The sequence below is a fragment of the Mesorhizobium sp. WSM4823 genome (assembly GCF_055811195.1).
This window is the reverse complement of sequence record NZ_JBVVQL010000015.1, coordinates 1-57,476: the sequence shown is the minus strand read 5'-3', so window position 1 is coordinate 57,476 and position 57,476 is coordinate 1. Positions and strand designations below refer to the sequence as shown.

The following is a 57,476-nucleotide window of genomic DNA, read 5'->3' as shown; positions in this document are numbered from 1 at the left end:
CGCCGACCGGCGCGGCCAATGGCAACGGCAACGCGGCGCAGCCTTCCCTCAACGTGCTCGCCCAATATGTGAAGGATCTTTCCTTCGAAAGCCCCGGCGCGCCGAACTCGCTGCGCGGCCGCGACAAGGCCCCCGGCATTGCCATCAACGTCAATGTCAACGCCAACCCGCTTTCGGACAAGCAGTTCGACGTCAATTTGACGCTGAACGCCAAGGCGTCCTTCGATCAGGAAGTGCTGTTCAACGTCGAGCTGGTCTATGGCGGCGTGTTCGCCATCAGCGGTTTCCCGCAGGAGCATATGCTGCCGCTGCTGTTCATCGAATGCCCGCGGCTCTTGTTCCCGTTCGCGAGGCAGATCATTGCCGAATCGACGCGCAATGGCGGCTTCCCGCCCCTGATGCTCGACCCGATCGATTTCGCGCAGATGTTCCAGCAGAAGCTGGCCGAGGACCAAGCCGCCGGCAAGGTGCAGGCCAGCTGAGAAGGCTTGCTCGGTAGCGTTAAGAAGCCCGGCCTCGCGCCGGGTGCAGTCGCCAATCTCTGACATCTGCGATTGGCCGTAAAACCTCCACATGGCCGTAAGCCTCCACACCTTCGTCATCCTAGGGCGGAGCAAGGAGCGAAGCGACGCGGCGCAGACCCTAGGATCCATGCCGTTACATCAGCCGCGGAATGCAGCGGCTCAGAACGGCGCTTGCGTCCGCAACGGCGCCAGCTACCCTTCAACCATAACCGGCTATGCCTACATGACCGCGAGCCAGAAGCGCGGCACGATCTACATCGGGGTCACCAATGATCTCGGCCGCCGAATGCCGGAGCACAAATCTGGCGAAGGCTCGCGCTTCACCAGCCGCTACGGCGTTCAGCGGCTGGTCTGGTACGAGGAATATTTCGACATCACCGACGCAATCCAGCGCGAGAAATCGCTGAAGCGCTGGCCACGTCAATGGAAGATCGACCTGATCGAGAAGACCAATCCAGAGTGGTTTGAGCTTTTTCGCGGGACCGGGTGGTAGCGCTCGGTTCTGATCCGTCGGAGCAAGCACTAGCGTAACGGCATGGATCCCAGGGTCTCCGCGACGTCGCTCCGCTCCTGCTCCGCCCTGGGATGACGAAGGGAGAGATGTTTCTACCAATCTCCAACGTTGGTGATTCGCCGCTGGCGGGAACTATCGACGTTCGCTGCCAATCGGCATCCAACCCGGCAAAAACACTATGCGGCGGAACTTGCTTCCGGGGCGACGCTCAACCAGAGCGCCTTTTCGCCCAGCGTGGCGACCATGCTGGCGTGCGCGGTGCGGTCTGCATCAGTCAGACGAGACGGCAGCGCTATCGGCCGCACGCCGATGCTGATGTCGATATCGTCGACATTTCTCCTGCCGCCGGCCGGCGCCGTGGCACTGTCGAGGATCAGCGCTGCCTGCTTACCGCCGATGAGCTCGATATAGACCTCGGCCAGCAATTCCGAATCGAGCAGCGCGCCGTGCTTGGTGCGACGGGCATTGTCGATGCCGTAACGCCGGCAGAGCGCGTCCAGCGAATTCGGTCCCATCGGATGCTTGCGGCGCGCCAGCGCCAGCGTGTCGACGACAAGCCCGGGGTCAACGACAGGATGGCCCAGCCGCCCAAACTCGACATTGAGGAAGGCGATGTCGAAAGTGGCATTGTGGGCGACAAGCTTGGCGCCGTTGATGAAGGCAAGGAATTCCTCGGCGATGTCGCTGAAGGTCGGCTTGCCCATGAGATCGGCGGCGCTGATGCCATGAACCGCCTGCGCCTCCGCATGAATCGGCCGTCCTTGCGGATTGATGTAGTGGTGGAAGGTGCGGCCGGTCGGGAACCGATTGACCAGTTCGATGCAGCCAAGCTCGATGACGCGGTCGTCGCGGAAATCGAGTCCGGTGGTTTCCGTATCGAAGATGATCTCACGCATCGAATCAGTCCGTTGGTTCCGGCATCATTCTAGCCGAATCATGATGGGAACAAAATGGCAACAGGTAATGTCGGCTGCAAGCCTCTTAATCGGGCCTAGCTGCCTTATCCCCGGCTAGTTCGGCAACGATCGCATTGACCGCCGCGCGTGCCGCATCAAAACCCTGTCCGGTGTCGATGACGAAATCGGCTTGGCTGCGCTTTTCGGCGTCGGGAACCTGCCTTGCCAGGATCGATGCCAGTTTCTCCTCGCTCATGCCCGGCCGCGCCAGCACGCGGGCACGCTGGATTTCGGCCGAGGCGGTGACGACCACGACCTTGTCGACGCGGTCGCGGCCGCCGGTTTCGAACAAAAGCGGGATATCGAGAACGACAAGCGGTGCGCCGGCGGCACGGTTCCTGGCTAGGAAGGCGTCGGCGTCGGCGCGGACCAGCGGGTGGATGATCGCCTCCAGCCGTTTCAGCGCCGCCGCATCGCCGAGCACCCGCTCGGCCAGCTTTGTGCGATCGACCGAGCCGGATCTGGTGGTTCCGGGAAAGGCCGCCTCCACCAGCGGCGCGGCCTTGCCGGCGTAGAGGCGATGCACTGTCTCATCCGAATCGTGGACGGGCACGCCGGCCTCGGCAAACATCTTTGCCGTGGTCGACTTGCCCATGCCGATCGATCCGGTGAGGCCGAGCACGATCATGGTTTTCACTCCTTGGCAGCGAGATCGGCGACGATCATCCGACGCAATTCGGCGGTGACCTCCGGCCTAATGCCGAACCAGCGCTCGAAGCCGGGCACCGCCTGGTGCAGCAGCATGCCGAGCCCGTCGACGGTCTTCAGGCCCCGCGCTTTGGCTGCGGCCAGCAACGGCGTTTCCAAAGGCACATAGACAATGTCGGTGACGATGGCATGGTCCGGCAGCCTGGCCGGATCGGCGGACAGGCCTTCATTGCCATGCATGCCGACCGCTGACGTGTTGACCAGCAGGCCGGCATCGGCAAGCAGCTCGCCTGTCGCAGCCATGCCATGGGCCGAGACCCCGGCGCCGAAACGGTCGCGCAGCTCCTGCGCCCTCGCAAGCGTCCGGTTGACGATCCGGATGTCACTAATGCCGCGCTCAATCAGCGCCTGGATGACCGCGCGGGAGGCGCCGCCGGCGCCGAGCACCACGGCCGGGCCATTGCCCGCCCAGCCCGGCGCATGCTCGTCCAGATTGGCGGCAAAGCCATGGCCGTCGGTGTTGCCGCCCCACAAAGTTCCGCCCTCGAACCACAGTGTGTTGACCGCGCCGATCTGTTCGGCCGCCTCGTCGCGGCACGTCGCCAACGCGAAGGCGGCCTCCTTGTGCGGGATGGTGACGTTGCCGCCACGATAGCCATTCGCCTCGAGCGTTTTGACGAATTCGGCAAAATCGTCCGGCGCGACGTCGATGGCCCGGTAGCTGCCGTCGATGCCGTATGTCGCCAGCCAATAGGAGTGGATCTTGGGCGACCGCGAATGCGCGACCGGGTGGCCGGTGACGAAGGCCTTCTTTACGGCCTCAGCCATCGATGGCCCCGAGGTCACGCAGCTTGGCTAGAACCGGCAGAAGCGGCAGGCCGACGATGGTGAAATAGTCGCCCTCTATTCTTTCGAACAGCTGGATGCCCTCGCCTTCGATCTGGTAGGCGCCGACGCTGGACAGCGCCTTGGCGCCGACGCGCGCCAGATGACGGCCAATGAAGGCCGGATCGAGCTTGCGCATGGTCAGGCTGGCAATGCCGACATGCCGCCACAGAACCGCGCCGTCGCGGGCCAGCACTACGGCGCTGTTGAGCTGATGGGTCTTGCCCGACAACGCCAAGAGATGTCGGCGCGCGGCTTCCATGTCGGCCGGCTTGTGGAACAGTTCGTCGCCGAGTGACAGCGTCTGGTCGCAGCCGAGCACCAGGGCGCCGGGCTTTCGCTCGCTTACCTCCGTGGCCTTGGCCTCGGCGAGGACCAGGGCGACGTCCTCCGGCGAGATACCGCTGCCTTTTAGCGGCGCCTCGAGCGCGCGCTCATCGACTTCCGGCGGGACCGCCTCGATGGCGACGCCGGCATTGACGAGCATCGCCTTGCGGAACGGACTGCCCGAAGCGAGGATGATTTTTTCGGTCATTTTTTTTCGCGCCCGATTACCCGTCGTTGAGATGCTGGCAGAGTGGGGCGCTAGCAGCCGCCGCACCCCTTAGCCACTGTAACGGCATGGATCCTAGGGTGTCCGCCACGTCGCTTCGCTCCTGCTCCGCCCTAGGATGACGAATGCATAATAATCTACGGCTAATCTCAACCGTCGGAGATTGGCAGTTGTGTCGCCGCATAAGAAGTGACGATGCTGGCAAGTCGCAAACTTTCGAGATTGGCTGAGAGGATCGTCCCTTCGTCATCCTAGGGCGAAGCAAGGAGCGAAGCGACGCGGCGCAGACCCTAGGATCCATGCCGTGACCTTTCGAGCTACGCGGCGGTGGGTGTTATCAACGCATCGCACGGCTCCAATTATCTGTTCTTTCCGCGCAGGGCAACGATGGCCGCCGCCGTCTCCTCGATCGAGCGGCGGCTGACGTCGATCATCGGCCAGCCATGCCGGGTGCAGATCTGGCGGGCGTAGGCGAGTTCCTCGGTAATCGCAGCCCGGTCGACATAGTCCGTCGGCTCGTAGGCGCTGGTATTGCCGAGGATGCGGTTCTGGCGGACCTGCGAGATGCGTTCCGCGGTGGCAATCAGCCCAACGATCAGCGGCGTCCTAGCGTTGACCAGGCTTTCCGGCACCGGCACGCCGAGCACGATCGGGATGTTGGCGGTCTTGATGCCGCGATTGGCGAGGTAGATGCTGGTCGGTGTCTTCGAGGTGCGCGAAATGCCGACGAGCACGATGTCGGCGTCATCCATATTGGCCGGCAGCTGGCCGTCATCATGCTCCATGGTGAAGTTGAGCGCGTCGATGCGGCGAAAATATTCGGCGTCGAGAACATGCTGGGCGCCGACGCGGCGGCCGGCCGGCGTGCCGAGATAGGACTGGAAGACGGTCAGCACCGGTTCCAGCACGGAGACGCAAGGCAGGCCCATGGCCGCGCAGCGTTCGTCGATGCCGCGGGCGAGGTTCTGGTCGACGACCGTATAAAGGATGATGCCCGGTTCCTCCTCGATGTCCTCGAACACTTTCGTCACCTGCTTCTCGGTGCGGATGAGCGGATAGATATGCTCGATGGCGCGCGCATCCTTGTATTGCGCGGAAGCCGCGCGGCCGGCCGCCAGCAGCGTTTCACCGGTGGCATCGGAAATCAGGTGGAGGTGAAAGAAGCTCTGGGGTTTGTTCACAGGGGTTCGTTCCAAGCTGTGGGCCGATGTGGATAAGGTCGGCCGGAAAGATCGGCCGGTTCGGGGCGACTGTATCAGATGCCGGTTTGTCCACAATTCGATGCGCTGTCGGCTTCGTCGGGCGGCTGGGGACAAATCCGGGGACGGGCTTTTTCGACTCCGCCCTATCCACAGGCCGATTTTCTTTGCGCGGGCGGCAAGGCATTGACTCCAGTTGGAAATTTCAAACTGTCCCCAATCCCCTCCTATCCGGCAGAAGAAGCACGCGACAATATGCTGGCTGGCCTTTTCCGGGGCAAAGCGGGACAGGAGACAACCACCGATACCAACAGACTCTTAGAATCATAAGATTCCTAGAAATAGAATATTTATTTATAGAGAAGCCTGGAGAGGCGAGCGCTGAATGCCTGAAAGCCGGATCATGCTGGACGTGTTGAAGGGCGAAGCGGTGTTTCCGCCGCCTCTCTGGATGATGCGCCAGGCCGGCCGCTATCTGCCGGAATATCGGGAGACGCGCAGGCGGGCCGGGTCGTTCCTCGATCTCTGCTATAGTCCCGATCTTGCGGTAGAGGTGACGCTGCAGCCGATCGAACGCTTCGGCTTAGATGCCTCGATCCTGTTTTCCGATATCCTTGTCGTGCCGCATGCGCTGGGCCGCGATGTGCGCTTCGAGGAAGGGCGTGGGCCACTGTTGACGCCGATCTTGGCCACCGAGATTGCGGCTCTCGACGGCGAAACGTTTCACGTGAATCTCGAACCGGTCTATGAGACGGTCAGGCGATTACGGGCAAAACTGCCTGACGAGACGACGCTGATTGGCTTCTGCGGCGCGCCGTGGACGGTGGCGACCTATATGATCGCCGGCCATGGCACACCTGACCAGGCGCCGGCGCGGCTGTTCGCCTATCGAGAGCCGGCGGCTTTCTTGCAGCTGCTGAAATTGCTTGCCGACCACTCGGCCGCCTACCTGATCCGCCAGATCGAGGCCGGCGCCGATGTGGTGCAGATCTTTGACTCGTGGTCGGGCGTGCTCGACGACGTTTCTTTTGAGGCCTTTTGCGTCAGGCCGGTGGCCGAGATCGTCAGGCAGGTGCGAGCCGTTCACCCCGACGTTCCGATCATCGGCTTTCCCAAGGGCGCCGGCACCCATTACTTGAGCTATCGCCAGAAGACCGGCGTGACGGGGCTGGGGCTCGACTGGACCGTGCCGCTGACGACAGCGAGGGAATTGCAGCACGGCGGCGCCGTGCAGGGCAATCTCGATCCGTTGCGGCTGGTGGCCGGCGGCAAGGCTCTAGCCGACGGCGTCGACGCAATCCTGAAAACACTGGGCGATGGGCCGCTGATCTTCAATCTCGGCCACGGCATCACGCCGGAGACGCCGATCGCCCATGTCGAGGCGATGCTGAAAATGGTGCGGAGCGCATCATGACGATGATGGGAAAAGGCACTGCAGAAGGTGGTGTTGACGCGATGCGGCGCGCAGCGATCGCGATTGCCATTTTCCTCGTCCTGGCTGGGCTGCTGTTCTTGTTTGGGCCCGACGATTTCTATCCCTGGGCAAAGGCGATCCACGTCATCGCAGTCATTTCCTGGATGGCGGGCATGCTCTATCTGCCCCGGCTGCTGGTCTATCATGCCGATGCCGAGAAAGGCTCCGTCCAGTCGGATACCTTCAAGGTGATGGAGCGCCGGCTGCTGCGCGGCATCATCAATCCGGCCATGGTCATCACTTGGGCGTTCGGCCTGTGGCTTGCCTGGATAGGCTTCGGTTTTCAGGGCGGCTGGCTGCATGCCAAGATCGCTGCGGTGCTCGGCCTCTCAGCCGTTCATGGCTATTTGGCCGGCGCGGTTCGTAAATTCGCCGAGGACCGCAACGAAAAGCCAGCGAAGCACTGGCGGATCGTCAACGAGATCCCCACATTGCTGATGATCGTCATCGTCGTGCTGGTTATCGTAAAGCCCTTCTGAGGCTTCGACGACCTGCAAAAGGCGGCTTGCTCTTTCAATCGACCGACGATAAAAGACGGGTCTTCCTTCCCGTCATGCGCCGCCCCATCCATCGCTTCGGCCGCGCCCGGCATTTGTCGCATCCCGCCGATATTTTCCCCATACTTACTCACTCAGAGTCCGTCTAATGATGCAAGAAATGAAACTCACAGAGTTCAAGAACAAGAAACCGCCAGAGCTGATCGCTTACGCCGAATCGCTCGAGGTCGAGAACGCCAGCGTCATGCGCAAGCAGGAGCTGATGTTCGCCATCCTGAAGAGGCTGGCGACGCAGGATATCGAGATCATCGGTGACGGCGTGGTCGAAGTACTGCAGGACGGTTTTGGCTTCCTGCGCTCGGCCAATGCCAATTACCTGCCGGGTCCGGACGACATCTATATTTCGCCGTCGCAGATCCGCCGGTTCTCGCTGAAAACAGGCGATACGGTCGAAGGCCCGATTCGCAGCCCGAAGGAGGGCGAGCGCTATTTCGCCCTGCTCAAGGTCAATACGATCAATTTCGACGACCCGGAAAAGATCCGTCACAAGATCCATTTCGACAATCTGACGCCGCTTTACCCGACCTCGCGGCTGAAGATGGAAATGGACGTTCCGACCTCGAAGGACATCTCGGCCCGGGTCATCGACCTGGTGGCGCCGCTCGGCAAAGGCCAGCGCGCCCTGATCGTGGCGCAGCCGCGCACCGGCAAGACGGTGCTGTTGCAGAACATCGCCCACTCGATCACCACCAACCATCCCGAATGCTATCTGATCGTGCTCTTGATCGACGAGCGGCCCGAAGAAGTCACCGACATGCAGCGCTCGGTGAAGGGCGAGGTAGTCTCCTCGACCTTCGACGAGCCGGCGGTGCGCCACGTCCAGGTCGCCGAAATGGTGATAGAGAAGGCCAAGCGCCTGGTCGAGCACGGGCGTGACGTCGTCATCCTGCTGGATTCGATCACCCGCCTCGGTCGCGCCTACAACACCGTGGTCCCGTCATCCGGCAAGGTGCTGACCGGCGGTGTCGACGCCAATGCGCTGCAGCGGCCGAAGCGCTTCTTCGGCGCCGCCCGCAACATCGAGGAGGGCGGTTCGCTGACTATCATCGCGACTGCGCTGATCGATACCGGCAGCCGCATGGACGAAGTCATCTTCGAAGAGTTCAAGGGCACCGGCAACTCGGAAATCGTGCTCGACCGCAAAGTGGCGGACAAGCGCATCTACCCGGCCATGGACATTCTCAAATCCGGCACCCGCAAGGAAGACCTGCTGGTCGCCCGCCAGGACCTGCAGAAGATCTTCGTGCTGCGCCGCATCCTGGCGCCGATGGGCACGACCGACGCCATCGAGTTCCTCATCGACAAGCTCAAGCAAACCAAGACGAATGCGGATTTCTTCGATTCGATGAATACGTAGGAGGGCAATGGCGCCGTCTTACCTTCGTCATCCCAGGGCGTAGCGACGCGAAGCGGAGCGAAGACCCTGGGATCCATGCCGTGACTTCGGCCGAAGAATGCGGCGGTTAGAAATAGCCTCTATTTGCAGCTGCGAAGATGCTCTCGATTCTGGGCCGCGATTGCGTGTCGTTGATTTCACGGCATGGATCCCAGGGTCTTCGCTCCTGCTCCGCCCTGGGACGACGAGGCATGATGAGCCAGGCGGCTAATCGCAGGTGCTTCTTCTTATCGTCGCAGTAACAGCCGCTCGAGTTCCTCGGCGCTCGTCACCACCGGCAGGCAGACCTGCCCCGTGCACAGCCACGCGCCGGGCTCGGTCGTTGGCGGCAGGACGCCGCCTGGCAGCACCGGCAGGTTCCCTGCCGATCCGACCGGCACGATAATGTCGATCCGGCGCGGGTCCGGATTTCGATTCGCAACCGGAACAAGCCCGGGACTGTCCCGGTCATCCACCAGCACCAGTTTCAACGGCTCGACCGCCAGGGCGCAAGCGTTGACGACGCCCGCTTGGCCATAGGCCTGATGCGCCGCGCGGCCGGCCGCGTGTTCGGCGATTTTCCAGGTCTTTTCCTGCAATTCGAGATCGCCGGAGAGCGAGGACAATCGGACCATGGCCTCGATGATCTGGCCGGTGGCAGAAGGAATGGCTTCGTCGACATCGCCCCTGATGCGGATCGGCACGTCGGCGCTGTCCGAAGCGGTCAGATAATAGCCGGTGTCGTCATCGTCGCGGTGCCATTGATCGAGCTGTGCTATGAATTGGCCGGCCAGCTCGGCATAGCTCGATGTGCCGGTAGCCTCGAACAATGAGATCGCGGCGTTGGCCATGGCGGCGTAATCGCTCGACAGCGCAGGGAACAGCTTCTTTGCGCCGAGCATCGAATGCGGCAAACGGCCGTCTCGAGCAGCGCTGGCAATGGCGGCGAAAGCCTGTTCTGCCGCCTCGATCCAGTCGATCCGTTTCAGGGCGCGCCCGGCTTCGGCGAGAGCCGCGATGACGAAGCCGTTCCAGTCGGTCAGGATTTTTCCGTCTCGCCCGGGTCTGACGCGCTGCTCCCGGACTGCCAGCAATTTTTCTCTTAATGGAATGAGCCGATCGTGATCGGCTACGCTTTGCGTTTGCTGGTCTTCGGTCTGGTGGATGATTGGCTTGCCTTCCCAGCCATGCGGGCTGGAAAGCGTGAAGTGTTTGAAAAACAAGGGCGATTCGTCACCGAGAGCAGTTTCTATCTCTTCCCTGCTCCAGGTGTAGAACAGCCCCTCCTCGCCCTCGCTGTCGGCGTCGAGGCTGGCGGCAAAAGCGCTGCCGTCGACGCGCATCTCGCGCAGAAGCCAGTCGATCGTCTCTTCGATTCGTATCCGGAACAAATCATTGCCCGATGCCGCATAGGCCCAATTGCAAAACCGGATGAGCTGCGCATTGTCGTAGAGCATCTTTTCGAAATGCGGTACCAGCCATTCGGCATCGGTCGAGTAGCGGCTCAGCCCGCCGCCAATATGGTCGTAGATGCCGCCGCGCAGCATCTGCTCAAGGCTAAGGAGGACGGCGTCGCGGTGCGATGTGCTGTCGTCGCGCAGCCACGACAGCCAAAGCGTCTGCATGAAAGGCGCGTTGGGGAATTTGGGCGCGCCGCGTAGGCCGCCGAGATCCCTGTCGATCATGCCGTCGATGCCTTGGGCAAGGTTCGCGAGCGTGTCGCGGTCGAGCGCGGCCTTGGCATGCGTGCCCGCCAGCCGCGCCTCGACATGCGTGGTCAGTCCGTCGGCGCTTTGGTTAACGCTTTCTTTCTTCTCCCGCCACGCTTTGTCGACCGCCTCCAGCACCTGGACGAAGCCCGGCCGGCCGTAACGGGCTTCGCGCGGAAAATAGGTGCCGCCCCAGAAAGGCTTTCCGTCAGGCGTCAGGAACATGGTCAGCGGCCATCCGCCTTGCTCACCCATCGAGGACAGCGCGGCCATATAGATCTGGTCGATATCAGGCCGCTCCTCGCGATCGACCTTGATATTGACGAAGAGACGGTTCATGACGGCGGCGACGTCCTCGTTCTCGAAGCTTTCGTGGGCCATGACATGGCACCAGTGGCAGGCGGCGTAGCCGACCGACAGCAGGATTGGCCGCTGCAGCGCCTTTGCTTCGGCGAGCGAGGCCGGCGACCATGCCCGCCAATGCACCGGGTTGCCGCTATGCTGCTGCAGATAGGGGCTGGCCTCTTCGGCAAGTAGATTTTGCGCGGGCAGATTTTGCGCGGGTAATGTCACGGTCGGGCACTCGGCGAATTGTCAATGAGTAAGCGAAGCTAGGGCGGTTGTGCTGGGTCGGCAAATGATTTCAGGTGATTCCATCGTTGCCCTGTCGAGCGGCCGCCTGCCCGCCGGCGTTGCCGTGATCCGCATTTCCGGTCCGCAAAGTCGATTCGTCGTCGAAACGATTGCCGGTTCGATGGTTAAGGACCGTGTTGCGGCCTATCGCAAGTTCAGGGCGCCCGACGGATCGGTGCTCGACCACGGCCTGGTTATCTTCTTTGCTGGTCCCAACAGCTTTACTGGTGAGGACATCGCCGAGTTCCATGTCCATGGCGGCCGCGCCGTCGTAGCGAGGATGCTGGAGACGATCGCCGGCTTCGATGGCGTCAGGCATGCCGAGCCGGGTGGATTCACCCGCCGCGCCTTTCTCAACGGCAAGGTCGATCTGGTCGAGACCGAGGCGCTGGCCGATCTCGTCAATGCCGAGACCGAGGCGCAGCGGCGCTTTGCCGTGCAGAATGCCGAAGGTGCTCAGAGCGAGCTCTATCTCAGTTGGCGGCGCCGGCTCATCCATGCACGGGCGATGATCGAAGCCGAGATCGATTTTGCCGACGAAGACGATGTGCCGGGTTCCGTCGCCGAGACGGTCTGGTCGGATGTCCGCGCCATGATCGACGAGATCGAGCGTCATGTCGAAGGGTTCCGGGCCGCCGAAATCATCCGAGACGGGTTCGAGGTCGTCATCCTCGGGGCACCGAATGCCGGCAAATCGAGCCTGTTCAACGCGCTGGCGCGGCGCGAGGCGGCGATCGTCACGGAAGAGCCAGGCACGACCCGCGACCTGCTCGAAGTCGTGCTGGATCTGGAGGGGATGCGGGTCAGAGTGACGGATACCGCCGGCCTGCGCGAGACGCCCGGCAGGATCGAGGCCATCGGCATCGAAAGGGCAAGGAGCAAGGCCGGAACCGCTGATTTGTTGCTCGTGCTGGAGGATATGGTGGACCCTGCCCCGATCGGCGCGATACCAGCCGGGGTCCCGACATTGAGGATCGGGACGAAGGTCGATCTGTTGCAAGATGAATCGCTGGGGTTTGCGACGCGCTACGACACGGCAATCTCGACCAGGGACAGCACCGGGCTGGCAGAACTGCTGGCGGAAATCGGCCATCGCGCCGCGGCGCAGATCGGTGGGGCCGGCGATATCCTGCCATCGCGGCTGCGGCACGTCGAACTGCTCAACGAGACGAAACGCTTCTTGCTTGCGGCAACCCGAGAGGATGGGCGCGGGCAGGAGCTGCGGGCGGAGGAACTGCGGCTCGCAGCAGATCGGCTTGGCCGGATTGTCGGCGCGGTCGATGTCGAGGACATGCTGGACGTTGTCTTCTCGCAGTTCTGTATTGGAAAATGACTCACGTGAAACATTGCGACTTCGGCGTGGTAGGTGATTCACGTGAAACACCGGGGTGATCGCCCCTGTCGTTTCGTCATCCTAGGGCGGAGTGAACGCAAAGCGGAGCGCAGACCCTAGGATCCATGCCGTGACATTAGCCGGAGGATGCCGTGGTGCAGAGGTAGTTGCCGGTCCTTCGCGTGCTTCGGCTTCAAAAGTCCTGCACGCCGCGATGCTTAGATGTCACGGCATGGATCCTAGGGTCTGCGCGGCGTCGCTTCGCTCCTTGCTTCGCGCTAGGATGACGAAGTTAAGGGTTGTCGCGTCGCTTGCATTGTTTCACGTGAAACGATTCGTCGAGCGTCCTTGACAGAGCCGGCTCTCGGCGACATGTGTCGGTCGACTTGAATTCGGGATTCTGTAAATGAGCGATCACTATGATGTGGTTGTAGTGGGCGGCGGCCATGCCGGTTGCGAGGCGGCCAGCGCTGCCGCGCGCGCCGGTGCCAAAACGGCTCTGGTGACGCTGCGTTTCGAGACGATCGGCGTTATGTCCTGCAATCCGGCGATCGGCGGGCTCGGCAAGGGCCACCTGGTTCGCGAGATCGACGCCATGGACGGGCTGATGGGGCGCGTCGCCGATGCGGCCGGCATCCAGTTCCGCCTGCTCAACCGCCGCAAGGGACCGGCAGTTCGCGGGCCGCGGACGCAGGCGGACAGAAAGCTCTATCGGCTCACCATGCAGGCGGCGATTCGCGAGCAGGCCGGTCTCGACGTGGTTGAGGGCGAGGTTCTGGATTTCGAAATCGACAATGAGCGCATAGCGGCTGTGCTGCTGGCGGACGGCCGCCGGCTCGCCTGCGGCGCCGTGGTGCTGACCACCGGCACTTTCCTGCGCGGGCTGATCCATATCGGCGAGAAGAAGATCGTCGCCGGCCGCATGAACGAGCAGGCCAGCCTCGGCCTGTCGGCGACGATGAGCCGCGCCGGCTTCAAGCTGGGACGGCTCAAGACCGGCACGCCGCCGCGGCTGGACGGGCGGACGATCGATTGGGCGTCGCTGGAGAGCCAGGCTGCGGATGACGACCCGGTGCCGTTCTCGCTGTTAACCGACCGCATCGCCAACCCGCAGATCCATTGCGGCATCACGCGCACGACGCCGGCGACGCATGAGCTGATCCGCGCCAATCTGAGCCGCTCCGCCATGTATTCCGGCTCGATCGAAGGGGTGGGGCCGCGCTACTGTCCGTCGATCGAGGATAAGATCGTCAAGTTCGGCGACCGCGAAGGCCATCAGATTTTTCTGGAGCCGGAAGGGCTGGACGACGATACCGTTTACCCGAACGGCATTTCGACCTCGCTGCCGGAGGATGTGCAGCTCGATATCCTGAAGACCATCCCGGGCCTCGAACGCGCAACCATGCTGCAGCCCGGCTATGCCATTGAGTATGATCATGTCGACCCGCGCGAGCTCAAGCCGACGCTGGAAACCAAGCGAATCGCTGGCCTTTTCCTGGCCGGACAGATCAACGGCACCACAGGCTACGAGGAGGCTGGCGCGCAAGGGCTGCTCGCTGGCCTCAACGCCGCGCGGCAAGCATCGGCGAGCGATCAGATCGTGCTCAGTCGCACCGAAGCTTATATGGGGGTGATGGTCGACGATTTGACCAGCCGCGGCATCGCCGAACCCTACCGCATGTTCACTTCGCGGGCCGAGTTCCGGCTGTCGCTGCGAGCCGACAATGCCGATGAGCGGCTGACGCCGCTGGCCATGAAGCTCGGCATCGCTTCGCCAGAGCGAACGCAACGGTTTAGCAACGTCGTGCAGGAGCTTGAAAAGGCGAGGGACCTTGCGCTTGGCGCGACCATGACCCCCAACGAAGCCGCGCGCCATGGGCTCGAGATTAACAGGGACGGTGTGCGCCGCTCCGCCTATGAGTTGCTGGCTTATCCCGGTATGGATGTCGCCTGGTTGGCCCGGATAGCCCCGGAGTTTGGCACAATCGACACCAAAACGGCCGAACGCCTTGAAACGGAGGCGAAATATTCGGTCTATCTCGATCGCCAGCAGGCGGATGTCACGCAGATCAGGCATGAGGAAAGCCGGCTGATCCCCGCTTCGCTCGATTTTGCGACGGTTCCGGGCCTGTCCAACGAGCTAAAGCAGAAGATGCTGGCACGCCAGCCGCGTTCCATCGCCGATGCACAGCGTATGGAAGGCATGACGCCGGCGGCGCTGGCGATCATCGTCGCCCATGTCCGCAATGCCGAAGCTGCCGCGCGAAGGAACGTTGCGTGAGCGCTGCCTCATGGGCGAGCCTGCAGCAGGCTGCCGGCCCGGTTTCACGTGAAACATTCGAACGCCTGGTCGCGTTCGAAACGATCTTCCAGAAATGGAACCGCCGGATAAACCTCGCCGCGCAATCGACGCAGGACGATGTCTGGCGCCGCCACATCCTTGACAGCGCGCAGCTTGCGCGAATCAAACCGGAGGCGAAGCGCTGGGTCGATCTCGGCTCGGGCGGCGGTTTTCCTGGTCTTGTTCTTGCCTTTCTGCTTGCCGAGCGTGACGGCGCCAGCATCGATCTGGTTGAAAGCAACCGGAAAAAAGCGTCGTTCCTGCAAGCGGTCGTCGGGCAATTCAACCTCCCAGCAAGAGTCGTCGCGCGGCGGATCGATGATGCCTATCCGCTTGTTTCGACACCTCAAATCGTCACCGCCAGGGCGCTCGCACCGCTTTCGACCCTGCTCGACCTGTCGGCGCCGTGGCTGACGGCGGGCGCGTGCGGCCTGTTCCACAAAGGCCGGGATTACCGCACTGAGGTGGCAGAAAGCGCTCAACGATGGTCATTCGATCTGGTAGAACATGCCAGCGCGACGGACGCTCATGGCGTCATCCTCGAACTGTCTGATTTGCGCCAACTGATCTAGATCGGCGACCTCGGAATGAATTTCTGGCATAGACCCATGATGAAGAATGGCCCCCGAATCATCACCGTAGCCAACCAGAAGGGCGGCGTCGGCAAGACAACGACGGCCATCAATCTGGCCACGGCGCTGGCGGCGATCGGCGAAAAGGTGCTGATCGTTGACCTCGATCCGCAAGGCAACGCCTCGACGGGCCTTGGCATCGACCGCAAGGACCGTACCGTCTCGTCCTATGACGTGCTGACCGGTGAGCTGGAACTGGAAGCAGCGGCGATTCCGACTGCGGTGCCCGGGCTGTCGATCGTGCCCTCGACGCTCGATTTGCTCGGCATCGAAATGGAGATCGCTTCCGCACCGGACCGGGTGCTCAAGCTGCGCAATGCGCTACGTGCCGCGAGCGAGCGCGGTGCGCCCTTCGGCTATGTGCTGATAGACTGCCCGCCGTCGCTCAACCTTCTGACTTTGAATTCAATGGCGGCGGCCGATTCTGTTCTTGTTCCGCTCCAGTGCGAATTCTTCGCGCTTGAAGGCTTGAGCCAGTTGCTGGAGACGGTCGAGCAGGTGCGCCGCACGATCAATCCGGATCTGATCATCCAGGGCATCGTGTTGACTATGTATGACGGTCGCAACAACCTCGCCAACCAGGTGGTGCAGGATGTGCGGGCGCATATGGGCGACAAGGTCTATGAAACCGTCATTCCGCGCAATGTGCGTGTCTCCGAAGCGCCATCTTATGGCAAGCCGGCGATCCTCTACGACCTCAAATGCTCGGGCAGTCAGGCCTATCTGCAGCTTGCTTCCGAGGTGATCCGCCGCGAGCGCAAATTGCGCGCCGCCTAGGGGTAACGACTTGCAGAAGCTGATTCGATACCGAAACGATCTGGACAGACGATGAGCGAAGACCTTTCAAGAAAAAGACTCGGGCGGGGACTCGCCGCGCTGATCGGCGAAATCGACCGTCCGGCAGCGGTGGAAAAGCAGGGCATGAATGCCGACGGCAGGGTGCCGATCGAGTTCCTGAGCCCGAACCCTAAAAATCCGCGCCGGCATTTTGGCGACGCCGACCTGACCGATCTTGCCCAGTCGATCCGCGAACATGGCGTGGTGCAGCCGGTGGTGGCGCGGCCGTCGCCGACGCAAGCTGGCCGCTATGAGATCATCGCCGGCGAGCGGCGCTGGCGGGCTGCGCAGCGCGCCGGGCTGAGCGAGATCCCGATCATCGTGCGCGACGTCAACGATCGCACCGCACTTGAGCTGGCGATCATCGAAAACGTCCAGCGCACCGACCTCAATCCGGTCGAGGAGGCACTCGGTTACCAGCAGCTGATCGACGATCACGGCTACACCCAGGCCGATCTCGGCCAGGTGATCGGCAAGAGCCGCAGCCATGTCGCCAACACGCTGCGGCTGCTGAAGCTGCCTGACGTGATCCGCGACATGCTGGTCGATGGCGCGCTGTCGGCCGGCCACGCCCGCACATTGGTGACGGCAGAGGATCCGGCTGGCCTGGCCAAACGGATCGTCGAGGAGGGGCTTTCGGTGCGCCAGGCCGAAGCGCTGGCGCAGATGCCGGCGGGCGCTCCAACCGTAAAGCGACAGGCTGCGGAACCGACGCAAAAGGATGCCGACACGCTGGCGCTGGAAAAACTGATGACCGACACGATCGGCATGATCGTCACGGTCGAGCACAAGGAGCGCGGCGGCGTGCTGCGCGTCGCCTACCGGACATTGGATCAGCTCGATGAATTGTGCCGGAGGCTGAAGCAAGAGCGGTAGGTGCTTGCGGTGCGTATGTTTTAGCCGGCAAATAATCTTCTGGCTTAGGATTAAGCACGGCCGAGGCGGACATCTTCATCTGGGCAAGACACCAGGGCTGGCGATTGCCAGCCCTTCCTTGTTCAGCGTTGGTGATTGGCGAAATCGCCGAGGTTGCTGATCTCCCCCCTCGAGGGAGAGATGGCCGGCAGGCCAGAAGGGGTCGTCTCACATTAAGCGCCGGCACCTTGCGGAAGCGAAGAAGATGTCGGCGTTCCACGCGCTGCGACCCCTCTGTCGCCTTCGGCGACATCTCCCCCTCGAGGGGGGAGATCATCCGCGCTGCGCCAACCTTGCGCTCTCCACCGCGATGCCAAGTAGCGCCTGTCGCGCCAGCGCGACCGACAGATCCGGCCGTCGGCGGGTTTGCAGCACGGCGGTCTGCAGGCGGTTGAGCGCGCGGCCCAACCCCTCGCTATTCCAGCGTTCGAGCGCTCTCTCCACCAGTTTGCGCCGCGTGAAAAACACCGGCGGGCGCGCCGCGGCGACGACCGAAGCGGCATTGCGGCCGCCGGTGTCCATCTGCCCGCGCATCGCCTGGATCGCCTGCAGCTGCCGCATCGCCGACGAAAGCACCAGAAAGGCATGGCCGCCGGACTGGCAGTGGCGGGTGAAGGCCATGTCGAAGTCGCCGACTTTGCCTTCTAGCAAAGCGTTGACGGTGTCATCGAAGGAGAGACCGGAAACGTCGCCCGATGTCGCCCTGACGTCGTCGAGGCCGATCTCGGTCTGGCCATGGGCGTAAAGCACCAGCTTCTCGATCTCGCCGCGCGAGGCCAGCCGGTCGCCACCGAGGTTGCGGCGCAGCGCCTGCCTGGCCTCCAGCGTCATCGACATGCCGGCCTTGCGCAATTCGTCGTCGATGACCGTGTCGATGTCGCGGGCCTCGTCGGCGTAGCACGGCAGCGCCATGGCAATGTCGGCCGCCTCGACGATGGCGCGCAGGCCGACGCCTTTCTTTAAGTCGCCGGCTTCAATGAGTATGATCGCATCCTGCGCGGGCTCTGATGTCAGCGCCTTGACGTCGTCGGCAAGCGCCTTCTGGCCGCTGGCGTTGCGCACCCAGAGCAGGCGCCTGTCTGAAAACATCGGTACGGTCCGCGCTTCATCGAGCAGGCGGCCCTCGTCGCGATCGACTTCCGAACCATCCAGCCTGACCACCGAGAACGGATCGTCGAGGGGCAGGCCAGTTTTGCCGGCAAAGGCCCTGGCGCGCTCGGCGACGAGCCCGCGGTCGGGCCCGTAAAGCAGGACGATCGAGATGCGCGGATCCGGCCGCGCCAACCACGAATCGACCTCGTAACCTTTCTTCTGTGCCATGGGGGATGGTTAGCATGATGCGGGCGCGGGGTGAAACGAGATTGGGGGCAAAACTGCCGGTGCGGCTTGACTTAGGCGCAGGGCAGCCAGCGGGTTTGGTCGAGGGCCAAGTTAAGTGTCGCCTGCAACGCGGCAGCGCTCGAAGGTTACGGCATGGATCCTAGGGTCTGCGCCGCGTCGCTCCGCTCCTTGCTCCGCCCTAGGATGACGAAAGGGAGGGGAGGCGTCGGCTAGTCGCGAAGGCTTGCGATTGCTGTCACCCACCCCCGCCCAGCAGCCATCAGGTGCTACCTGTTACATGGCAATGCGACCGCCCATCTCCGACAGCCGCGATTGGCGTTAATGCTACTACGCCTTCGTCATCCTAGGGCGGAGCAGGAGCGGAGCGACGTCGCGCGGACCCTAGGATCCATGCCGTTACACCAGCCGAGGAGTGCGGCGATCCAGTGCTCGCTCGCGTGCCCCGCTCGGCGCGCCCTGATCTGAATCGCAACGTTCTGATCCGCGAATTGCTTATCTGGCGGGAAACCCGGCGCAATCATATGCCAAATTGCGCGCCGGCGCGGAAGATCGACAAGAAATTTCGCCGACATATCTTCATCTTGGCGAGTGCTGGCTGGCGCGGTTGTTGGCCCGAAGACTTGCCCAACGAATTGGCACTGGTCGGGCAGTGTGCAAATATCGCGCCGGGCAACATTGGAGGATCGTGGTCATGGCCGATGCAGGAATGTTGCGTTTCCATGTGCCGGAACCGGAAGTGCGGCCGGGCGGGACGCCTGACTTCTCTGACGTGACCATTCCCAAGGCCGGCTCAGTGCCGCCTCCCGAGATCGATGTCGATCCGCGCACCATCCGCGATCTGGCGTTTTCGATCATTCGGGTGCTTAACCGCGCCGGCGAAGCCGTCGGGCCGTGGGCCGGGCTGCTTTCCGATGACGAATTGCTGGAAGGGCTGCGCCACATGATGACGCTGCGCAGCTTTGACGCTCGCATGCAGATGGCGCAGCGCCAGGGCAAGACCTCCTTTTACATGCAGCATCTCGGCGAAGAGGCGGTGAGCTGCGCCTTCCGCAAAGCGCTGGCGCCGGGCGACATGAACTTTCCGACCTATCGCCAGGCCGGGCTGCTCATCGCCGACGGCTATCCGATGGTCACGATGATGAACCAGATCTATTCGAACGAAGCCGATCCGCTGAAGGGCCGGCAGTTGCCGATCATGTATTCGTCGAAGGAGCATGGCTTCTTCTCGATCTCCGGCAATCTGGCGACGCAATATATCCAGGCGGTCGGCTGGGCGATGGCTTCGGCGATCAGCAATGATTCGAAGATCGCCGCCGCCTGGATCGGCGACGGTTCGACGGCCGAGTCCGACTTCCATTCGGCGCTGGTCTTCGCCTCGACCTACAAGGCGCCGGTCGTGCTCAACGTCGTCAACAACCAGTGGGCGATCTCGACCTTCCAGGGCATCGCCCGCGGCGGCTCCGGCACCTTCGCCGCCCGCGGTCTCGGCTTCGGCATTCCGTCGCTGCGGGTCGACGGCAACGATTATCTCGCCGTCCATGCGGTGGCGAAATGGGCCGCCGAGCGGGCGCGGAAAAATCTCGGGCCGACGCTGGTCGAATACGTCACCTACCGCGTCGGCGCGCATTCGAGCTCCGACGATCCATCGGCCTACCGGCCGAAGGCCGAGTCCGACGCGTGGCCGCTCGGCGACCCGATCGTCAGGCTGAAAAACCATCTCATCCAGCGCGGCGTCTGGTCGGCCGAACGCCACACCCAGGCCGAAGCGGAAATCCTCGAAACGGTGATCGCGGCGCAAAGGAAGGCCGAGCGCCACGGCACGCTGCATGCCGGCGGCAAGCCATCGGCGCGCGACATGTTCGAAGGCGTCTATGCCGAGATGCCGCCGCATCTCAAGCGCCAGCGCCAGCAGGCAGGGGTCTGATCATGCCAAGACGGACGATGATCGAGGCGATCCGCGATGCCATGGACGTGTCGATGGCGCGCGACGAGCGCGTCATCGTGTATGGCGAGGATGTCGGCTTTTTCGGCGGCGTCTTCCGCTGCACGCAAGGGCTGCAGGCGAAGTACGGCAAGAGCCGCTGCTTCGATGCGCCGATCAGCGAAGCCGGTATCGTCGGCTCGGCCATCGGCATGGCCGCCTACGGCCTAAAACCTTGCGTCGAGGTTCAGTTTGCCGACTATGTCTATCCCGCTTACGACCAGATCGTCTCGGAGGCGGCGCGGCTGCGCTATCGCTCGAACGGCGATTTCACCTGCCCGATCGTGGTCAGGATGCCGACCGGCGGCGGTATTTTCGGTGGCCAGACCCACAGCCAGAGCCCGGAGGCTCTGTTCACCCACGTTTCCGGCCTGAAGGTCGTGGTGCCGTCCAACCCGCATGACGCCAAAGGTCTGCTGATCGCGGCGATCGAGGACCCCGATCCAGTGATCTTCCTGGAACCGAAGCGGCTCTACAACGGGCCTTTCGACGGCCATCACGACCGCCCGGTGACGCCGTGGTCGAAACATGAGCTCGGCGAGGTCGCCGACGGTCACTACACAGTCCCGCTCGGCAAGGCAGTGATCCGGCGGCCGGGGGCCGCTGTCACCGTGCTCGCCTATGGCACCATGGTCTATGTCGCGCAGGCGGCGGCCGAGGAGACTGGCATCGATGCCGAGATCATCGATCTCCGGACATTGCTGCCGCTCGATCTCGAGACGATTGTTGCCTCGGTCAACAAGACCGGCCGTTGCGTGATCGTGCACGAGGCGACGCTGACATCGGGGTTCGGCGCTGAGCTGTCGGCGCTGGTGCAGGAGAACTGCTTCTATCATCTGGAAGCGCCGGTGGCGCGGGTCGCCGGCTGGGATACGCCCTATCCGCACGCGCAGGAGTGGGACTATTTTCCCGGTCCCGCCCGGCTCGGCCGGGCCTTGCTTGAAACGATGGAAGCTTGAGAGGGGCTGACGATGGGCGAATATGTGATCAAGTTGCCCGATGTCGGCGAAGGCGTCGCCGAAGCCGAGCTCGTCGAATGGCAGGTCAAGGTCGGCGATCTCGTGCGCGAGGACGCGGTGCTCGCTGCTGTCATGACCGACAAGGCGACGGTCGAGATTCCGTCACCCGTAGACGGCGAGATCCTCTGGCTCGGGGCCGAGATCGGCGACACGGTGGCGATCGGCTCGCCCATCGTGCGCCTGAAAGTGGCCGGCGACGGTAATGTAAAGCCGGAGACCGGCAAGCCGGAAAAGATCGCGAAAGCCGAAGCGCCGACAAAGGCAGCCGCCTCCAAGCCCGAGGCCGCTGCAGCGGTGCCGAGGCCGTCGCCCAAGCTGGCCGAGGCACAAGCGAAACCAGAGCCGTTTCCGGCCGTACCGAAAAGCAGATCGCAGCTCTCCGTCTCCGGCGCGCCACGCCTCGAAGGTGAAAAGCCTCTGGCGTCGCCCGCCATTCGCCTGAGAGCGAAAGAGGCCGGCATCGATCTTCGGCAAGTTGCGGGAAGCGGCCCGACCGGCCGCATCCAGCACGAGGACATCGATGCGTTCCTGGCGCACGGACCGCAGGTGGCGAAGGTCTCCGGCCTCCCCCGCAACGAGACGATCGAGGACATCAAAATTGTCGGGCTCAGGCGCAAGATCGCCGAGAAGATGACGCTGGCAAAGTCGCGCATCCCGCACATCACCTATGTCGAGGAGATCGACGTCACCGCGCTCGAGGATTTGCGCGCCGCGCTCAATAAGGAGAAACGCAGCGGCGCGGAACGGCCAAAGCTGACGCTGCTGCCGTTCCTGATGCGGGCGATGGTCAAGGCGATTGCCGACCAGCCCAACCTTAACGCATTGTTCGACGACGAGGCAGGCATCATCCACCAGCATGGCGGGGTCCATATCGGCATCGCTGCGCAGACGCCTTCGGGGTTGGTGGTGCCGGTGCTCAAGCACGCCGAGGCGCGCGACATCTGGGACTGCGGCGCCGAGGTCGTCAGGCTCGCCGAGGCGGCCAAATCAGGCACGGCGACGCGCGACGAGCTCTCGGGATCGACCATCACCATCACCTCGCTCGGCGCCATGGGCGGCGTCGCGACAACGCCTGTGATCAATCACCCGGAAGTGGCGATCCTCGGCGTCAACAAGATGGTGGTGCGGCCGGTATGGGACGGTACCCAGTTCATCCCGCGCAAGATGATGAACCTGTCCTCTAGCTTCGACCACCGGGTGATCGACGGCTGGGATGCCGCGGTGTTTATTCAACGGATCAAGACGCTGCTGGAAACGCCGGCGCTGATTTTCGTGGATTGAGGCTGTGGACATGAGACTGCAGCGGCCCAGAATGAGAGCAGTAGCGATCCTTCCCACCCCCCTCTGCCCTGCCGGGCAGAGGGGGGTGCTGTCCCTCCGGCTTCAATAAGAGGAGCTAGCGCGACATGAAAGAAATCTCCTGCAAGCTGCTCGTCATCGGCGCTGGCCCCGGTGGTTATGTCTGCGCCATCCGCGCCGGCCAGCTCGGCATTGACACGGTGATCGTCGAGTTCGGCAAACCGGGCGGCACTTGTCTCAATGTCGGCTGCATTCCGTCCAAGGCGCTGATCCATGCGGCCGAGGAGTTCGAGAAAATCTCCCACATGGCCGGCGGCAAGAGCCCGCTCGGCATTTCGATCGCAACGCCATCCATCGATCTCGAAGCCACCATCGCCTGGAAGGACGGTATTGTTAGCCGGCTGAATAGTGGCGTTGCCGGTCTGCTCAAGAAGGCTGGAGTCAAGACCGTGCATGGCTGGGCGAAATTCCGCGACGGCAAGACCGTCGAGGTCCAAACCGAGACCGGGATGCAGGTGGTCCGCGCCGAGACGGTGGTGATCGCGACCGGTTCGGCGCCGGTCGAGCTGCCGTCGCTGCCGTTCGGTGGGCCGGTGATCTCATCCACCGAAGCACTGACGCTGAGCGAAGTGCCGGAAAGGCTTGCCGTCGTCGGTGGCGGCTATATCGGGCTTGAGCTCGGCATCGCCTTCGCCAAGATGGGCGCCAGGGTGACCGTGGTCGAGGCTTTGCCGCGCGTGCTGGCGCAGTATGATGCCGAGCTGACCCGGCCGGTCGTGAAGCGGCTCGCCGAGCTCGGTATCGAGGTGCTTGTGGGCGCCAGGGCCAAGGGGCTGTCGACCAAGGGCGATGCGCTGCTGGTCGAGACGAAGGACGGCAAGAATGCCAAGATCGCTGCCGACAGGATCCTGGTCACCGTCGGGCGCAAGCCAGTGATCGAAGACTGGGGGCTCGACCAGATCGACCTCGATATGGCGGGGAAATTCATCCGCATAGACGACCAGTGCCGCACCTCGATGCGCGGCATCTTTGCCATTGGCGACGTCACCGGCGAGCCGATGCTGGCGCACCGGGCGATGGCGCAAGGCGAAATGGTTGCCGAGATCGCCGCTGGTCACAAGCGCAGCTGGGACAAGCGCTGCATTCCCGCCGTCTGCTTCACAGATCCGGAGCTCATTACCGCAGGCCTGTCGCCTGAGGAGGCCAAGGGGCTCGGCGGCGAGATCAAGGTCGGGCTATTTCCCTTCGCCGCCAACGGCCGCGCCATGACCAAGCTTGGTGAGGAGGGCTTTGTCCGGGTCGTTGCCCGCGCGGACAATCATCTGGTGCTCGGCATCCAGGCCGTCGGCCAGGGCGTGTCGGAACTGTCGACGGCCTTCGGCCTGGCGCTGGAAATGGGCGCAAGGCTGGAGGACATCGCCGGCACTATCCATGCCCATCCGACGCAAGGCGAGGGTTTTCAGGAAGCCGCGCTGAAGGCGCTCGGGCATGCGTTGCATGTTTGAGGGCAGGTGATCTCCCCCTTGAGGGGGAGATGGCCGGCAGGCCAGAGGGGGTCGGTTCGACTGGATGCGACCTCGCTCGTGACAGATGGAAGGTGGGCGCTCTACGCGGGGCGACCCCCTCTGTCGCCTTCGGCGACATCTCCCCCTCGAGGGGGGAGATTACACAGCTCACCCCGCCAGTCGGCTAACCATCTCGTGCTGTGCGTAGGCGTGGCCAAAGCGGTTGGCGAGGAAGGCGTCGAGCGCGATGTCCTCCTGTTTGATGAAACCCTTCGCCGGCAAGGTTCCGTCGGCCAGCATGTCGAGCACCGCGCAAATGGCGGACGCCGTGGTGATCTGGATGGCGCTGCGCACAATGTCGCCGACGCGTTTGGCGTAGATCTTGTTGGCGTAGGTCTCCTGCAGCAGGCGGCCGTTCTTGCGGCCGCTGACGGTGACGAAGACGATGACTACGTCCTGCAGGGTCGCCGGCAGGGCGCTTTCAAAAATGTCCTTCAGCACGTCGCGGCGGTGGCGCAGGCCGAGATCATTGAGCAGCGCCTTCATGATCGCGGCATGGCCGGGATAGCGGATGGTGCGGTAGTTCAGCGTGCGAACCTTGCCCTTCAGCGTTTCGGCCAGCGTGCCGAGCCCTCCGGAGGTGTTGAACGCCTCGTAGGTGACGCCGTCGAGCGAGAATTCCTCGCGCTCCTCTAGCGGCGGCACCTCGATTAACTCGCCTTCGACGATCGCTTCGCAAGGCTCGCAATATTCGTTGATGACGCCGTCCGTGCTCCAGGTCAGATTGTAATTCAGCGCATTCGACGGGTATTGCGGCAGCGCACCGACCCGCATGCGCACGCTCTCCAGCGTGTCGAAGCGGCTGGCGAGATCATTGGCGACGATCGAGATGAAGCCCGGCGCCAGCCCGCATTGCGGAATGAAGGCGCTGTTGGCGGAGCGCGCCAGCTCCTTGACGCGTCTGGTGCTGACAACGTCCTCGGTCAGGTCGAGATAGTGCACGCCGGCACTGGCCGCCGCTTCGGCGATGCGCGTGGTCAGGTGGAAGGGTGCAGCACTCAGCACCGCGAACTTGCCGGCCAGGGCTGCTTCGAGCGTGCCTGATGCTTCGATATCGAGTTCCAGCGTCTCGACCGTATCAGGCAGTTCGGCTGCGCCGAGCTGTGCGGCCGAGCGGTCGACGAGGGTGACGTGATAATCGCCGGTGGACGCCAGCATCTCGGCAATGGTCGAGCCGATCTTCCCCGCGCCGACAACGATGATTTTCTTCATGACCGATTCCCTCACCCGAACGTTAATTGCGAAGGACAGATTCGCAGCTTGCCTGTCGAAAGGAAGCGTGGAATTGTGCGAAACGAAGCCTCTTGTTAATCAAAATGCCGATGAGGTTCGTCGAAAGTGCTTAGCAACGCCGAACAGGCCCTGCTTTCCCTGCTGCGCACGAATGCGCGCGCCTCGACGGCCGAGCTGGCGCGGCGGCTCGGCGTGTCGCGGACGACGGTGCAGAGCCGGATCGAGCGACTGGAACAGCGCGGCATCATCTCCGGCTATGGCGTCAGGCTTTCGCCTGATTACGAACAGGGACTGGTGCGGGCGCATGTCCTGCTTACCGTCACGCCCAAGCTTGCCGACAAGGTGGTGCGCAGCCTGCAGGCGCTACCGCCGGTGCGGACGCTGCATTCTGTAAGCGGCAATTTCGACATGATCGTCATCGTCGACGCGCCGTCGATCAAGGATCTCGACACACTCCTCGATCAGATCGGCGCGATGGACGGGGTCGAGCGGACGTCGTCCTCGATCATCCTGTCGACGCGGATCGACCGCTGAGCGCTGCCCTGATCACTGGTGCCGCGCGGCGCGCCGCACGCTCTGCACCAGGATCGCGAGGCAGCCGATCAGCAGCAGGACACCGCCAAAGAGCGGCGGCAGCGCCAGGAACTTCACCGACGCCGTGATCGCCGCGATCAGCAGCAAAGCGAGCAGCGCCAGATTGCCGTCGTCGACGAACATGCCGATGAATTCCCTCACCGCAAGACGAACGATGTTCATCGGACCAACCCTCCGATGGGTGCGGGATAGGCGCTGCGCAGCCAGCGGACGATGGCAAAGGACGCCAGCGCGACGATAGCGAAGATCGCGAGCAGGGCCAGATCGTCGCCGGGCCAGTGCGCATCGATGCCTTCGCCGGTCCAGAAGATGCCGAAGCTGGTCAGCATCAATCCGACGACGAATTTGAGCGCATTTTCAGGAACGCGCGCCAGCGGCCGATGCAAAGCGAGGCCGACGAGCATCACCAGGATGAACGCTGCCAGGGCGCCGAGGCTCGCATAGAGCGTCTGGCCGTGTGCTGCGCCGACCGCGATGACGATGAACACCACCTCGACACCTTCGAGCAGCACCGCCTTGAACGCCGCCACCCCGGCCAGATAGTCGGCCCGCCGATCATTGGCCTGCCGATGCAGAACCGCGGTTTCCCTGGAAAAGGCCGCATCCTCGTCACGCAGGGCGATGACACTGGCGCTGCGCAGGATGGCCTTGCGCAGCCAGCGCATGCCGAACAGAATCAGCAGCACACCGACCACGAACTGCATGATGGTAATGGGAACGAGCGCCAGCAGCGGTCCGAACGCAAGGACCAGCGCGGCGAGCAGCGCCAGCGCCAGTGCCGCGCCGATCAGCGCCGGTCGCCAGCTGCGCGTTACGCCGACAGCGAGCACGATCGTAAATGCTTCGACGACCTCGACGAAGGACGCGAGAAAAGCGGCTGTAATGGTCGAGATGATGGGTGTGAAGCCGGTCATGATTCTGTCCGTAGGGGCTAGGATCGGTTCTTATCATAGACGCGGATTCGGCACCCGCTACCGATTGTGACAAATTTGTATGCCAGCGAGCGACCGCTTCGTCATTCCCAGGGTCTGCGCTCCGCTTCACCCTGAGATGACGAAGGCATCGTGGCTAACTGCCGAGCGGGTGCGGCATGTAGCCGACGAAGCCTGATATTTTCCAGCTTCCCTCGACCTTGGTGCAGAAATAGAGGGTCTGCCATTTCAGCCTCTCGACGCTGCCGTCGGCCTTGGCGATCGAGCCGTTGAACTTCTTGTGCAGCACGGCGCGGTCGCCGTCGACGTCGATATCGCGCATGTTGGTGATGCGAAACAGCGCCTCGCGCAGCGATTCGGCGAATGCCGTCGCCGCGGTGTCCTTGGCCTGGCGCAGCCACTCGTCGCGATAGCTGCGAAGCGTCGGGAATTGCAGCCGCCAGGCGTCTGCGTCGCTGAGGAAATGGGCGTGCATGCCGAAGAAGCTCGAAGCGACGAAATCGTCCTCGACCATCGCCCAGTCCTGGCCGAGGAAAGCGTCGATGTCGCGCCGCACCAGCATCTCCCAGAGCGCATGGCGGTCGGCGTCGCCGGGCGGAAACGGGTTCTTGTCGAAGGTCACTTTTGCTCCCCTGTCTTGTGGTGTTTCGGTGTTGCGATGTCTCGGCCGGTGAAGGCTCGACTTGATGCGCTCAACCGCCGATCTGGTCCAGAAACGGCAGATTGCCGGCCATCAGGCCGGCGTCGACATTCAACGTCGTGCCGGTGATGCCGCTGGCAAAGGGCGACGCCAGGAATATCGCGGCGCGGGCCACCTCGATCGGTTCGACCAGCCTTCCCAGCGGATAGAGCTTGCCGACGGCGGCGAGGATCTCCGGCTTGTTCGCAAGGCGGTGTTCCCAGGCGCCGGTCCGGATCGAGCCGGGAATGACGGCGTTGGCGCGGATGCCGTTGCGGCCTTCCTCGGTGGCGATGGCGCGCATCCAGGCGTTGAGTGCTGCCTTGGCGGCGGCATAGGCGGGATTGCCGAAATGGGCTTGCGCGTTGACCGAGGAGATGAACACGAAGGCGGCGCCCTGCGGCTGGTTGCGCATGACGGGGAGCAATGCCTGCGACAGCAGTGCGGCGCTGCGAAAATTCAGATCCATTTCGTGATCGAGGGCGGCCGTCGAGACATCGGCGAGCGTTTCCGCCCGCGTCCAGCCGGCATTGGAGATGACTGCCGCCGGTGGAGCCCCTTCACCGATGCGCTTGGCAAACGCCGCCACGGCCTCGTCATCGAGCAGGTCGAAATGATGCGCCTCTTCTATCGCCGCGCCGGCCAGGTCGGTGCCCTCGCGATCGCAGGCGATCACCCTGGCCGCGCAGGCGGAGAGAACGGCGACCAGCGCGCCGCCGACGCCGCCGGCCGCGCCCGTCACGACCACGCTGCGGCCACCAAAATCGATCATGCGGCTTCCTCGTTCTCCCCTGCCAATCCTCGCCTGCCGGATGACTTGACGCAATCGCTCATCGAGCAGAATGCTGATGCTCTTGTAATAAAGCAACATGAATACCAAAGAATGTTGCTTTCCAACACGGCCTGTATGAGGATCGCCCGGACAGGCATAGACCTTTTGGCGGAAAACGGGCAAACCGGCGCAGCGGAAGAGCCCGAACCGCGGGCTCGCTGATGCCCTTGAACAGGAGATTTTTCCGTGCCCAAGCAGTGTTTTGGAACATCCCATGTGCCGCTGTCGCCGGCGGTCCGGGCCGGCGATATGGTCTATGTCTCGGGCCAGGTGCCAGTCGGCAGCGACGGCGTGGTGGTCAAGGGCGGCATCGCCGAGCAGACCGAACAGGTGCTTTTGAACATTAAAGCAGCCCTGGCGCTGGCCGGCTGCACCATGGACGACGTGGTCAAGACGACCGTGTGGCTCGAGGATGCGCGCGATTTCGGCGCTTTCAATGCCGTCTATGCCAGGCATTTTCCAAAAGATCCGCCGGCGCGCACCACCGTCGAATCGCGGCTGATGATCGACATCAAGATCGAGGTCGAGGCTGTCGCCTACAGACCGGTGTGAGAACATTTTGCAGCCAAATGGAGTCATTTGGCGTCCGCATAAATGCGGTAAACGAATAGCTAGAGCGAGTTACGGTTCCCAGGAACCGGAACTGCTCTAGACGGAACGGAGGCGACGCCGATGCAATTTGATCTCCTCCTGAAGGGCGGCCGCCTTATCGATCCGGCGTCCGGCCTCGACGCGCAACGGGATCTGGCCATCGCCGATGGCCGCATCGCCGCGATCGATGCCGACATCCCGTTTGAGCGTGCCGCGCGCGTCATCGATGCCACCGGCTCCATCGTCGCGCCCGGCCTCATCGACCTGCACAGCCACGTCTATTGGGGCGGCACCTCGCTCGGCGTCGATGCCGACCGCCTCGCCGCCAAAAGCGGCACCACCACGTTCATCGACGCGGGAAGCGCCGGCGCCGGCAACTTCCTCGGCTTTCGCCGCCATGTCATCGAGCGCTCGAAGGTCCGCATCCTGGCCTATGTCAACATTTCGTTTGCCGGCATTTTCGGCTTCTCGCAGACCGTTTCGGTCGGCGAGTGCAGCGACCTCAGGCTCTGCGAGCCGCGCGAGACGGTGGCGGCGGTGCGCGAGCACGCCGATGTGGTTGTCGGCGTCAAAGTCCGCTCGGGCCGCCATGCCGGCGGCACCAGCGGCATTGCGCCGGTCGACCTGGCGCTGGAAGCCGCCGATCAGGTCGGCCTGCCGCTGATGGCGCATATCGACGAGCCGCCGCCGGGCCGCTCGGAAGTGCTGCCGCGGCTGCGCAAGGGCGACATTCTCACCCACTGCTTCCGGCCGTTTCCCAATGCGCCGATCTTCGCATCGGGGTCGGTGCGGCCCGACATGCGGCTGGCGCGCGAGCGCGGCGTCATCTTCGACATCGGCCACGGCATGGGCTCGTTCGATTTCGAGGTCGCCAGGGCGATGCTCGGCGAAGGGCTGGCGCCTGATGTGATCAGCAGCGACGTGCATCTCTACTGCGTCGACGGGCCGGCCTTCGACATTCTGGTCTGCATGTCGAAACTGCTGGCGCTCGGCATGCCGCTGGTCGAGGTGCTGCGCGCGGCGACACAGCGGCCGGCCGAGGCGATCGCTAGGCTCGATCTTGGCGCGCTTACGGTCGGCGCCGTCGGCGACATCGCGGTGCTGCGGCTGCGCTCGGGGCGTTTCACCTTTGTCGATGCCGTCGGCGCGTCGCTGGTCGCCGAGCAGAGGCTGGTCTCGGACGGCATCGTGATTGGCGGCACCTGGTGGCCGAACGAGGCGGCTAACGATCTCGGCGATACCGAGCGTTTCGAGGCGCATGCGCATGACACGCATGTCGATGTGGTGGCCAGGCATTTCGGGTGAAGGCACGATTGAGAGCTGGGCTTGCCGCCACGCATTCGTCATCCCAGGGCGGAGCGACGCGAAGCGGAGCGCAGACCCTGGGATCCATGCCGTAACCGTTGCCGAAGAATGCAGCGGTCCGACATTCGACGGAACCGAACGCATGCCTGCGGAGACAAGGCGCCCGGTTCTGGTCCGCTTCGCATGTCATCGATGGAACGGCATGGATCCTAGGGTCTGCGCCGCGTCGCTGCGCTCCTTGCTTCGCCCTAGGATGACGAAGGCACAGGTTAGCAGCCGGAGTTGCTAGGCGCCCCATAGACCGGCGTCGCAACCCCTTCCATCCTCGCCTTGATCTGCAGCGCCACATATTTGGAGTAAAAACGCGACAGCGCCAGATTGCCGCCGTGGAACCATAGCGCTTCCTGCGCGGTCGGCTTCCACATGTTGCGCAATTCGCCTTGCCATGGCCCCGGGTCGCCTTTCACGCCTGAGCCAATCCCCCAGCACGGGCCGACCTTGTCGGCGACCTCGCGCGAGACGATCGCCGCCACAGTTTCGTTCATCGACTGATAGCCGGTGCAGGAGATGATCGCATCGGCCGCCAGTTCGGTGCCGTCGTCGAAGAGGATCCCGGTCGGCGTCAGCGACTTGATCCCGACGCCGCTGCGGACGCCGATCTCGCCGTCGATGATCAGATCCGAAGCGCCGACGTCGATGTAATAGCCCGAGCCGGTGCGGTAGGCCTTCATCAGCAGTCCGGTCTCGTCGTCGCCGAAATCGATGGCGAAGCCGGCGCCGCGCAGACGATCATAGAAAGCGGCGTCGCGCGCCTTGATGATGTCGTAGAGCGCGCGCTGGCTTTGCGGCAGCAGCGCAAACGGCGTCGAGGCGACGATCATGTCGGCCTTCTCGGTGGTGATGCCGCGGGCCAGCGCATCTTCCGAAAAGATCTCGAAGCCGACCTTCATCAGCGTGTCGGACTTGACCACCGTCGTCGGTGAGCGCTGGATCATGGTCACCTCGGCGCCGCTCTCCCAGAGGTCGACGCTGACGTCATGGCCAGAACTCGCCGCGCCGATGACCGCAACGCGTTTGCCGCGGAATTTCTCGCCGCTGGAATACTGGCTGGAATGCAGGATCTCGCCCTGGAACGCCTCGGCGCCGGGCAGGTCGATCTGCCTCGGCGGGCCATAGGCGCCAGTCGCGAAGACGATGTGCTTTGGCTTCAGCGTGATGCGCTCGCCGGCGCGTTCGACCTCGACCGTCCAGATTTTTTCGGCCTCGTCATAGCTGGCGCTGACGCATCGCGTAGAGGTCCAGTAATTGAGCTCCATGACGCGCGTGTACATTTCCAGCCAGTCGCCCATCTTGTCCTTGGGCGTGAACACCGGCCAGTTTTCCGGAAATGGGATATAGGGCAGATGGTCGTACCAGACCGGGTCGTGCAGCACGAGCGAGCGATAGCGGTTGCGCCAGGAATCGCCGGCCTGTGCATTTTTCTCGATGACGATGGCCGGCACGCCGAGTTGCCTGAGCCTCGCGCCCAGCATGATGCCGCCCTGGCCGCCGCCGATGACCAGGCCGTAGGGCTGCTGGCCGGCGCCGAGGTCACGCGTCTCGCGCGCTCGAGCCTCCGACCAGGTCTCGCGGTCGGGATCGGCCTTGTGGCGGACACCGAGCGGCCGCGCCGGACCCTTGCGCTCCTCAAAGCCCTTGAGGTCGGTCATCGCCGTGAACAGCGTCCGGCACCGGCCGTCCTGCAGGCGCATGATGCCGTGGCCCCATGCCGATGATGTCTCGAAGGTGAACCAGGCTTCGACGATGCCTTCGTCCGAGTTTGCTTCGCCACTGAGCTGCCAAGCAGTCGGTCTTGCCCTCGCCAGCGTGGCATCCAGCATATCGCGGATGGCTGCCCGCCCTTCCATGGTCTTGATGTTCCAGGTGAAGGTCAGCAGGTCGCGCCAGTAGCAGTCCTCGACAAACAGGCTGGTCGCGGCCTCGGCGTCGCCCGCTTCGAGCGCCCGGGCGAGGGAGGAAAGCCAGGTCGCCGCCTGTTTCGATGGTGCCATGTCGAGCATCTGTGGTCCTTCTACCTTTTCAAGTCGGCGCCGCCCCCTCACCCAGCCTCCGCTTCGCTCGGCTGACCTCTCCCGAGGGGAGAGGAGCCTGTCGACGCCGACGCCAACCTCTTCTCCCCGACGGGAGAAGGTGGCCGCGAAGTGGCCGGATGAGGGGGAGCCCCATATGCGATAGCGCAACGCCAGGTAACGACGGCGGCTGCGCAACTAAAACTCAATCGCCCAGCGGCTCCATCTCCTTGCCCGTCCTGTGGATCTGGGCATTGTATTTGATGCGGCGGACCGTTTCGCGGGCCGAGCCGTCGAGCTTATAGGCCGCCGCCACCGCCATCAGGTCGATCGCGGCCAGGAAGGCGAAGCGGGAGGCGGTCGGCTTCAGCGTGTCGGGATATTCTGGCACCGCCACCGTCAGCCTGACGTCGCAGGCGCGGGCGAGGTCGGTGTCGGGCGCGGTCACACCAATCGTATTGGCGCGGTAGTGCTTGGCAAGTTCCACCGCTTCAATCACTTCGCGCGTGCGTCCGGTCGCCGAGATGGCGACCACCAGATCGCTCGGCTTCAAGGTCGAGGCGGTCATGCGCATCAGATAGGGGTCGCACTGGGCGCTGACCGTGATGCCATAGCGAAACAGCCGGTACTGGGTTTCCTGCGCCAGCGCAGAAGAGCTGCCGCCGAGGCCGAACACCGTGACCTGGCGCGCCTTGGCGATGAGCTCGGCCGCCTTCACCAGCTGCGCCGGATCGAGCTGCCGTTCGGCTTCCTGCAGCGCCCGGCGTGCCTCGCCGAACACGGCGTTCCAGAACGGCATGCCATTGTCGTTGCTGGTGGGCGGCGGCTTGCTCAGATAGAGCGCGCCGACGACGAGGCTCTGCGCCAGCTTCAGCTTGAAATCGCGCACTCCCTCGCAGCCGATGGCGCGGCAGAACCGGGTCACTGTCGGTTCGCTCACCCCGGCGCGCTGGGCGAGCACGGCATTGGAAGCGTCGACCGCGAATCTGACATCGTCGAGCACGACATCGGCGACGCGCCGCTCCGCCGGGCGTAATTCAGCGTAAGAGTCCTTGACCAGCGAGATGATGTCGGGGATCCGCCTGACATGGTCGTGCCCCTCGGCCTCATCGCCGGAGGTCCGCCGTGCCTGGCCGTCAGCTTCGGTCATGAACTGAGCCCTCCTCTGCCGTTGGTTGAGCTGGACCTCTACCATGTCTGCGCATCGCTTGCCTGCTCCGCCTCATGCGATCCGCAACGTCTGTTGGAATGGCCATTCCTGCGGTCGGCTACCGAAGTATGTAGGAAAGCAACAAGCTTTTCAAGAAATAGAAAAACTAATTTAAACAACACTATAGACGCCTCTAGAGCGACCTTGTTGACGGCAGACGCGGTCGCCGCTTGACAGTAAAGTAGGATAGTTACAGACTGATTTTGCGGACAGATGACCCACTGGATCATCGCGCAATCTCCGAGGGGCGCATGAATACGGGCAGTGCAAAAACCCCGAAGCTTAGCGTGCAGGGCGCGACCAAGATCTATCATACGGCTTCCGGCGACCTTTTGGCGCTGGATCGCTGCAGCCTCGACGTTCACGCCAATGAGATCGTCTCGATCGTCGGCCCCTCCGGCTGTGGCAAGACCACGCTTTTGTGGTCGATGTCCGGGCTGCATCGCCTGTCCAGCGGGGCGATCCGGCTCGACGGCAAGGAGATCACCGGGCCGCACCCGGATATCGGCATCGTCTTCCAGGAGGCAAATCTTTTGCCCTGGCGCAATCTCGACGCCAACATCCATTTTCCCTTCGAGATCAAAGGCGAGAAACCGGATCGCGCCTGGATCGCCCACCTCGTCAATCGCGTCGGACTAGACGGCTTCGGCGGCAAGTTTCCGCGCGAGCTTTCGGGCGGCATGCAGCAGCGCGCGGCGATCGTGCGGGCACTGGCGCTGAAGCCCTCGGTCCTGCTCATGGATGAGCCGTTCGGCGCGCTCGACAGTTTTACCCGCGAGGAGATGAACCGTCTCGTCGAGGAGATCTGGCTCGATACGAAGACCACCATCGTCTTCATCACCCACAGCATCGAGGAAGCGATCTTCCTCTCCGACAGGGTGGTGGTGCTGAGTGCGCGGCCGGGCCGTGTCGCCAAGGAATATCGCGTGCCATTCCCGCGCCCGCGCTCACTGGAGATCATGGCGACAAAGGAGGTCTTCGACCTCACCAACACGATCAAGATGGACATTGTCGGCGAACGCGTACGGCCGAAGGCGCGGGAGCGCGGCACCGCCGAAATTGTGAGGATCAGGCCATGAGCGGAGGCGACACTATCCCGGAATTCTCCAAGACCAAGTCGGGCGCCAAGGCCGGTGAAGGGCACGAGGTTAGCCTGACCAATCTTTCGGCCTTCGCCAGCGGCCCCGGCATCAGGTCGGGCGCCGAGCTCGCTGCCATCATCGCCGTTGCGGTGATCATCATCGGCGGCATCGAGCTGGCGCTGCGGCTGTTCAATGTGCCCCACTACATCATGCCGGCGCCAAGCGCGATCGCCTACGCGCTGTTCGACGAGTTCCCGCTGATTGCGCCGCATCTCGGCTACACCCTGGTCGAGCTTGTTTCCGGCTTTTCGATCGGCGCCGTTATCGGCCTGGTAATGGCCGCGGTGATCACGCAATTTCCTTTCGCCGAGAAGATCGTCGCGCCCTACATCCTGCTCCTGGTTACCACGCCGATGCTGGCGCTGGTGCCGCTTCTGATCCTGCGCTTCGGCTTTGGCTACACGCCGCGCATCATCGCGGTGGCGTTGGCCGCCGGTCCGATGGTGATGATCGATGCGGCGACCGGCTTTCGCCGCGTCGACAGCGCCAAGATCGCGCTGGCCCGTTCCTATGGCGCCAGCACCTTGCAGATATTCTGGAAGATCCGGGCGCCGATGGCGCTGCCGATGATCCTGGTCGGGCTGATGATCGGCGCGATCTTCGGGCTTTTGACCGCGGTCGGCGCCGAGATGGTCGGCGGCGGCTTCGGCCTCGGCAACCGGCTGACCACCTATTCGTCGATGATCCAGATGCCGCAATTCTTCGCGGTGGTTCTGATCCTCTCGATCCTCGGCATCCTGATCTACGTGCTGTTCTTCCTGATCGGCAAGAAGTGGGCGAGCTGGGAGGCATAGGCGCAAAAGGTGACAGTGGCGCCCGGGAGGCGGGCGCCAGGGCAAAGCAATCAACAAAAAGGGGAATGCCATGACCAAAGAAAGTTCAATCAGCGATAGCGCAGGGATCAGCCGCCGCTACTTCCTGCAAGTCACCGGCGCCGGTCTGGTGACGGCCACGGCGCTCGGCGCCTCGGGTTTGAGGGCGCAGGCCGAGGCCTATGAAAAATTCACCTGGATCTCGCCGCGCGGCACGCTCGAAGTGCTGGACGACTATCCCTATTGGGCCGCCAAGAAGGCAGGCTATTTCGGCGATCTCGAAACCGACATGCAGCCGGGGCCGTCGGACGGCACCGCGACAGTGAAGTTCGTCGATGTCGGCCAGGCCGACATGGGCTTCCCTTCGCCCGGCGTCTTCTCCTTCGCCATCCAGAACGGCATGAAGCTCAAATCCGTGTTCCACATGGGCGCGCGCGACACGTTCAGCTTCGCCTTCCGCAAGGGAGAGGGATCGAACGACCTCAAGCAGCTCGAGGGCAAGACCATTCTGCTCGGCTCCGCCGCTTGGCAGTCGATCACCGACCCGCTGCTGGCGGCGCAAGGCGTCGACATCAAGAAGGTGAAATATGTCGAGGCGGGCTGGCCGACCTGGGGCACCGCACTTGCCGGAGGTCAGGGCGACGCCGCCCTGTCGTGGGAAGGGCTGCGGGCCGAATGGATCGCCAAGAACCTGGACTTCGAATACTGGCTCGGCGTGCAGAATTCGAAGCTGCCGGCCAACACTTTCGTCGTGCGCGCAGCAGATCTCGAGGATCCCGACCGCAAGGCGTTCCTGGAAAAGTACCTGCGCGGCTGGGCGATGGGCCTCGAATTCGGCTATCAGAATCCGCGCGCCGCCGTGGAAGCGGTGTTCGAGCAGTTCCCGACGCTGGCCAAGAATCTCGGGCCCGAGCTCGGCACCACTTCGATCCTGCAGCAGATCAACGTCTTCCGCGGCGACATGGACAAACGCGAAGGCTGGGGCTCGCACGACATGGCGAGCTGGCAGGGCTTCTTCGACGAGATCCACAAGATCGGCCAGATCACCAGCCCGGTGAAGGCCGAGGACGTCTGCACCAACGAGCTGATCGGCCCCGCCAATGATTTCGACAAGGCAAAGGTCAAAGCCGATGCCGACGGCTACAAGCTGTCCGAGGGCTTTGCGGCGCTCGACGTCGATAACATCAAGGCGCATCTGTTCGACTCGGCGGTCAAGTAGCGCTCCGGTAGGGCCATATGGGCGGCGACTGGGATCGCCGCCCCAAGCGAATCAAGAAAAGGGAGATGGCTTTGGCCGACAAGGTAAAAGTGCTGGTGGTTGGGCTCGGCAATATGGGCGCGTCGCATGCCAACGCCTATCACCGGCTGGACGGCTTCGAGATCGTCGGCATCATGAGCCGCTCGATCAAAAGCAACAAGAAAATCCCGGCGGAATTAGCCGGCTATCCGCTCTACGAGGATTTCGACCAGGCACTGAAGGAGACCAGGCCGGATGCCGTTTCCATCAACAGCTGGCCCAACACCCATGCCGAATATGCGCTGAAGGCGATTGCCACGGGCTGCCATGTGTTCATGGAAAAGCCGCTCGCCACCAATATCGAGGATGCCGAAAAGGTTGTTGCCGCGGCGCGTGCCAGGAACCGCAAGCTGGTGCTCGGCTACATCCTGCGTGTCCACCCCTCGTGGATCAAGTTCATCGAGGTCGGCAAGACGCTTGGCAAGCCGCTGGTCATGCGACTCAACCTCAACCAGCAGAGCAGCGGCAGCGCCTGGCACTGGCACAAGAACCTGATCGATTCGCTGATCCCGATCGTCGATTGCGGCGTCCACTATGTCGACGTGATGTGCCAGTTGACCGGCGCCAAGCCGGTCCGCGTCCACGGCATCGGCGCCAAATTGTGGGCGGAGGCCGACAAGCAGAACTACGGCCACCTGCACGTCACTTTCGATGACGGTTCGGTCGGCTGGTACGAGGCGGGCTGGGGCCCGATGATGAGCGAGACGGCCTATTTCGTGAAGGACGTGGTCGGCCCGAAGGGCGCGGTCTCGATCGTCGCCGGCCAGACGGCAGCCAGTGCGGCTGAGGCGGCCGAGGTGTCGAACTCCGCCGACATCGATCGCCACACCAAGACCGATGCGCTGAAGATTCACTATGCACAGGTGGACGGCGACAAGAATTTCAGTAAGCCGGACGAGATTGTCAGCATGGAGGATGAACCCGGCCACCAGGAGCTTTGTGACCGCGAGCAGGCATTCTTCCTGCGCGCCATCCGCGAAGATCTCGATCTGACCGAGCAAATGGATGCCGCAGTCAACAGCCTGCGCATCGTGCTTGCCGCCGAGCAGAGCATCGCGGAAGGGCGGACTGTCGAGTTGGCCTGAGGCCTAGCTCCGCCTTCTCCCCTTGTGGAGAAGGTGGCCACCCACGGGTCTTGCCTCCGGCAAGCCCGAGGACAGGCTCCGCGGCCGGATGAGGGTGTTCCAGCTTGGCACCGACGGCACTCCGTCCAGCACCCCTCAACCGTCTCGGCGCTGCGCGCCAATCCACCTTCTCCCACAAGGGGAGAAGGAAAAAGGGGCGCCGTTTGTGCTCGGCAGAACGAGGGAGGGAGACATGGCCGAAATCACCGACAGTTTCCTGGAAACCTACGCCGAGTCCGACGCGCTGGACCTAGCCGGGCTGGTTAAGCGTGGGGAAGTCTCGCCGGCCGAGCTTGTCGAGGCGGCCATTACGACGATCGAGCGGCTCAACCCGGCGCTGAACGCGGTGATTCACCGGCTCTACGACATGGCGCGGGCTTCGGCTGAGACGGTCGATAGAAGCGCACCCTTTGCCGGCGTACCATTTCTGCTGAAGGAACTGGCCTCGTCCTGGACCGGAGCGCCCAACACCAACTCCTGTTCTTTCCTGAAAAATGTCGTCGCCGATTTCGATACCGAGGTCGTGCGCCGCATGAAGGCGGCCGGCCTGGTGCTTGTCGGCAAATCCAATGCACCCGAGAATGGCTGGTCGATCAGCACGGAACCCAAGCTTTACGGCGCGACGAAAAACCCCTGGAAGGACGGCATCACGCCGGGCGGTTCGAGCGGCGGCGCGGCGGCGGCGATCGCCGCGCGCATGGTGCCGATCGCCGAGGCCAGCGATGGCGCCGGCTCGATCCGTATTCCGGCCTCCTGTTGCGGCATTATCGGCCTGAAACCGTCGCGCGGACGCGTCAGCCTCGCACCCTTCGGCGACTATTGGTATGGCGGCGCCTATTTCCTGTGCTGCTCCAGGACGGTGCGCGACACCGCCGCCTATCTCGATGCCGTGGCCGGAGCGCTGCCGGGCGATCCGTATACGCCGCCGGTTCCGGACGGCAGCTGGCTCAGCCTCTCGTCGCGTGCGCCGGAAAGGCTGCGCATCGGCTTTACCGTCACGCCGCCCAACGGCACGGCTGTAGACCCCGAGGTCAAGGCCACGGTGCTGGCGACGGTGGCTGCGCTCGAGCGCCTCGGCCATGATGTCGAGGAGTACGACATGCCGCTCGACGCCGATGCGGTGTGGAAAACCTACACCAATATGACCTGCGTGCAGACGGCGGCAACCTTCGGCTACCATGAAACGGTCATCGGCCGCCCGGTGACGCAGGCCGACGTCGAGCCGGTAACCTGGGCGATCATCGAGCGCGGCCGCGCGACGAGCGGCATCCGCCACATCTCCGATGTCGAGACGATCCGTCAGGTCGGCCGCGACATCGTCGGCGATCTCTCGCCCTACGATCTCTTCATCACCCCGACCTTGACGCAACTGCCGAGGCCTTTGGGATACTACGACATGTCGGAACCGGACATTGATCGCTACAATGCGAAGTGGACGGACGCCGTCTTCGCTTTCCCCTTCAACATCTCCGGACAGCCGGCGATCTCACTGCCGCTCGGCTGGTCCGCCGGCGGCGTGCCGATCGGCGTGCAGCTGGTCGGCCGCTATGGCGATGAAGCGAGCGTGCTCGCCGTCTCCGCGCAGCTGGAGCGGGAGATGCCGTGGAAGCACCGGCGGCCTGAGGTGTAGTGTGGGTTGCCCCGGGCCCAGGGCACCGGAGGAGGCGCCGTGGGTGAGCTGCCAACGTGCTGCGCGCCGCCATGGACTCCGGCTTCGGCTCGCTCAGCGCCTTTTCTCACACAGAAACGCACCACCGGCCGAAGCCGGTGGTGCTCTCTGGACAGTCTGTAGGGGCAGGACCGTCCAGGGATCCGAGGGGATCGGGATCAATGTCGGCTCTTCCTTGACCCAGGGCATCGGCCGAACAGATGAAGGAGCCCCCCGGCGGGCAAGAATTTTCGATAGTGCAGTGCGCCGGCGCAGCGCCCGAGTTGCAATTTTATTCGGCTGCTTCTGGAATTTCGCCTGAGGTGTCGTCAGAAGACTCTGCCGGGTCGTCCCCGGCCTTTCTTGCCAGGAACTTGTCCAAGGCTGCCTGCAACGACAGGGTGGCCTGCGGTGAGGCGGGCGTCGTCGAAACGACAGCCATCGCATGAGCAATTCCCCTCGTGGATTTATCCTTGGCCGCGGCAGACGTGGCGGCTCCGTGTCCTTGCGAGCCTGCTCCAGCCGAGTTTCCGCCGTTGCCGTTGCTTCCGCCATTACCCTTGCCGCCGCCATTGCCGCCGGGTCCGGCTAGGGCTGGAGAAGCGACAAGGGCGAGGACGGCGGCCGTTGCGAACAGACTGGTTCGAGTTTTCAAGGTTTTCTCCTTCGAGCCGCCCTCCCGCCAGGATGGTTCCAAGTATGTGAGGACTCTCTAATCTGAAGGTCCACTACTTAGCCAGTTTCGTTTAAATACAACCGCCCGCAAGGGACCTTGGTCCGAGGTTGAAACGCAAAAGTCCTGAAGTCCTATCGAGGAGAGCCTATTCCTCGCGGCGCAGCAGTACTTGGACATCGGACACCGTTTTGCCGCGGGGGAAACCTCGCCGGAGGTCAAGAAGCGAGGATTGGGGTCGAAATTTGCCGCCAGCCACCTTATGTGCGTGGCCATGAACCGTCCGGCCAGGCTCTGAATGAGCAAAAAAACCAACAGGCGCGCATTGCTGCTCCTCAATCCCAAAGCGCGGCGCGGCCATGAGTCGATGGCGCCTATTGTGGAGCGGCTGGAGGTCGGCGGGCTTGCCGTAACCGTCGAGACGTTCGAGGCATTGCCCGAGCTTGCACGAGATATCGTGCGCTTGCGCCATCTGGCCGACCTTGTGATCGTGTGTGGTGGCGACGGTTCGGTGTCGTCGGCGGCGATGGCGGTCGTCGAAAGCGGCCTGCCAATGGGCATTATTCCGATGGGAACGGCGAACGACCTCGCGCGAACGCTTCACATTCCGACAAATCTGCTGCAGGCCGCAGACGTGATCGTGCAAGGCAGAACTCGACGGATCGATGTCGGCACCGTCAATGGGCATGCCTTTTTCAACGTCGCCAGCATTGGACTGAGCACCGAACTGGCGCTGGGGCTCGACCCCGTTCTGAAGAAGCGTTTCGGCAGGCTTGGCTATGCGTTGGCGGCGATGAAGGTGTTGACCAGGGCCGAGCGGTTCCACGCGAAGATTACGGAAAAGGGTACGACTATCGAGGCCGAGACCTACCAGATTGCGGTTGGAAACGGAGTGCATTACGGCGGCGGCAACGTGGTGGAAGAGACGGCCGAGATCGATGACGGACATCTCGACCTCTATAGCTTGGAGATGACGAATCTCTGGAAGCTGGCGCTGATGCTCCGCTCATTCCGCTCCGGAACACATGGTCTCTGGCGGGAGGTGCGCACGGCCAGGTGCATCGAGTTCGACGTCGAGACGAAAGTGCCAATGCCGGTCAACACGGATGGCGAGATCGTCACCTCGACACCGGCCCATTTCAAAGTTCTGCCGAAGGCGATCTCGGTGCTCGCTCCACCTCTCCCGCGCGGGAGAGAAGCTAGCGCAGTCGAACCTAAATAACCGCCCATGTCGTAACGGCCCGGCATGTCGTAACAGCCTGGCACGTCGGCCGATGAGATGAAGAATGCCCGCGCCTCCGGGAGAGGTCGCGGGCAAAGGTCTGTTGGGATCAGAGAGGCTGATCCAGATTAATGTGGGTATCTTCCATGACCAGCGCATCGGCCAAATGGATGAGAGCCCGCGCCCGAGGAGGGGAAGGACGCGGGCTGATCGGAGGGAGCATCCGATCTCGCAGCATTTGTCTACTGGAATAACGCTGCTGGGACCGAACCATCGTCGATGCCCTGTGTTCCACACGTTTCACAAAAAAAACCGCCGAACCCTTAAAACGCTATGGCAAGGGCGCTGCCTTCGATACGCGGTTTGCGGTGTCGAGACTCCTGCGGCTGCGATCTATTCGGCACCCTGGCCTCGATCACCCGGATTTTGGATCCCTTGCCGGCAGGTCCAAAGTGCCGGTGCCGCCCAAAAACGAAAAAGACCGGAAGGGGATCCGGCCTACTTCGCATTGCTTGATTCCCTTGGGAAACTGGAGCGGGTGAAGCGATTCGAACGCTCGACCCCAACCTTGGCAACCCATTGATTCGACGACGCTTTTCGTCACGCCGAGTAACTCCTTCATCCAGAAAACGATTGTCTATGGGCGCGGGGAGCGGAACGATCAGTTCCGTCGAGTTCCGTCGAAAACCGCGCCCTGCGGCTCCCCTCGGAAACCCGGCGAACGATCAACGAAGAGGACCCGGACACCCGGGGGAGCAAATGGCCACGACCAGCAAGAAGCGCCTTACGAACCAGTTCCTTGAACGCATGACACCGCCTAAGACCGGTCGGCTAGAGGTCGGTGACGACTTGTGCCCCGGTTTAATCCTACGGGTCTCCGATCAAGGGGCGAAATCCTTCTCGGTGATCTACCGGGTCCTCGGCGAGGGCGGCCAGACCGAATCCGGCCGCCATTTAGCCGGCAAACAGCATCGAATCACGCTTGGAAGATGGCCGGTGGTCAGTCTGGCAGACGCCAGAGAGCGTGCCCGGGCAATCTTAGGCAAGGCCGGCGCCGGCGCAGACCCGAGAGCCGAGCTGGCCTCTAGCGTGCGAGAGCGGCGGGCAAATACATTCTCGGCGGTATTGGAGCGACATATAAGGCAGGACGCAGCAAGGACCATATCGAGCTGGCCAAACGTCGAGCGGGTGTTGCGCCTGCACGTTGTGCCGCATTTGGGTGACACACCGATTGCGGATATCCGGCGATCCGACGTGCACGAAATCATCGACAACATTGTTGCAAGCGGCCGGATTGGAACGGCGCGTGAGGTCCGCAAGCAGATGTCACGCATCTTCAACTGGGCGGCCGACCGCGAGCTCATCGCTAACAACCCACTTAGCGGTATGAAGCGAAACGATCTGGCGCGAAACACGGAGGCCGGACGCGCGCTCAGCGACATCGAAATCCGCTCGATCTGGAAAGCCGCGGAGGATCTGCGTTATCCATTTGGGTCGCTTTACCAAACACTAATGCTGACCGGCCAGCGTCGGGCCGAGTGGGCGTTTTGCAAGCGATCTGAAATAGACACAGACAATCGGTGGTTGGACCTCGGCAAGGAGCGCTTCAAGAGCCGCCGCGAACACATCGTGCCGATATCGACACAGCTATGGGCTTTGTTCGAGCGGCTGCCAGTTTGGGCCGGTGCCAACGACTACTTTGTTTTCTCGTCGCGGCATGGTCGCGTTCCGGTTGCCGGCTTCTCCCAGGGTAAGCGTGCGCTGGACGACCTGGCCCAGGATCATCTGCGGAAGGAGCTGGGCAAGCCGGAAGCTGTCCTCCAGCACTACCGGGTCCACGATTTTCGGGTGACGTGCGAAACGCGACTGGCCCATCTCGGTTTTAACCAGGAAGTTCGCGACGCGGTGCTTGGACACGCGAAGCCGGGGCTGCAAAAAACCTACAACAAGCACGACTACCTGGAGGAAAAGCGGCGGGCGCTGCAGGCTTACGGCGAGCATCTGATCGGAGTTGTGCGAAATGGCGCCGCCCCGTCTGCAACGACGCTCATAGCGGCAGAATGATGCGTTCCAGCAGGACGAGCACCGCGTCGGGCGGTCGGCATAAGAAGTCGGTCGTTCGATGCGGCGGGGTGGGCCAGCTTCTGTTATCGTCGTCAGATGACCTTCACGATCGAAAACGCGCAGTCTGTTGTTGGCCAGGTCCAAGACTTGGATGGGCAGCCGCTTTTTGCTGGAAGGGAGGAGAAGGTACTCCGAGCGATGATTGATGCCAAATGGGCCCACGATGGCGCGTTGGCGACCGAAGACGTTGCTGGCAACGGGCCGGAAGAGATCAGGGCTTTGCGGTCGGCAATGATCACCGCGTTTGATGCGCTAGAAACCACCCGGATAAACATCGCAGCCATCGACCCCGAATTGGATCAGTCCTATGAGAACCCTGACAGTAGGAACGATCTGAGAGGCCAGATACGCCGACTGCTGACGGGTCTGGACAGGCTCGACGCCGATCTCCCCGAAAAAACGGACGCCCGGGTAATTCGAAAACACTCGCGCAAAGTGAAGTCCAGCGGGCTCGCGGCCGCCGTCGATGTGCTGGGCGAATTCTGGGCGGAGGAAACGGATCTACCTTTTGCCGGCCAAATCGACGAGCGCGTGGAAAGTGACGGGAAAAAGTTCGCTAGGGGTCCTGCATTGCAGCTGGTGTATGCCGTCGCCCAGAAAATCGACGCGGAGTACACCCTCGATCAGTGTCGATACGCTATGAGGCGGCTCCGGGCTAAGCCTCTGGCATAGTCGCCCTTAGCGCCTTTGCGTCGGAACATGCGATGGGGGCATCTGCCACCGAGTCACCAGTGACCGGAGGTAAATGTGGCAGATCGCTTCATCAGCATGGACGAGGTCCTCGACCGCGTCTCGTTTTCCAAAACCCATATCTATCGGAAGATCGCGGCCGGCACGTTCCCAAAGCCTGTGCCGCTGGGACCGCAGAAGATAGGCTTCCTGGAGCAGGAGATCGAGCAGTGGATGACCGAGCGGCTGCGCGCACGGGCGGCCGGCGAAGGCGCCGTGGAACGGCACGAGCGCGCCTCCGCGCTGGCCAGGCATGGCGACAAATGAACGCTCGGTCTGATCCCACCGAACTCGCATCGACCGAGGCGTTGGATCTCGTGGCCGAGGTCAACGCGGCCGCCGCTGTCGAATTCCTCCGAGCCCACTTCAGCACCTTCAACATCATGACATTCAAGGACGGTCGATGCCTGCGCCCGCAACTGCCCCTGCCCGATCAGGCGAGGGCATTCATCGAGGAGCACGAAGGCGCCGACATCTATTTCTGCCCGGCCGATCTGTGCGACAGCGGCTTCGTCGGAAAGCCGAAGAAGTCCGATTGCCGCGGCTCGCGGTGGGCCTGGATCGACATCGACCCGCCCAAGGACATGACGGACGAGCTAGCGCTCGCCAAATGGCGTGAGCGCGTGCTGTCCGAACTTGATGCTGTCGATCTGCCGCGACCGCAATTGGTCGTGCTGTCGGGCCGAGGCATCTGGCTCTGGTGGCGACTGCCATCTCGGCTGCCGTCAGAGGATGTCGAAGCGATCAACTATGCCCTCGCCCAACGTCTCGGCGGCGACAAGTGCCACAGCATCGACCACGTCGCCCGGCTGCCGTTCACCAGGAATTCCAAGACCGGCGTAGTCGCCACCGTGCTGCGGGACGAGGCCGGAGTGACCGCGCTCGATCGTTTGCCGTCGGAGCGGCCGGGCACGCCTCCGCAGCCATCGGCCGATGTCGACATCGGCGACGACGTCGTTCCGTTCGAAACCGAAGAGGAATTCCGCGCGGTTGTCGCGCAGTTGAGATGTCCGGACCACACGAAGGAGCGCCTTATCCTGTCCGCCACGAACCCAGCTTGGGTTAACGATGGTCCCGATCCGATCAATGTAAACGATCGTTCAGCGGTCATGTTCAGCTTCGCCATAAAGGCGGTCACGGCAGGCATACCCTTGTCGGCAGTGCGAAACGCTATCCTCTCGCCGGCGCTACAGCCGATCAGCGCCCACCTGCTCGACACGAAGAAATACCCAGCCTCGCAACGTATCAAGGCAGCGACCAGGCAGGTGCAGCAGGCGCGTCAGCGCGCCGTGCAATACGGCATTGTAGCGCGCGGTGAGGTGGAGCCCGACGGTGTCACCTCGTCAGAACCGTCGGCCAGCACCGACCAGGTCGAGCCCCTTGAGATTGTCAGCCTTGCTCCGATCCCTGAAGATTTGCCGGCGCGGCCGTGGCTCGTAGAGGGCCTCATGATGGACGGCCAAGTGAGCATGCTGACTGGCCGCGGTGGCGAAGGCAAATCGCTGCTGGCCCTGCAACTCGGCGTGATGGTCGCTACCGGCGCCGAATTCGCATGGTGGTCGGCGAGGATGCAGCGGAACGTCCTGCTCCTCAACGCGGAGGACAATATCGATGAGCAACGCCGCCGGTTGGCGGCGGCCTGCAAGGTGATGGGCATCGAGTCGAGCGCGCTTGCCGACCGGCTATTCACGATCAAGGCCGAACGCCTCGTCCTGGTCCATCGAGACCCGGAGGACGGCAACAAGATCAAGACGACGCCGCTTTACAATCAGCTCATCCAAACGATCCGTGATCGGCAGATCGGCCTACTGGTCGTCGACCCCCTTATCGAGACCCACGTCAACCTCGACGAGAACAGCAACGTAGACATGAAGGAACTCGTCCTTCGCCTTCGCGCGATGGCGAGGCAGCTGGGGCTACCGATCTTGATCGTCCACCACAGCCGGAAGGGCGCAAGCGGCGGCGACCAGGATGGCGCCCGCGGCGGGTCCGCCCTGGTCAACGCTTGCCGCACCGTCGTCACGATCGAACGCATGACCGACACGGAGCACGAGAGGATCCACCCCCCCAGTGACAAGGAAGCGTACGCCCGGGTGACCGGCGCCAAATCCAACTACGCCGGGCGCATCGGCGACCGCTGGCTTGAAATCGAGCCCGTCGAGCTGCCGAACGGCGATCTGTCGCCAGGGTTTCGCAAGGTGATGTTCGGCACTACTGAGCAAGGTTTCGATGTGAACACCTGGCCCGAGCGAGACAGGTTCCTGGAGCTGGTACGGTCCGGGACCGGAAAGCGCCCGTGGTCGGCGGCGACCTCGGGCCCGAAGGGCTCGCGACTGGACGCGGAAGTTCGCGAGCGGTTCCGACTAGACGCAAAACAGGCGACCGAGATCATCGATGCCTTCGCCAAAGCGAAACTCATCGCGACCGCACGGTGGACGGGGCCTGATCGAAAGCAGTCCGACGTCTGGACCGTGGCCGGCGAGGATCTTCCGTTGCAGACCGAGGAGTTCCCGTTCTGATCACCGAGTATTGCGCCGTTCCGATGGCGCAAAGCCAACGAGCCCATCGACAAACGCTGGCGACCTCCCCACAAGCCTTAGGCTACCGGCGCACTTGTGCAGCAAATCCTCGGTGCCGATAAGGTCCGCGGCGCCGAATATTGCTAGCGTGCTAGTCGTGCCGTTGACCGCAATGGGTTCGCGCCCAGCGTGACCTTTCCGCTGGTACCAGCGAGCGACGTTATGGTCAGGTCTATATCGTTGAGATCCAGCTGGCCGCCTCCTTCATTGACGACGAACGGTTGCCTTGCCGAAGGCTGCCCATGGCTGCTGAAAGGTTGCCGTTGCTGACCGTCACGGTGTCGGTGATGATGTTCGCGCCGGAAACCTCATCATCTGCCGGGCCGGGGCGATGTCGCCGACAGACCAGAAATCACGCCCAAGATGGTGCTCAAACCCGCAACGCTGGCGCCAAAGCTAAGCGCGCGTCAGTCCCACCGCGACATACGCGATGCCCCGCTGGGCGTTAGCCCGCTCCGTCGCTGCGGATCGACCTGGCTTTGTTTCTTCGAAGGCGGGGCTCGACCGCGACCCGAGGCAACGCGAAGCTCGCCTCGCTGCTTCGACGCGATCGACCCGGTGAAGCGCGGGAGTTGAGCCGCCACAACTCCCGCGCCAACTCCTGCGGAACGCGCGGCGGTTGTTAATCGTCCCTTACCTATGGGGTAACAACAGCCGCGCGGGAGTTGTGGGGCGGCAACCCCACAACAACTCCCGCGCAGACGGCGTGTTGCCCTCATGGCCTGCAAGGGACATTCGCGATTTCGCCAAACCTCACGGCTGCGAATGATAAGATGACAGATCTGTCTGCTCCGGACGAACAGGAATTTTTTCGGCCGCCAAACCTGCCTGCCAGAGCACCCTACCGTTATCTGCCCGCGTCAGTCCCCGAAGGTTTCACAGCATCAATATAGAAAGTTCCGCCGACCACATCCCGGTGAAGTCCTGTCTGTTCGGCGTGCTTGGCTTTGCCGAAGTATTGCTTGATGCCGTCGACGTCGATTCGGACTACTAGATCCCCGCGCTGGGGTTCATCGGTCATGAGTGCGACTACCCGCCGCTCTAACAATACAGCACCGTCTCCGTGCCGCCGGCCCTTAACTTCCCAGACGGCAATTGGCTCGACCTCCGGCTGGTAGATAGCCGTTTCCGGATAGAAGGTGATTGTCACTTCGGAAACAGGGAGATCAGCGGGAAGATCGAAGTCGCGCTGCAGCAAGAGCTGCACGAAAACACTACTATGCTCGCTCGTATCACCTTGCCGTTCGAACCCTAGCTTCTGCCAGAACCCCAACGAATCCGGCGGGCTGCATTCACCTGAAAGCGCGTTTACGTTGTTGCCCCGAGCGCGTCTCAGCGAGGCCTGGACGAGCATTGTTCCGAGCCCTTGCCGCTGCTTGTCCTTTCGCACGCAGATTATTTCGGCGGCATAGTGACCGACTTGGAAGGCGACTGCTTCGCCTGCCTTCCGGATCACCCACAGGTCACCGTTCGCCAGTGCCCGATGGATAAGCTCCCGGTTCTGCCAAAAACTCTGTGTCCTCTCGTCATGCTCGCGCTCTAACCAGCCAAGGATAACGTCGAGGTCTGCCCGAGTTGCCTTTTCGACCTTCAAATCGAGTTCCTCGTCTACTCGCTTGGGTCTTCTCCTAGCAGCGTCCCCTTCAAACAGAAAGGCGCTCCTGAGGTAGATAAGCGCGCGGACTGGCCTCTACGACATCGCGGTTGCCGTGCCGGGGGACCCATTTACCGACAATCTGTTGAGTTTTTTTCCGGGGAGGGGTCACACCTCACCGGTGCCGGCAACCTGCATCCCACAGGCAGAACTTCAATGTATGCCCGTCATTCATTGACAGCGCAGCAGCCCCAATGTATGCCCTCTATACATTAACGCAGGAGGTGATGATGACGACGGAAACCGAGAAATTCACAGTCAACGTGAACAAGGACGCCATGACGGCGATCCGGGCCGAGGCTGACGACAAGGGCGTCGAGGCGAGCGCGCTGATACAGCGGGCCATTCATCAGTTTGCGATCAATACCGGACGGATGGATGATGCCACGAAGGGGATGCTGACCGCCCAATACGACACAATCGACGCGTTCGTGACGCTAGCGAAGCGGCTCTTCGACGAAGGGCTCTTCGACGACGATTTCGTGCTCACGGTGTTCAAGGCAGCAATGGACTCGCCGGCACTCAAGGCGCTCTACGAGCGCGCCATCGGTGGCGAGGCCAATGCCGTCAAGCTGCCAGGCAAAACGCCGCTGAACATGTATCTCGGCTGGTACATCAAGAATGCGGTCGGCGCCGAACCCAAGTTGGACGCGAACGGCCAGCCGGTCCGTTGCCAGGTTCGCGGCCAGCCCATTCAGACCTACACGCAACTGAGCCGGGGCAAGCTTTGAGGGGACGACGATGCAAATCACAATGGAAAAGTTAAAGGCAATGTCGCCTGAGCGGCGGGCAACGCTCTACGAAAATGCCAGGAAGCGCCACGAACAAGGCGGTCAAGAAATCATAGACCTAATCAACACGTCCGGCCTGCCGCTTCGTTCCGGCGGGATCACCTTCTCCGACCCGGTTCATATCCGCATGGAGGAGATCGCTTGGTCCAGTCAGGGCAAGAGACTCATGGTGGAAGCGACAGAGGCAGGTCTACCGGCCTTGGCAGGCGTTGAACCGTTGATCGTCGCCGACCTTGGAGCTCTCTACCACCCGCACGACCTCGGAACTGTCGACGCCGGCTCCATCGTTGGGGAGGTCATGCGTCACCTCGGGTACGAGCTCGCCGGCCGCGCCAACATGCCGGCAGGGTCAGTGGCGAAGACTGCCGCGACGTGGAGGCCACGGATTCGGTAGTTGCCACGCGATGGATCGCAGAGCGCCCTGGCGATGAGCCCGAGCATTCGCCATCATGGCCATTACAGGTTCGCCTCGGCCGCGCGTGTATTGAATGACAGATCTCTCTGGCCGACCGCTCAAAGAGGTGGGACATTAGCGCCATAACCCCTTTATCGCCGCAACCGTCGACGTGTAAGCAACCTGAGCGCCAACCAGCAGTCGACGAATCCAACTGGGCCTCGGTGGTGCGAGACGCACAGCATCTTCGACATCCCGCCTTTGCACAGCGGCAATGGCCTCAGGTGACATCGACCTTGCCCATAGAACACGGTTGTCCGAAACGATGTAATGCGACCGGCAAGGAAAACTCCAGTTGCCAACGGAAGGGGTCAGTGAGACCCTGCCATTTCGTTCGACTACGCCCCATTTGGCGGGGTTCAGCGGCGTCACCACTTCAAGACCGCAGCCGCAACAGCAAAGATGGGTGGCCGTCGAAAAACGTCGCGAGACGTACAGGACGCCCGCCTCGACATCGTCGGGGATGTATTCGACGAACCTTGGCTGAAGACGATCAACCGGCGCCATCAGGTCCCTCGGTGATGATTTCGCCACTCGCAATCGAGTACCCAAGGTACACCGACTGCCGGCTATCCCGGTAGATCGTCATGAGCTTCTTCCACTGCATAACCGCCAAGACGGCGTTCAGCGCGTTCAGTTCTGCAATCTGGATGTTGCTGGCATATTCATTGGCGCCGCTGGTGTCGTCAGCATAGGAAATATGCGGCACGGCCAGATCGCGTGTCTTGGGCGTGCTGACGGTGGCACGTACTATGCCGCCAAGGCGCCCGTCGTCGACCGTCACGCCCATGCCGACCTCGACGAACGAAATGCCATTTGCAACGAGATAGTCAATGACTGTGCGCTTGGCCGGGCCAACGTCCATGCAGACGAAAACGAAATCGAGGCCAGCTAACGCCCCCACGTTCGTCTCGTCGAGAAAGAATGCGTGCGGTTTGATTCCACGGTGCAAGCGCGAGTAAACGCCAGCAAACCGGTCGACTTTCAGCGCGCCCTCTTTCAGCTCGTCCAGGCTGGCAGCCCCGGGTGCCCGGAATGCGTTGTGCTGGGAAAACACGTCGCCATCGAAGAGGTGGATTTCGGCGACAGAGGTCTTCGCGACGAGATCAAGGATATAGGTGCCGGTGCCGCCGAGGCCGGCAATGCCGATCCTTTGGCCGGCAACCTTGGCGTTGATAGCACCGATCCCCGCGCGGCTCGTTGCCGTGTCGACATACTGGAACACTGACTCCTCGGCCTCGGCTGCGATAGCTGCAAAAATCCGGGCTGTGGCGGTCGAATCGAGCTTTGCTGCCTCGCCGGCGATGCGCCCTATGTATGTCGTCATCTTGTGGTGGTAGTCGCGGTAGTCGGCCTTGGCGGAGAAAGTAAAGGCCGCATGCAGGCCAGGGGCCAGGTCCTGCGGCCCGGCACCATTTTCGATCGACCTGATTTTGGCGCCGTCTGCATGGCACGGGTGTGCTCCGGTCCAGTAGCAAACATGCTTGCCGGGTTTCACGGTGACATCTCCCGACAGCGACAGCGGTGAGATCAGTGTCGCGCGTTCTATGCTGCATGTGGAAGTGACAAAGGGGACGTTCCTGACAAGCAGGAAACCGTCCCGAATGTCGACGTCATAGCCCTCATTCTGCAGGCGGAGCAGATCAGGACTAAGAGCGATTGGTCGACGTGACATCGAACTCCATCCCGTCCTTGATTTTCACCGACTGGCCTTCGACCAACGTGCCCGCCGGCTTGTTTCCTTGTCCGCGGGTGTACTGGACCGTGTACTGGATACCATCGCCGGTGGGGTGGCCGGGAAAGGCGATCTCCACCACCTCTTCGAAGGTGACTTCCTCGTTCTTGGGCAAAGTTTTCGCACGTCCGTTCACGATGATCGTGACGGTCTTCTCCTTCCCCTGCGGAGCATTCTCGGTGATTTCGGCGGCGATCATGGGTTCTCTCCTTGGTGTCGGTTTGAGCAATCAATTGCGAACTCGCAATCGATTTGATACCTGTAGGGGAGATTCGGGAGAGTTGCAAGATCGCAATCGATCCCTTTTTCGCAATGGAGGTGACGTGGCCGATAACTTTGATACTGAATCTTTCTATGCAGCACTCAATGCGGCTCGCTTGAGCCAACAAATGACTTGGAAAGATGTCGCGGAGGCGACCGGAGTGGCCGCCTCGACATTATCCCGGATGAGCCAGGGTGCTAAACCCGATGTGAACGGGCTGGCTGCCCTTCTGAAATGGTCGAAGCTCAAGGCCGAATCGTTTATTCCTGGAACGACAGCAGGCGAGGCACCGCCACTGGCTAAGATCACCGCGCTCTTACGCGCCGATCCCAACCTTACGCCGACGAACGCCAAGCTAATGGAAGAGATTGTTCTCAGCACCTACAACAGGTTGAAGGAGAGCTGACTTGGCATTTCGGCATGGCTTCAAGGCGGACGCCAACCGCATCGCGCTTAAAGTGCGCGAGCAGATGGGCCTTGGCCCGATCGCCCCGATCGATCCCATCGGGATTTGCACCGAGTTCGATATTGTCTTGGTGAAGCTCAGCGAACTCGACTGCGACGCCAGAGCATTTCTCGGTAGGGATCAGTCGACATTTTCTGCCGTGACCGTGCCGCGCGGTGCGACCACTGCGATCGTCCACAACGATTCGCACCATCCGCTCCGACAGCGCAGTAACATCTGCTACGAACTGGCGCATTGCTTCCTTGGACATAAATGCACGCCGCCGCTGACAGTAAAAGGTGAGCGCTCCCGAGATGGTGGAATCGAGGCAGAAGCCAACTTCCTTGGCGGCTGTCTACTCATCTCAAATGAAGCAGCGCTCAATATCGTCAGCCAAGGGCTGATATCGGTTGCCAAGCAGCTCTATGGCGTCAGCCAACCAATGCTGGACTATCGATTGCGCGTCAGCGGCGCCCACACCATCCATACGCGCAAGATTAGCGCGGGCAGCCGCAATCGTGCCGGCGCCACTTCCTAGGCTGGCGATAAGTCGCCGCTTGTTGAGCTGAGCTGGCGGACTGGCCCCCATCGCTGCGCGGTTGCCGCGAGGGGGGACCCGGAAGAAACCGGTGCCAGCGTTTTTTTTTTTGACCGGGGAGGGGTCCCTCAACGTCTGACAGCGGCGCCGGCGTCGCAACATGCAGGCCGGCGGCGGAGTTCGAGCGCTACAGCAACCAGGGAAATCGTGCGCGTCAGGTTAACTGACGCAAGCCGCCTTCCAAAATCTTCCGCGCTGGGTGCCTCGATGGGTACGCCTTCGCGAGCTTTGCCATCGAATGGCGCATCTGCTCAACGAGCCAGCTACTTTCCACAGCCTTGTCTATCATAGCGTTCAGTCGCTTCTTGCGATTCGTCGAAATCGATCGATGATTGCAAGCATCGACGGCGCGGATCGCATTCTCGAAATCCTGCCACATCGAGGCGATTTCAGATCGAAGCCGTGGCGCGCGAGCGTCCGGTCCATCAGGAAGATGCTTGATCGAAGCCACCCTGTTTCGCGCAACCATCACGTTGATTGCGTCGTCGGTTAATCGGTCGCTTATATCCTCAAAGAGCGAGACATTGCCCATTTGCTGATCCTCCCTGGCATTGACGCTAGGTCATGCTTCAAGATCACGGCTTCTTTTTGGCCAAAGTCGCTGCCATTGATGACCTTAGAAGCGGCCCAAGAAGCATCATCTCGGCTGGCGCTCCCCGTAGGCTCCCCGAAACAATTTTCGAGACAGCGACTTCCAACGTATTCCAGCGTTTTGCGCGCCGGCACCCTAACCTTAGTTGGAGTATGCCAGACTTTGGCATCGTAGGGGTGACAGTAGCGGCTCTGAATGACCGGTGTTGGCCGTGAGAAGTCCGTCCGCTTTGTAGAGGTGCTGTTGATGATTGCTATGCCGGCAACTCGCTAGCCGTTAAGGTGCGAAGCGAATATTCGTTTCCAAGAGGTGAGGGCCTGCATAATGTCGATCAGCGAAGTGTCGGTCGACCCCGATTCGCAACAGCTGCTAGACAGCTTCGAGACCGCGGTTGCCGCAGGCGACGAGGAGGCTACGCGTCGGGCCCTCCGCCGATACCTCTTCGCCGTCCAGGATTTGCCGTGTGAGGGTTCGCTGGCCGACGCTATCGCGTCTATGGCTCAGCATCCATCAGGCAAGGAAATACCTGCCGTAGTGGTGTTGCGCGCATTGTCGGCACCCGGCGTCGTACCTGCCAATGCGTCCAACAGCATGGCGCGCTTTGTGGTGCAACTCATCGAGGGCGCCATGCCCGACCTTCTAAGCTTGGCCAACATCGGGCCAAAGATGCAGAACTTCCAGAAGTTTGTAGCCCTCGAAAACGTTCATCAGCAGGTACTGGGTCGTCTGCAGCCGCTTCGCACGTCATATAGTTCAGTAGATTCGCTGATCGCTGCCAAGGCTGCGATCATGGGTTGTCTACGGCATCCGTTGGTCAAGCAGTATTGCCGCCCATACCACGTCAGCGAGGTAACCGAAGCCGTCGACGCCCTGATCGGCAAAGTCGCGCGTGTCCATCGCATAGAAGGCACTTTGGCCGACGACGTGGATGCCCTCCATAAGGAGATCGCGTCGGTACGGTCGATGGCGGCTCAGCGGCCGTCTTTCCTGACTAGCGATCACCTTGTGCCCTTCCTCAACCACGCGAGCGAGGCACTGGATGGCTTGCTCTCAAGCGTGCGGGCAAGGTTCCGGTCGACGATCCAGCGGTCTAACTTGGTGCCCGAGCTGCAGAAGCGCTATCCGCTACACGAGCCCGAACGGGAACTTCGGGTGATCGTGGCCATGCGCAATCTTGGGCCTGGGAACGCGACCGGCGTTACGTTCCGATTCACCAGCACAAGCGATCTTGTTCTGGTCGAAAACGCGGAGGTAAGCCTTGGAACGGTTCCGCCCGGTGAGTTCTCGATCGCGATGCGGGTTGTCATTGTCGAGCCATGCGACTCGTTCACGGCTGACGTGCACGTCACCTGGGGAGAACTGGGTAGCATCAAGCCCAGTGAGGACCTTTTCGACGTCCGGGTGCTAGCGCAGCGAGCGGACATCGACTGGGCTAGGTTCAAGTACATCAACCCGTACGCGGAGGCGCCTGCGAGCGGCGGGCGCTTCATCGGCCGGCAGGAGCAGGTGCACACGCTTGTATCACGTATTTTGCAGACGCCGATGGAGCCCACGTACATCGACGGTCAGAAGCGGGTCGGCAAGACGTCGCTAGCGCAGACGGCCGTCGATGAGGCTGTTCGCCACAACCCGAATAGAAAGCTGCACAAGCTTTACATTCTTTGGGGCAATCTGGCGGCCGAGGACTCGCGAGCCACGTTGCGTAGCCTGGGTAGAGAAATAGAGGAGTTCGTCTTCGGCCACCTTCCGGACAGCGGGGGTTATGAGCGGGGAAACTACGACGGTACGCTTGCGCCACTCCTCAAGCTCTCTCAGCACGCGTCGTCGATAGATCCCGAGCGGCGTTTCGTAGTCATCATAGACGAGTTCGACGACATCGCGCAGGAGCTGTATCTGCAGGGTAACCTCGCGGAGACGTTCTTCGCGAACATAAGGGCAATCACTGCAACGCCGAACATCTGCCTGCTGCTCGTCGGCAGCGAGAACATGCCTTACATTATGGATCGGCAGGGCCAGAAGCTGAACCGCTTCTCAAGGATCAATCTCAGTTACTTCTCCCGGGCGAATGAATGGGAAGACTTTCAACAGCTCGTCCGGCACCCGTCCGAAGGCGTCCTCGAATGGCACCTCGACGCGATTTCGGAAGTGTTCAATTTTAGCAGCGGTAACCCCTACTTCGCGAAGATTGTGTGCAAGGAGGTGATGGCCCGCGCTGTCCGGGAGCGGGATGCTGACATAACAGCAGAGGAGGTCAGTCATGTGGTCCAATCCACCATCGCCCGCCTTGAGAGCAATCAGTTCGCGCACATGTGGCAGGACGGGATTTACAGCCCGATCGAAGAGCGTGAGACAGTCGCCCTAAAGCGTCGCCGCACGCTGGCCGCAATAGCCCGCTGTCTACGGGCCGGGGAGCCTGCCACCCTCGCGAACATTTATGCCCAGTCCGGAGCCACACAGCTTTCCGAAGGAGAACTCACATCGCTTCTGGGCAACTTTGTCGCGCGGGACGTGCTCCTGGAGACGCAGGGCGTCTACGACTTCAAACTGCCTATCTTTCGCTTGTGGCTCATGGGTGTAGGCCTAAGCCGCCTTGCCAATGATAGGCTCTCGGCGGAACTGGCCAGCATCGACCAGCAGCTCGACGAAGACGCGCGTGTCGCGGCCGACGAGATAGTAAGCCTTACGAATGGGTGGCCTCCATACCGCGGCACACCTGTCGGACCGGAACGGGTCAGAGCGTGGCTGTCGCAGCGCGAGAGCAACCGCGATCAGCGGTTGCTCTTCACTCTGTTAAAGTCTGTGCGTGTCGTCAGCTTGGAGGAGAATCTGCAGCGTCTAAAGAGCGCTGGAAATGTCATTCGGGAGACGCTGGGGGTACCAACGAGGAAGAAACTGAGTGATCGCCGAGACGACGTCGTCATCACCTATGTCGACGGCGAGGGAAAGAGCGGGCAGCGCTACGCGTCCGACTTCGCCGAGGAAAATAAGATCTCAAGAAACGCCATCCTCGCGCCATCCTCGTTTGAAGAAGCGTTCCGCAAGTTCACCCTCACTTATCGTAACGGGGATTCGCCTAAGGCCGTTGTGATCATCGACGACGTCGTTGCGACTGGAAAGTCGCTGGCCAGGAACGTTACTCGCTTCGTCGAAGAGCATGCCGGGTTGCTGGCGGGGGCTCGGCCGAAGATTCTTGTCTACTCCCTATTCGCGACCGAACAGGGAATGGATCGCGTACGGACCGCCATCTCTGCACTGGCCTACGACGATATCGACTTTCGCGCGGGCGAGATGCTCACGGATGACGCCTTCGCTTTTGCTGGGGAAACCGGCGTGTTCGGCACTGTGGGGGATCGGGACCGCGCAAAGGCGCTTGTCGAGGACATCGGTGCCAAAATCTATCCGAACAACCCGCTAGGTTACGGCGGGCAGGGGCTCTTGCTAGTAATGCCGCTTACTGTCCCCAATAACACCCTCCCGATCTTGCATTCGAGTTCGAAGGACACCGAACCAAGATGGCAGCCCCTATTCGAGCGGCTGGTCAATTGATCGATTGGCCCGGCGACAGGGGTAAGACGCACCTTAAAAGTCGAACGCCTGACGCTTCTGTTCGTCTGCGACCATCGCCCCTGCGGGTCTGAGCAGCTGCTTATAGTCAGAACCCGCGGGATGCCCAGAGTTTTGACCGCCACTCCCTCGAGTTGGAGCGTCTGCTGCCAGCCCAATGATGCCACCGCCATCGGGCGAATTTGAGCCTATTGGTTGACCACTGTCGCTCGCGTCACTTGCGTGTTTCGGTAATTCCCGGACACCCTTTTCGCTAAATCCCGGACAGTGATTTCAGTAATTCGCGGACAGCGATT

52 protein-coding genes (1 of these 52 running past the window's edge) are annotated in these 57,476 nt (G+C 62.3%); 32 read left to right on the top strand and 20 right to left on the bottom strand.

Translation table 11 applies throughout. The features are described from left to right. Window positions 1–482 carry the 3' portion of a protein-export chaperone SecB gene (secB, locus tag AC0L26_RS27425; RefSeq protein WP_473635386.1) on the top strand. Its footprint begins 19 nt before the window's first position, so only the last 482 of its 501 coding nucleotides appear in the window; its start codon lies beyond the left edge, outside the window; the stop codon is at window positions 480–482. 247 nt (window positions 483–729) lie between these two features. Beyond that, a complete protein-coding gene (locus tag AC0L26_RS27420; RefSeq protein WP_473635424.1) occupies window positions 730–1,017 on the top strand; it encodes a GIY-YIG nuclease family protein in 288 nt (95 codons plus the stop codon). Between the two features lie 197 nt (window positions 1,018–1,214). On the opposite strand, the gene dnaQ is transcribed toward AC0L26_RS27420, so the two are convergent. The 5 genes from dnaQ to AC0L26_RS27395 form a co-directional block, all read right to left on the bottom strand. Continuing rightward, on the bottom strand, window positions 1,215–1,934 hold the full coding sequence (gene dnaQ, locus AC0L26_RS27415) for a DNA polymerase III subunit epsilon (protein ID WP_473635385.1): 720 nt from the start codon (window positions 1,932–1,934) through the stop codon (window positions 1,215–1,217). 85 nt (window positions 1,935–2,019) lie between these two features. Then, window positions 2,020–2,622: a dephospho-CoA kinase gene (gene coaE, locus AC0L26_RS27410; RefSeq protein ID WP_473635384.1), complete on the bottom strand. Its 603-nt coding sequence runs from the start codon at window positions 2,620–2,622 to the stop codon at window positions 2,020–2,022. 5 nt (window positions 2,623–2,627) lie between these two features. Next, on the bottom strand, window positions 2,628–3,470 hold the full coding sequence (locus AC0L26_RS27405; RefSeq protein ID WP_473635383.1) for a shikimate dehydrogenase: 843 nt from the start codon (window positions 3,468–3,470) through the stop codon (window positions 2,628–2,630). Then, window positions 3,463–4,062 (bottom strand): Maf-like protein, encoded by a 600-nt coding sequence (locus tag AC0L26_RS27400; RefSeq protein ID WP_473635382.1) that lies wholly within the window; start codon window positions 4,060–4,062, stop codon window positions 3,463–3,465. Before AC0L26_RS27400 ends, AC0L26_RS27405 begins: the two co-directional genes overlap by 8 nt. Window positions 4,063–4,439: 377 nt before the next feature. Then, on the bottom strand, window positions 4,440–5,261 hold the full coding sequence (locus AC0L26_RS27395) for a pyruvate, water dikinase regulatory protein (protein ID WP_473635381.1): 822 nt from the start codon (window positions 5,259–5,261) through the stop codon (window positions 4,440–4,442). A gap of 403 nt (window positions 5,262–5,664) precedes the next feature. On the opposite strand from AC0L26_RS27395, the gene hemE reads away from it, so the two are divergent. The 3 genes from hemE to rho all read left to right on the top strand — a co-directional run bounded on the left by hemE (window position 5,665) and on the right by rho (window position 8,667). Continuing rightward, window positions 5,665–6,693, top strand: a complete 1,029-nt coding sequence (gene hemE / locus AC0L26_RS27390) for a uroporphyrinogen decarboxylase (protein WP_473635380.1) — start codon at window positions 5,665–5,667, stop codon at window positions 6,691–6,693. After that, a complete protein-coding gene (gene hemJ, locus AC0L26_RS27385) occupies window positions 6,690–7,232 on the top strand; it encodes a protoporphyrinogen oxidase HemJ (RefSeq protein ID WP_473635379.1) in 543 nt (180 codons plus the stop codon). The genes hemE and hemJ overlap by 4 nt, the downstream gene beginning before the upstream one ends. 169 nt (window positions 7,233–7,401) lie before the next feature. Then, window positions 7,402–8,667 carry a transcription termination factor Rho gene (gene rho / locus AC0L26_RS27380; RefSeq protein WP_027153631.1) on the top strand — a complete coding sequence of 422 codons (1,266 nt, stop codon included), beginning with the start codon at window positions 7,402–7,404 and terminating at the stop codon, window positions 8,665–8,667. Between the two features lie 266 nt (window positions 8,668–8,933). On the opposite strand, the gene AC0L26_RS27375 is transcribed toward rho, so the two are convergent. Beyond that, window positions 8,934–10,967 (bottom strand): thioredoxin domain-containing protein, encoded by a 2,034-nt coding sequence (locus AC0L26_RS27375; RefSeq protein ID WP_473635378.1) that lies wholly within the window; start codon window positions 10,965–10,967, stop codon window positions 8,934–8,936. 64 nt (window positions 10,968–11,031) lie between these two features. Here AC0L26_RS27375 and mnmE point away from each other — a divergent pair, with 64 nt between their 5' ends. The 5 genes from mnmE to AC0L26_RS27350 all read left to right on the top strand — a co-directional run bounded on the left by mnmE (window position 11,032) and on the right by AC0L26_RS27350 (window position 17,046). Beyond that, a complete protein-coding gene (gene mnmE, locus AC0L26_RS27370) occupies window positions 11,032–12,360 on the top strand; it encodes a tRNA uridine-5-carboxymethylaminomethyl(34) synthesis GTPase MnmE (protein WP_473635377.1) in 1,329 nt (442 codons plus the stop codon). Window positions 12,361–12,766: 406 nt separating this feature from the next. Beyond that, the gene (mnmG, locus tag AC0L26_RS27365) at window positions 12,767–14,641 is read left to right on the top strand and encodes a tRNA uridine-5-carboxymethylaminomethyl(34) synthesis enzyme MnmG (RefSeq protein WP_473635376.1); all 1,875 of its coding nucleotides are present in this window, start codon (window positions 12,767–12,769) and stop codon (window positions 14,639–14,641) included. Further along, window positions 14,638–15,273, top strand: a complete 636-nt coding sequence (gene rsmG, locus AC0L26_RS27360; protein ID WP_473635375.1) for a 16S rRNA (guanine(527)-N(7))-methyltransferase RsmG — start codon at window positions 14,638–14,640, stop codon at window positions 15,271–15,273. The genes mnmG and rsmG overlap by 4 nt, the downstream gene beginning before the upstream one ends. A 36-nt stretch (window positions 15,274–15,309) precedes the next feature. After that, window positions 15,310–16,110, top strand: a complete 801-nt coding sequence (locus tag AC0L26_RS27355; protein ID WP_473635374.1) for a ParA family protein — start codon at window positions 15,310–15,312, stop codon at window positions 16,108–16,110. Between the two features lie 51 nt (window positions 16,111–16,161). Further along, complete coding sequence (locus AC0L26_RS27350) at window positions 16,162–17,046, top strand: ParB/RepB/Spo0J family partition protein (RefSeq protein ID WP_473635373.1); 885 nt, start codon at window positions 16,162–16,164, stop codon at window positions 17,044–17,046. A 312-nt stretch (window positions 17,047–17,358) separates the two neighbouring features. Here the strand turns inward: AC0L26_RS27350 and holA are convergent, their stop codons facing one another. Continuing rightward, window positions 17,359–18,405, bottom strand: coding sequence for a DNA polymerase III subunit delta (gene holA, locus AC0L26_RS27345; protein ID WP_473635372.1), 1,047 nt, complete (start codon window positions 18,403–18,405; stop codon window positions 17,359–17,361). Window positions 18,406–19,117: 712 nt separating this feature from the next. Between holA and AC0L26_RS27340 the strand changes: the two genes are divergently transcribed. The 4 genes from AC0L26_RS27340 (at window position 19,118) to lpdA (ending at window position 24,230) form a co-directional block, all read left to right on the top strand. Beyond that, complete coding sequence (locus tag AC0L26_RS27340) at window positions 19,118–20,350, top strand: thiamine pyrophosphate-dependent enzyme (RefSeq protein WP_473635371.1); 1,233 nt, start codon at window positions 19,118–19,120, stop codon at window positions 20,348–20,350. 2 nt (window positions 20,351–20,352) lie between these two features. Beyond that, window positions 20,353–21,366, top strand: coding sequence for an alpha-ketoacid dehydrogenase subunit beta (locus tag AC0L26_RS27335; protein ID WP_473635370.1), 1,014 nt, complete (start codon window positions 20,353–20,355; stop codon window positions 21,364–21,366). Between the two features lie 12 nt (window positions 21,367–21,378). Then, the gene (locus AC0L26_RS27330) at window positions 21,379–22,707 is read left to right on the top strand and encodes a dihydrolipoamide acetyltransferase family protein (protein WP_473635369.1); all 1,329 of its coding nucleotides are present in this window, start codon (window positions 21,379–21,381) and stop codon (window positions 22,705–22,707) included. A 125-nt stretch (window positions 22,708–22,832) separates the two neighbouring features. After that, window positions 22,833–24,230, top strand: a complete 1,398-nt coding sequence (lpdA, locus tag AC0L26_RS27325; RefSeq protein WP_473635368.1) for a dihydrolipoyl dehydrogenase — start codon at window positions 22,833–22,835, stop codon at window positions 24,228–24,230. Window positions 24,231–24,398: 168 nt separating this feature from the next. Here lpdA and AC0L26_RS27320 read toward each other — a convergent pair whose 3' ends face one another. Then, window positions 24,399–25,502 (bottom strand): saccharopine dehydrogenase family protein, encoded by a 1,104-nt coding sequence (locus AC0L26_RS27320; protein ID WP_473635367.1) that lies wholly within the window; start codon window positions 25,500–25,502, stop codon window positions 24,399–24,401. A gap of 126 nt (window positions 25,503–25,628) precedes the next feature. Between AC0L26_RS27320 and AC0L26_RS27315 the strand changes: the two genes are divergently transcribed. Further along, a complete protein-coding gene (locus AC0L26_RS27315; RefSeq protein WP_473635366.1) occupies window positions 25,629–26,057 on the top strand; it encodes an Lrp/AsnC family transcriptional regulator in 429 nt (142 codons plus the stop codon). Window positions 26,058–26,069: 12 nt separating this feature from the next. Here the strand turns inward: AC0L26_RS27315 and AC0L26_RS27310 are convergent, their stop codons facing one another. From AC0L26_RS27310 to AC0L26_RS27295, 4 genes are all read right to left on the bottom strand, one after another. Then, window positions 26,070–26,279: a hypothetical protein gene (locus tag AC0L26_RS27310; protein WP_473635365.1), complete on the bottom strand. Its 210-nt coding sequence runs from the start codon at window positions 26,277–26,279 to the stop codon at window positions 26,070–26,072. Beyond that, window positions 26,276–27,031, bottom strand: a complete 756-nt coding sequence (locus AC0L26_RS27305; protein ID WP_473635364.1) for a COG4280 domain-containing protein — start codon at window positions 27,029–27,031, stop codon at window positions 26,276–26,278. The genes AC0L26_RS27310 and AC0L26_RS27305 overlap by 4 nt, the downstream gene beginning before the upstream one ends. A 154-nt stretch (window positions 27,032–27,185) precedes the next feature. After that, window positions 27,186–27,671, bottom strand: coding sequence for a hypothetical protein (locus tag AC0L26_RS27300; protein WP_473635363.1), 486 nt, complete (start codon window positions 27,669–27,671; stop codon window positions 27,186–27,188). Between the two features lie 70 nt (window positions 27,672–27,741). Beyond that, window positions 27,742–28,500, bottom strand: coding sequence for an SDR family oxidoreductase (locus AC0L26_RS27295; protein WP_473635362.1), 759 nt, complete (start codon window positions 28,498–28,500; stop codon window positions 27,742–27,744). A 246-nt stretch (window positions 28,501–28,746) separates the two neighbouring features. On the opposite strand from AC0L26_RS27295, the gene AC0L26_RS27290 reads away from it, so the two are divergent. Together AC0L26_RS27290 and AC0L26_RS27285 are read left to right on the top strand one after the other, a co-directional pair. After that, complete coding sequence (locus tag AC0L26_RS27290; protein ID WP_473635361.1) at window positions 28,747–29,112, top strand: RidA family protein; 366 nt, start codon at window positions 28,747–28,749, stop codon at window positions 29,110–29,112. A 120-nt stretch (window positions 29,113–29,232) separates the two neighbouring features. After that, complete coding sequence (locus tag AC0L26_RS27285) at window positions 29,233–30,456, top strand: amidohydrolase/deacetylase family metallohydrolase (protein WP_473635360.1); 1,224 nt, start codon at window positions 29,233–29,235, stop codon at window positions 30,454–30,456. Between the two features lie 269 nt (window positions 30,457–30,725). Here AC0L26_RS27285 and AC0L26_RS27280 read toward each other — a convergent pair whose 3' ends face one another. After that, window positions 30,726–32,516 carry an NAD(P)-binding domain-containing protein gene (locus tag AC0L26_RS27280; protein ID WP_473635359.1) on the bottom strand — a complete coding sequence of 597 codons (1,791 nt, stop codon included), beginning with the start codon at window positions 32,514–32,516 and terminating at the stop codon, window positions 30,726–30,728. 214 nt (window positions 32,517–32,730) lie between these two features. Further along, window positions 32,731–33,675, bottom strand: a complete 945-nt coding sequence (locus AC0L26_RS27275) for a MurR/RpiR family transcriptional regulator (protein WP_473635358.1) — start codon at window positions 33,673–33,675, stop codon at window positions 32,731–32,733. A gap of 311 nt (window positions 33,676–33,986) precedes the next feature. Between AC0L26_RS27275 and AC0L26_RS27270 the strand changes: the two genes are divergently transcribed. From AC0L26_RS27270 to AC0L26_RS27250, 5 genes are all read left to right on the top strand, one after another. Then, window positions 33,987–34,814, top strand: a complete 828-nt coding sequence (locus AC0L26_RS27270; protein ID WP_473635357.1) for an ABC transporter ATP-binding protein — start codon at window positions 33,987–33,989, stop codon at window positions 34,812–34,814. Next, window positions 34,811–35,671 carry an ABC transporter permease gene (locus tag AC0L26_RS27265; protein ID WP_473635356.1) on the top strand — a complete coding sequence of 287 codons (861 nt, stop codon included), beginning with the start codon at window positions 34,811–34,813 and terminating at the stop codon, window positions 35,669–35,671. The genes AC0L26_RS27270 and AC0L26_RS27265 overlap by 4 nt, the downstream gene beginning before the upstream one ends. Window positions 35,672–35,741: 70 nt before the next feature. Beyond that, window positions 35,742–36,908: an ABC transporter substrate-binding protein gene (locus AC0L26_RS27260; protein ID WP_473635355.1), complete on the top strand. Its 1,167-nt coding sequence runs from the start codon at window positions 35,742–35,744 to the stop codon at window positions 36,906–36,908. A gap of 71 nt (window positions 36,909–36,979) precedes the next feature. Then, window positions 36,980–38,071 carry a Gfo/Idh/MocA family protein gene (locus tag AC0L26_RS27255; protein ID WP_473635423.1) on the top strand — a complete coding sequence of 364 codons (1,092 nt, stop codon included), beginning with the start codon at window positions 36,980–36,982 and terminating at the stop codon, window positions 38,069–38,071. Between the two features lie 232 nt (window positions 38,072–38,303). Next, a complete protein-coding gene (locus tag AC0L26_RS27250; protein ID WP_473635354.1) occupies window positions 38,304–39,740 on the top strand; it encodes an amidase in 1,437 nt (478 codons plus the stop codon). 310 nt (window positions 39,741–40,050) lie between these two features. Here AC0L26_RS27250 and AC0L26_RS27245 read toward each other — a convergent pair whose 3' ends face one another. Next, entirely contained in the window at window positions 40,051–40,200 is a 150-nt protein-coding gene (locus tag AC0L26_RS27245) for a hypothetical protein (protein WP_473635353.1), read from the bottom strand. A gap of 529 nt (window positions 40,201–40,729) precedes the next feature. On the opposite strand from AC0L26_RS27245, the gene AC0L26_RS27240 reads away from it, so the two are divergent. The 5 genes from AC0L26_RS27240 (at window position 40,730) to AC0L26_RS27220 (ending at window position 47,025) form a co-directional block, all read left to right on the top strand. Next, the gene (locus AC0L26_RS27240) at window positions 40,730–41,653 is read left to right on the top strand and encodes a lipid kinase (RefSeq protein ID WP_473635352.1); all 924 of its coding nucleotides are present in this window, start codon (window positions 40,730–40,732) and stop codon (window positions 41,651–41,653) included. A gap of 759 nt (window positions 41,654–42,412) precedes the next feature. Then, window positions 42,413–43,717: a tyrosine-type recombinase/integrase gene (locus AC0L26_RS27235; protein WP_473635351.1), complete on the top strand. Its 1,305-nt coding sequence runs from the start codon at window positions 42,413–42,415 to the stop codon at window positions 43,715–43,717. 96 nt (window positions 43,718–43,813) lie between these two features. Further along, window positions 43,814–44,449 (top strand): hypothetical protein, encoded by a 636-nt coding sequence (locus AC0L26_RS27230; protein WP_473635350.1) that lies wholly within the window; start codon window positions 43,814–43,816, stop codon window positions 44,447–44,449. Window positions 44,450–44,524: 75 nt separating this feature from the next. Then, complete coding sequence (locus tag AC0L26_RS27225; protein ID WP_473635349.1) at window positions 44,525–44,773, top strand: helix-turn-helix transcriptional regulator; 249 nt, start codon at window positions 44,525–44,527, stop codon at window positions 44,771–44,773. Continuing rightward, a complete protein-coding gene (locus AC0L26_RS27220) occupies window positions 44,770–47,025 on the top strand; it encodes an AAA family ATPase (RefSeq protein ID WP_473635348.1) in 2,256 nt (751 codons plus the stop codon). Before AC0L26_RS27225 ends, AC0L26_RS27220 begins: the two co-directional genes overlap by 4 nt. A gap of 907 nt (window positions 47,026–47,932) precedes the next feature. Here the strand turns inward: AC0L26_RS27220 and AC0L26_RS27215 are convergent. Beyond that, the gene (locus tag AC0L26_RS27215) at window positions 47,933–48,679 is read right to left on the bottom strand and encodes a GNAT family N-acetyltransferase (RefSeq protein ID WP_473635347.1); all 747 of its coding nucleotides are present in this window, start codon (window positions 48,677–48,679) and stop codon (window positions 47,933–47,935) included. 290 nt (window positions 48,680–48,969) lie between these two features. On the opposite strand from AC0L26_RS27215, the gene AC0L26_RS27210 reads away from it, so the two are divergent. Then, window positions 48,970–49,470: a hypothetical protein gene (locus AC0L26_RS27210; RefSeq protein ID WP_473635346.1), complete on the top strand. Its 501-nt coding sequence runs from the start codon at window positions 48,970–48,972 to the stop codon at window positions 49,468–49,470. A 10-nt stretch (window positions 49,471–49,480) separates the two neighbouring features. Further along, window positions 49,481–49,924 carry a hypothetical protein gene (locus AC0L26_RS27205; protein WP_473635345.1) on the top strand — a complete coding sequence of 148 codons (444 nt, stop codon included), beginning with the start codon at window positions 49,481–49,483 and terminating at the stop codon, window positions 49,922–49,924. A 135-nt stretch (window positions 49,925–50,059) separates the two neighbouring features. Here the strand turns inward: AC0L26_RS27205 and AC0L26_RS27200 are convergent, their stop codons facing one another. The 3 genes from AC0L26_RS27200 to AC0L26_RS27190 are packed head-to-tail and all read right to left on the bottom strand — an operon-like array spanning window position 50,060 to window position 51,918. Further along, a complete protein-coding gene (locus AC0L26_RS27200) occupies window positions 50,060–50,491 on the bottom strand; it encodes a ubiquitination-like system serine protease family protein (protein ID WP_473635344.1) in 432 nt (143 codons plus the stop codon). After that, a complete protein-coding gene (locus AC0L26_RS27195; RefSeq protein ID WP_473635343.1) occupies window positions 50,478–51,659 on the bottom strand; it encodes a ThiF family adenylyltransferase in 1,182 nt (393 codons plus the stop codon). The genes AC0L26_RS27200 and AC0L26_RS27195 overlap by 14 nt, the downstream gene beginning before the upstream one ends. Further along, a complete protein-coding gene (locus AC0L26_RS27190) occupies window positions 51,634–51,918 on the bottom strand; it encodes a multiubiquitin domain-containing protein (RefSeq protein WP_473635342.1) in 285 nt (94 codons plus the stop codon). Before AC0L26_RS27190 ends, AC0L26_RS27195 begins: the two co-directional genes overlap by 26 nt. Here AC0L26_RS27190 and AC0L26_RS27185 point away from each other — a divergent pair. Continuing rightward, complete coding sequence (locus AC0L26_RS27185) at window positions 51,917–52,387, top strand: helix-turn-helix domain-containing protein (protein ID WP_473635341.1); 471 nt, start codon at window positions 51,917–51,919, stop codon at window positions 52,385–52,387. The two genes, AC0L26_RS27190 and AC0L26_RS27185, sit on opposite strands and share 2 nt — an antisense overlap. Before the next feature lies 1 nt (window position 52,388). Next, the gene (locus AC0L26_RS27180; protein WP_473635340.1) at window positions 52,389–52,964 is read left to right on the top strand and encodes an ImmA/IrrE family metallo-endopeptidase; all 576 of its coding nucleotides are present in this window, start codon (window positions 52,389–52,391) and stop codon (window positions 52,962–52,964) included. Between the two features lie 214 nt (window positions 52,965–53,178). On the opposite strand, the gene AC0L26_RS27175 is transcribed toward AC0L26_RS27180, so the two are convergent. Next, window positions 53,179–53,556, bottom strand: coding sequence for a hypothetical protein (locus AC0L26_RS27175; RefSeq protein ID WP_473635339.1), 378 nt, complete (start codon window positions 53,554–53,556; stop codon window positions 53,179–53,181). Between the two features lie 384 nt (window positions 53,557–53,940). On the opposite strand from AC0L26_RS27175, the gene AC0L26_RS27170 reads away from it, so the two are divergent. After that, window positions 53,941–57,162: a phosphoribosyltransferase-like protein gene (locus AC0L26_RS27170; RefSeq protein WP_473635338.1), complete on the top strand. Its 3,222-nt coding sequence runs from the start codon at window positions 53,941–53,943 to the stop codon at window positions 57,160–57,162. Window positions 57,163–57,476 lie beyond the last annotated feature (314 nt).

Coding starts and splice junctions, on each gene's coding strand:
- dnaQ (WP_473635385.1), bottom strand. CDS start 1,934: ATGCGTGAGATCATCTTCGATACGGAAACCACCGGACTCGATTTCCGC.
- coaE (WP_473635384.1), bottom strand. CDS start 2,622: ATGATCGTGCTCGGCCTCACCGGATCGATCGGCATGGGCAAGTCGACC.
- AC0L26_RS27405 (WP_473635383.1), bottom strand. CDS start 3,470: ATGGCTGAGGCCGTAAAGAAGGCCTTCGTCACCGGCCACCCGGTCGCG.
- AC0L26_RS27400 (WP_473635382.1), bottom strand. CDS start 4,062: ATGACCGAAAAAATCATCCTCGCTTCGGGCAGTCCGTTCCGCAAGGCG.
- hemE (WP_473635380.1), top strand. CDS start 5,665: ATGCCTGAAAGCCGGATCATGCTGGACGTGTTGAAGGGCGAAGCGGTG.
- hemJ (WP_473635379.1), top strand. CDS start 6,690: ATGACGATGATGGGAAAAGGCACTGCAGAAGGTGGTGTTGACGCGATG.
- rho (WP_027153631.1), top strand. CDS start 7,402: ATGCAAGAAATGAAACTCACAGAGTTCAAGAACAAGAAACCGCCAGAG.
- mnmE (WP_473635377.1), top strand. CDS start 11,032: ATGATTTCAGGTGATTCCATCGTTGCCCTGTCGAGCGGCCGCCTGCCC.
- mnmG (WP_473635376.1), top strand. CDS start 12,767: ATGAGCGATCACTATGATGTGGTTGTAGTGGGCGGCGGCCATGCCGGT.
- AC0L26_RS27355 (WP_473635374.1), top strand. CDS start 15,310: ATGATGAAGAATGGCCCCCGAATCATCACCGTAGCCAACCAGAAGGGC.
- AC0L26_RS27350 (WP_473635373.1), top strand. CDS start 16,162: ATGAGCGAAGACCTTTCAAGAAAAAGACTCGGGCGGGGACTCGCCGCG.
- holA (WP_473635372.1), bottom strand. CDS start 18,405: ATGGCACAGAAGAAAGGTTACGAGGTCGATTCGTGGTTGGCGCGGCCG.
- AC0L26_RS27340 (WP_473635371.1), top strand. CDS start 19,118: ATGGCCGATGCAGGAATGTTGCGTTTCCATGTGCCGGAACCGGAAGTG.
- AC0L26_RS27335 (WP_473635370.1), top strand. CDS start 20,353: ATGCCAAGACGGACGATGATCGAGGCGATCCGCGATGCCATGGACGTG.
- AC0L26_RS27330 (WP_473635369.1), top strand. CDS start 21,379: ATGGGCGAATATGTGATCAAGTTGCCCGATGTCGGCGAAGGCGTCGCC.
- lpdA (WP_473635368.1), top strand. CDS start 22,833: ATGAAAGAAATCTCCTGCAAGCTGCTCGTCATCGGCGCTGGCCCCGGT.
- AC0L26_RS27320 (WP_473635367.1), bottom strand. CDS start 25,502: ATGAAGAAAATCATCGTTGTCGGCGCGGGGAAGATCGGCTCGACCATT.
- AC0L26_RS27310 (WP_473635365.1), bottom strand. CDS start 26,279: ATGAACATCGTTCGTCTTGCGGTGAGGGAATTCATCGGCATGTTCGTC.
- AC0L26_RS27305 (WP_473635364.1), bottom strand. CDS start 27,031: ATGACCGGCTTCACACCCATCATCTCGACCATTACAGCCGCTTTTCTC.
- AC0L26_RS27295 (WP_473635362.1), bottom strand. CDS start 28,500: ATGATCGATTTTGGTGGCCGCAGCGTGGTCGTGACGGGCGCGGCCGGC.
- AC0L26_RS27285 (WP_473635360.1), top strand. CDS start 29,233: ATGCAATTTGATCTCCTCCTGAAGGGCGGCCGCCTTATCGATCCGGCG.
- AC0L26_RS27280 (WP_473635359.1), bottom strand. CDS start 32,516: ATGCTCGACATGGCACCATCGAAACAGGCGGCGACCTGGCTTTCCTCC.
- AC0L26_RS27275 (WP_473635358.1), bottom strand. CDS start 33,675: ATGACCGAAGCTGACGGCCAGGCACGGCGGACCTCCGGCGATGAGGCC.
- AC0L26_RS27270 (WP_473635357.1), top strand. CDS start 33,987: ATGAATACGGGCAGTGCAAAAACCCCGAAGCTTAGCGTGCAGGGCGCG.
- AC0L26_RS27265 (WP_473635356.1), top strand. CDS start 34,811: ATGAGCGGAGGCGACACTATCCCGGAATTCTCCAAGACCAAGTCGGGC.
- AC0L26_RS27260 (WP_473635355.1), top strand. CDS start 35,742: ATGACCAAAGAAAGTTCAATCAGCGATAGCGCAGGGATCAGCCGCCGC.
- AC0L26_RS27250 (WP_473635354.1), top strand. CDS start 38,304: ATGGCCGAAATCACCGACAGTTTCCTGGAAACCTACGCCGAGTCCGAC.
- AC0L26_RS27245 (WP_473635353.1), bottom strand. CDS start 40,200: ATGGCTGTCGTTTCGACGACGCCCGCCTCACCGCAGGCCACCCTGTCG.
- AC0L26_RS27240 (WP_473635352.1), top strand. CDS start 40,730: ATGAGCAAAAAAACCAACAGGCGCGCATTGCTGCTCCTCAATCCCAAA.
- AC0L26_RS27235 (WP_473635351.1), top strand. CDS start 42,413: ATGGCCACGACCAGCAAGAAGCGCCTTACGAACCAGTTCCTTGAACGC.
- AC0L26_RS27230 (WP_473635350.1), top strand. CDS start 43,814: ATGACCTTCACGATCGAAAACGCGCAGTCTGTTGTTGGCCAGGTCCAA.
- AC0L26_RS27220 (WP_473635348.1), top strand. CDS start 44,770: ATGAACGCTCGGTCTGATCCCACCGAACTCGCATCGACCGAGGCGTTG.
- AC0L26_RS27210 (WP_473635346.1), top strand. CDS start 48,970: ATGACGACGGAAACCGAGAAATTCACAGTCAACGTGAACAAGGACGCC.
- AC0L26_RS27205 (WP_473635345.1), top strand. CDS start 49,481: ATGCAAATCACAATGGAAAAGTTAAAGGCAATGTCGCCTGAGCGGCGG.
- AC0L26_RS27200 (WP_473635344.1), bottom strand. CDS start 50,491: ATGGCGCCGGTTGATCGTCTTCAGCCAAGGTTCGTCGAATACATCCCC.
- AC0L26_RS27195 (WP_473635343.1), bottom strand. CDS start 51,659: ATGTCACGTCGACCAATCGCTCTTAGTCCTGATCTGCTCCGCCTGCAG.
- AC0L26_RS27185 (WP_473635341.1), top strand. CDS start 51,917: ATGGGTTCTCTCCTTGGTGTCGGTTTGAGCAATCAATTGCGAACTCGC.
- AC0L26_RS27190 (WP_473635342.1), bottom strand. CDS start 51,918: ATGATCGCCGCCGAAATCACCGAGAATGCTCCGCAGGGGAAGGAGAAG.
- AC0L26_RS27175 (WP_473635339.1), bottom strand. CDS start 53,556: ATGGGCAATGTCTCGCTCTTTGAGGATATAAGCGACCGATTAACCGAC.
- AC0L26_RS27170 (WP_473635338.1), top strand. CDS start 53,941: ATGTCGATCAGCGAAGTGTCGGTCGACCCCGATTCGCAACAGCTGCTA.